Origin of the sequence: uncultured Senegalimassilia sp. (genome assembly GCF_934632265.1) — a bacterium.
Lineage (GTDB): Bacteria > Actinomycetota > Coriobacteriia > Coriobacteriales > Eggerthellaceae > Senegalimassilia.
Map to the genome: position 1 here is coordinate 1 of NZ_CAKTYH010000002.1, position 52,215 is coordinate 52,215.

Below are 52,215 nucleotides of genomic sequence, written 5' to 3' on the forward strand. Positions count from 1 at the left end.
GCGATCGGCGCAACTGCATTGGTGCCGTCGGTGTCATGCGTTGGTGTGGGTGGTGCAATTTATATTGGCATTAATACAGGCAGGACGCCATGCGCGAGTTCGGGGTCATGTCGCTGGCGCCGCTCGACCGATGGTGCAGGCTCTACCGCAAGGGCGGGGCCGAGGCGCTCAAGCCCAAGCCGAAGGGCAGGCCCAAGGGCGCGAAGGCCAAGCCGCGCGAGCTCACCCGCGAGCAGGAGCTCGAGGAGCGCTGCCGCAGGCTCGAGGCAGAGGTCGCCTACCTAAAAAAATTGCGCGCCCTGGTAGAGCGGGACGGTCTCTGACCAGGGCGAAGGCCGAAGCAGTATCAAGCTTGCGGGCCGAAGGCGCGGAGCTGCGCCACTTGCTCGAATGCTCGGGCCTCAAGAGGTCCACTTACTACTACGCGCTGTCGCACCCGGCGACGCCGACCCGCCCGGAGCTGCGGGGCGCGGTGGCCGAGATCTTCTCGCGCACGCCGAACGGCTGCGGCCACCGGCAGGTGGCCATGTGCCTGCGCGCCGAGCTGGGCGCGCGCATCGCCGACAAGACCGTGCTCAAGATGATGCGGGAGATGGGGATCCGCTGCGGCATCCGCCGCGAGACCGACCACCATAGGTACAACTCGTACAAGGGCGTCGTGGGCGAGACGTTCGAGAACGTCATAGGGCGAGACTTCTCCGCCGACGCTCCGTGGCAGAAGATGGGCACCGACGTCACGGAGTTCAAGCAGCCCTGGGGCAAGGCGTACTTCGCGCCGGTGTACGACTTCGGCAGCAAGGAGATCGTGGCGTGGTCCACATCGACCAGCCCGGACATGGCGCAGCAGCTCGCCCTGCTCGACCGGCTGCTGGCGAAGCTGCCCGAGGGGGCGACGCCGGTCCTGCACTCCGATATGGGCTGGCAGTACCAGCACGAGGCATGGACGGGCCGCCTGAGGGAGGCGAAGATAACGCAGAGCATGTCGCGCAAGGGAAACTGCCTGGACAACGGGGCGACCGAGCAGGTCTTCGGCCACATCAAGGACGAGTTCTTCCGGGGCCGGACATGGCCCGACTTCGAGTCCTTCGAATCTGATCTTGACGCCTATGTGGCGCACTGGAACACCCGAAGGCGCCAGGTTAAGCTGAAAGGACTGACCCCGGAGGAGTTCCGGAGCCAGTCCTTCGCGGCGTAGTCTCTATTTAAGCCGTCCAAGTTTTGGGATGCAGTTCAAAAACGTCGGCTCGTTTGATTTACTCGAAAACCAGCATCCCGTTATGCGAGGTTCGAAGCAAGAATACCCTTGAACAGACGCTCAAGATCATCTTCGTCTTTAAATTCGATTTCAATCTTATTCTTACCGTTGACGGACTTCACCTTTACCGGCGTATCCAAAACATCCTTAAGCGTACGGGCAACCTTTCGGTATTCCTTCGGCATCGGAGTCTTCGGCTTGGCATTCTCATTCTTTTTGCCGGAGAACAAACGCGCCAACGCCTCAGCTTCGCGAACGGACAGCTTTTCCTCCACCAGCTTACGCGTCAGGCGCTCACGGCCCTCCTTCGTGGGAATGGAGAGAATGGCGCGCGCATGGCCGGCAGTGATCTTTTCCTCGAACAGCAGCTGCTGAGCCTCCTCGGGAAGCTCCAACAGGCGCAAGGCATTCGCAACCGTGGAACGGCCCTTCGACATAGCCTGAGCAACCTCGGCCTGCGTCATGTTCAGACGTTCCATCATGCGGCGATAGCCGTACGCCTCCTCAATGGGATTAAGGTCGGAACGCTGAATGTTCTCAATGAGCGCCAACTCCAAAGCCTTGTCATCGCTAGCTTCCTTGACGCGGATAGGCACCTGCTGCAAACCTGCCAGCTTCGACGCCTGCCAACGACGCTCGCCGGCGATGATCTGATACGTACCGCCCTCAAGCGGACGCACCAGAATAGGCTGCAAAAGCCCGTCTTTCTGAATGGAAGCAGAAAGCTCCTCCAACTCCTCGCGCTTGAAATTCGTGCGAGGCTGGTCGGGATTGGGGGCGATGGCGTTGATATCGACTTCATTTACTTCGCGAGGCTGATCATCACCGTCGCTCTGTGCAGAGGCAGAAGGCACCACCGTACGCTCGACAACTTCCTGGACAGCAGGACGCGCCGCACGCTCGGCAACTCCCTTGATAGTAACCTCGACGCCGTTATCGACGATAGACTCAGGCTCCTGCTCTTCATAGGAAGAGGGGACCGTCTCACGGGCCGTCCGAGGCTCGGGAGACTTCTGCGCAGGAACGGTTTCACGAATCACTTCGCGCTCAGGCTGGGGCTGCTTTTGCTGCGGCTGATCATTGTCCACGCGTACGCGCTGCGGCTCCTCCTGAGGAATGGCCTCCTCATAGGCACCGCCCAGCAACGAGTTCAAACCACGACCAAGACCACCACGACCATTCCTAGCCACGGGCTATCACTTCCTTAGCAAGACTCATGTACGACTGAGCGCCTTTGCCCGAAGGGTCGTACAGGGTTATCGGTTGACCGAAGCTAGGAGCTTCGGAAAGTTTCACGGTACGGGGAATCAGCGTTTCGAATACCAATCGCCCGAAATAACTGCGCACTTCCTCTACCACCTGACGCGACAGCGTGGTTCGACCGTCATACATGGTCATAAGCACACCGTAGATATCTAGCGTAGGATTCAGACGAGTTTTGACACGTTTCATTGAATCAAGGAGTTTTGTCACACCTTCCAGTGCATAGAACTCGCACTGGATGGGGATAAGCAGCTTATCGGCGGCAACCAAGGCGTTAACCGTCAGCAGACCCAGAGAAGGGGGACAGTCGATGAAGATGTAATCATACTTTCCTCGAAGAGATCCGACGGCATCCTTCAGGCGGTTCTCACGCGCCATCTCGGAAACCAGCTCGACCTCAGCACCAGCAAGGTTGATGGTTGCCGGAACCAAATCCAAGCCTTCGCAGACATCGGGGATGATAACTTCCTCAACGGGAACATCATTAAGCAGCACATCGTAGATGCAATTCTGCACCTGGCTCTTCTCAACACCCAATCCGCTTGAGGAATTGCCCTGAGGATCAAGGTCTACAAGAAGAACCTGCTTACCAAGCTCACCGAGAGCAGCGGAGAGGTTGATTGCGGTAGTGGATTTACCCACACCGCCCTTCTGGTTGATGATCGCCATGATCTTCGTCTGACCGACCACGTGCTTTACCGGCTTCTTGTCGCGGTACGAGCGAATGGGCGTAGGCTCGATCTCGGGGCGAGATTCAACAGGCTGCGGCTCGGGCGCAGGTGAGCTGTGAGGGTCGCGCTCCACCACTTCGATGTGGTCGATGGCAATCTCGTCCTCAACGGTATCTTCCTGTACGCGTTGTTCCTGCTGAACCGGCTCAGCTTGCTTTTTTTCTTTCCTGAGGCCGTCGAAAAATCCCACAGGAACCCCCTTTCATGGTTTCAGACGCTAGTATACCGTGTTTCGTTTCGCGCGTATAAAAGCCCGACCCACAATGGGGGCTTTTGAACGGAAATCAACGAAACCTCGATAAGAAAAAAGCCGCCCCTACAATATCGGGAACGGCTTATATCGCTACAGCGGCTTTTTCTGAGCCAAACCGGTTCGGCGGGGAAGCTTAAGCTTCGGCTTGGCAACCTTCTCGTAGCACAAAATCCTACGACTATAGTCATCAAGCTCATAGGTCTGATTATCGACCAACTCCATGCCAACCTGCTTGCCCACAACACGAGCATGATCAAGCTCGTCTTGCTCGACAAGGGCCTTGAAGCAGATGAGGCGTCCGCCCATCTTCAGCAACGGGGAAGATAGCTCCAGCAGAATAGACAGCTTCGAGAGCGCTCGAGCGCTGATCGCCGCGAATTGCCCAGCCTGCTCGCGTCCAAGATCTTCGATGCGGCCAGCATACGTGGAAACGTTGGTAAGCCCGAGTTCCTCGATGAAGCCATCAAGAATCTGAACCTTTTTCTGAACGGAATCGACCAGCAACGTAGGCCTGCCGGTTTCAATGGCAAGCGGAATGCCAGGGTAGCCAGCACCCGTTCCGATATCAGCATAGCGACCTTCGGGACAAGCATTCAGAGCATCAAGGCCAAGCAGGGAATCCTGCACATGAAGCACCATGCCATCCTCCCAAGAAGAGATGCGCGTGATGTTCGTGGTCTTGTTGGCTTCGATAACCAACTCCAAATGTCGCTTGAGCAAGTCCTCGTGCATGAACTGTTCCTTCTGTCCTGTTGTTTCACGTGAAACATACTTTAGCCCTTCGTGCAGCATATTGGGCGCCAAGCATGTGAACCCCTTGAAAAACAAAGAGGCCGCATCCGAAGATGCGACCTCATACAGTCTTGCGATATCAGCCAGAAGCTAAACGGAAGCAACCGCTTAGAGCGGAACAACGACAACATGGCGAGCAGAACCCTCACCCTCAGACGCCGTCTCAACACGCTCATCGTCGCGGAGGGCGATGTGCACGATACGGCGCTCATAAGGAGTCATGGGGCGAAGCTTCACGCTGCGATGCTGCTTGGCGGCCTTGGCGGCGGCGTTGCGGGCGATGGACTCCAGCTTCTCGCGCTGGCGGTTCTTGTAGCCCTCCACGTCCACGATAACGGGGTAGCGGAATCCCATGGTGCGAACGGTGATAGCCGACACCAAGAACTGCAGCGCATCAAGGGTCTTACCATGACGGCCGATGAGCACGGCCAGGTCATCACCGGTGATGTCGAGGATGAGCTCGCCTTCATCGCCTTCATACTCGTCGATGGTGACCTCGCCGACATCGAAGTGCTTCAGGATATCCTGGATGGTTGCGATAGCGGTATCCGCGATGCGATCAAGATCCTCGTCGCTGATGCCGTCCTGTTCGACCTGGGCGTCTTGAGCCTCTTCTGCGGTCAATTCCACGTTCTCTTCTTCTGCCATTTGCAGCTCCTTAGAACTAAAAACCACAGTGCGCGGTGTTTCACGTGAAACACCGCGCACCATTACGTAAAATCGATTAAGCGTGCTTTTTGGAGGTATCCTTCTTCTTCGGACGCGGCTTCTTAGCCTTACGGGTGACGTCGACCTCGATCGGCTTCACCTCGATGGTCTCCTCCTTCTCCGCATCGCGCTTCTTCATGAGGCGCATGGAGATCTGCTGCTGGCACACGCCGATGATGGAGGAAACGCCCCAGAACAGAAGAACGCCAGCCGGGGAGCTCCAGCTGATCCACAGCATGAACAAGCTCATGACGCCAGCCATGATCATGGTCTGGTTGCGCTGCGGATTGTCCTTCTGGCCCATCTGCATCAAAATCATAGGCAGGAACGTTGCGCCGGCGAACACGATCATGAGGATAAGGTACGGAAGGAACGTGCCGAAGCCACCGGCAACAGCACCGGACGGCGTCATAACCAGGTTGGGAACCAGGTTGAAGAACTGGTAGCCCTCATCGGAACCCAAGTAGTTGGGCATCTCACGCAGCACCTGGAACAGAGCGATGAAGATAGGCATCTGCAGGAGCATGGGAAGGCAGCCGGCCAAGGGGTTGAACTTGGCATCAGCGTACAGCTTCTGCATTTCTTCCTGCATACGCTGCGGGTCGTTGGCGTACTTCGTCTGAATCTCCTGCATCAGAGGCTGAACCTTCTGCATCTGATAAGAAGACTTCGTCTGCTTATGCATCAGAGGGGAGATAAGCACACGGAAGATGATGGTCACGATGATGATGGCCAAGCCCCAGTCTTGGCAGAAGCCGAAGAAGAATTGGATGATGTCAAATATCCAGTTCTTGAATACTTCCCACATACTATGGTTTTCCTTCCTTTAACCGACAAAAAGCCGCCGGCCGAAGCCCCGCCCTTACGGAACGGGATCGTAGCCGTGCGGCCCTCCAGGTCGACACCGTAGAATACGTTTTACCGTCAGCCTTAAGCCCTTTGCGAAACCGTACCGCTGAAACGCGATGAGCCCGTATTCCGAGCACGTCGGGGTAAAACGGCAGCACGATGGGAACATTGGCGAGATTGCCGCCCTATAAAAGGTAATGAGAAACATAGCCACCTTGCACGGTATGCTTCCGAAACCTTTCTTCATTCCAATCAGACCCTACCGAATTCCAGCGCGTTTCAACGCTTCGTCGCATGTTTCGAGCACTTTACTATACTTAGCGCGGCAAATACCCGACTTCGCGAGAAATATCACATCGAGATTCGGGAATGGGCCGCCCAGCTCATGGCAAACCGCTCTCATTCGACGCTTTGCGCTATTACGCCATACAGCGTTACCGGATTTTTTTCCTGCAATAAAAGCAACACGACCGTGAAGGCCGTGCTGCTTCGCTGGTAACACTATGAGCGTAAGGTACGGTGTACGCAGGCGCTTTCCGCTAGAGAACAGATCGGAGATGTCCGCTTTGGACTTGATAGTCTCCAATCGAATACTCTTTACACGCAGAGACGCTTACGACCCTTAGCACGGCGAGCAGCCAGAACCTTGCGGCCGCCCTTGGTTGCCATGCGGGCACGGAAGCCGTGGCACTTGGCACGCTTACGAGTGTTAGGTTGATAGGTGCGCTTCATATCGTTTCCCTTTCATGGTTTAGAGCAACTTGTTGAGTATAACCGGAACGGCACGAGTGTCAAAAGGTTTTTACCTATATATGCCAGCCGATGCACAAGATACCCACATTATGAAAGCCCACCTGCGAAAACACAAAGTTTTCCACAACATTGACGATGTATTGCAAAACGCTGTTTTCAACAATTCATTGGGGGATGGGAATCATAGGTCGCAACATCTAGTGGCGGTATCTTTTTCGGCAATTTCAAAGTTACTAACATGCGAAAAAACAAACGGGGATATCTCCAGCGCTGACGTAAAAAGACGGGAAGTGGAAAACCAGGGCTGTTAATAAAGCGGAATCCAACAAAACAGGCATCACGGCCGATAAATGCCAGCGAAAAGCAGGAAATGCGCCCTGAAACCCGCAACAAGCGGCTGAAAAAGCGACCTTCTCCGCACCAGCCGTTTCCAACGATTGTGGAAAACGTTGAAAACTTGGAATTCATTCGAAAATCGCTGTGGAAAAACTTCGAAACCTTTGTTTTCGAGGTGCTGAAAACTGTAAGCAGGCAAGCGCTTGACCAGGCAATTAAGCGCTTGCATAGTTTTCAACACGTACCTGACCAGGCATTTTAGCGTTTCTCAAAGCGTCGTAAGGTTGCTTCTCATCGGAATGAGCAACTGACCTGGTGCTTTCCGAATCCTCCCGCCAAGCCCTCGCATTAGTTGAAAAAAGCTGCCGAAACCTGCCGGAACGATTATGAATTTCAACAATGCTGAAAACTTTTACACCGCTGTTTTTCACGGTTATTCAAGTTTTCATTCCGCTTTTCAACAATCTTTGAATAGAAAGTGGAAAACATAGGAAACCATGAGTTCATCGTTGTGAAAAACTTTCACTCAATAGTGATTTTTCCACATTCGATTCAGGAATTTGCCCAGTTGAATGGAATTCGATGGGAAAAGAGGGTACACTTTTCAAGGATTTTTCCCGAAAATGTGTAAAACTTTGGAAAACGACGAATGTGGAAAGCGGTAAAAGCGCAGATGAGCGAGCAAGAACAGCATCAGGAATCGCCTGAAAACAACGACGACGAGGGCTTCGACTTCACTCACGTGAATTCGGTTGCGCGCATCGCCCTATACGACAACTTGCTGAGCGCGCCGCGCGTCACCGAAATCCAGCCTGCTCCCACCGGCGAATTCATCGAAAGCCTGGCAACGAACGTATACCAGCAATCGCAAGCGGCGGGCGGCACCATTCCCTACACGGTTATCCGCGAGGTTTCGGAAAACTTCATACATGCACGATTCCAGGAAGCCACGGTATCCATCCTCGACCACGGATGCACCATCCGCTTCGCGGACCAGGGACCGGGCATCGCATGCAAAGACCGTGCGCAGCTGCCTGGATTCACCTCTGCCATCGAGCCTATGAAAAGCTACATCCGCGGCGTAGGATCGGGGCTTCCCATCGTGAAGGAATACCTCGACTTCACGCACGGGACCATCAGCATCGAAGATAACCTCGGCACCGGATCGGTAGTCACCATCAGCGCCAACGGCAGCAATCCGCAGCTGCCCAAGGAGTTGGAGATCGACCACGTCGAGGAGGACGAGGACGCAGAGTACTCGGAACCTTCGACGCCGCGCTATCGAATCGCCGACGAGAATCACGAACCCGCATACAATGCCCAGCCCGCATACGCTCAGCCTTCGGCTCAATATGCACCGGGATTTGCGGCCCAGCCGCCTATGCAGGCATACCAGCAGGCTCCGCAGATGGCATACGCAGCCCCGCAGCAGTTCGCGCAGCCCGGATACGCGCCGGCTGCTCAGCAGGGCTACATGCAAGCACCCGTCCAGCAACCGATGGGCTACCCCTACGGCCAGCAAATGCAGCAGCAGCAGCCGCAGATCCAGCCCGCGCCGGTGGATGCGCAGCCGATCATCGCGTCCCTGTCCCAGCGCGAAAAGGACTTCCTCGTCATCTACCTGAAAGAAGGAGTGCTAGGCGTGTCGGACGTGGTCAAACTGACCGGAGCGGCGCAATCGAGCGTGCATAACACGCTGAAAAAGCTGGAAGGTATCGGCCTTTTGAAAATGTCCGGCAAAAAGCGCATGCTCACGAACCTGGGCATCCAGGTTGCGCAGCTGCTGTAAAACACAGCGGCAATCAGTTTTCAACGAACCGAAACCGCGCAAGGCGAACACGCCTGAACGCGCATGATCGAAGGCCTGCTTATGAACACGGAAGAAATCAATCAGCTATGGGCGGAGGTATGCAGCCGCGTCAAAAGCTACGAGGGGATCATAGGCCCTCAGGTAGACGCGCTGTTCAGCCAGCTATTTCCCCAGGCCGCAAGCGACGGGTTCATGATGCTGACCGCTAATACGGAATTCATCAAGAACTACATCGAGCGCCATTACATCGACCACATCAAGCGCGCCCTCGAAGAGATTCGCGGGGTGCCTTTCGACGTGCTCATCGGCATCGACGAATCGCAGGCGCCCGCACCGCAAGCCGCGCCCGCACCGGCACCCGCACCGGCTGCGGCGGCCAATCCTGCAACCGCGCCCGCACCGACCGCGGCGCCCGCGCCCACGCTGCAACCGGCAGCGCAAACCACCGCTACGGCAGCAGCCAACCCCGCCGCACCGCAAGCTGCCGCCCCCGCAGCAACGATGCTGACAACCGAAACGCCGGCCGCGACGCCGGTCCAAACGACAGCGCAGCCCAACCCCGGCCAGCCGGCAGCCCCGGCGTCCGCCTCGGTTGCAACGCCGGCTACTGCAATGGAGCAGCAAATCACCGCCACCTCCATCGCAGCTCCCGCAAACGCACCGGAGCAGCAGGCCGCTGCGGCGCCCATCGCCAATGCCCCGCAAGAACCCGTCCCGCAGGCCATCCCGGCCGACGGCGGCGAAACCGGCCAGCCCACGCCAAACAACTCCGTCACCTCGACGCTCACGTTCGAGAACTTCGTCATCGGCGATTCGAACCGCATGGCGTACTCCATGGCCGTTTCCGTCGCCGAAACCCCGGGCAAGCCGCATCTGAACCCGCTGTTCATCTACGGAAGGTCGGGCCTAGGCAAGACGCATCTGCTCCGGGCTATCCAGAATTACATCAACAGCAACATGCCGAACCTTCAGGTGGTCTACAAGGACTCGAACGAGCTGCTCGAGGACTACATGGACGCATCCGCGGCGCATGACACCGAGAAGTCCAGCTTCAAGAACTTCAAGATGTACTACGAGGAAGCAGACGTCCTCCTTGTCGACGACGTCCAGCAGCTGCAGGGCAAGAAGCAAACGCTCGACATCATGTTCCAGATATTCAACAAGCTGACAAGTCAAGGCAAGCAGGTGGTGCTTTCCGCCGACCGCGCGCCGAAGAACATCGACATCGACGAGCGCTACAAGACGCGCTTCAACTCCGGCGGCACGTTCGATATCCAACCACCCGAGATCGAAACCAAGCTGAGCATCGTGAAAAGCTTCATCCGCGAATACGAGGATATGGAGCAATCCGGACCCATCAACATGCCCGAGGACGTCCAGGTATGCATCGCTGAAAGCTCAGGATCGAACATCCGAGAGCTGAAAAGCGCGGTGACCAACGTCATCGTCAAGATGAAGTGCGAAGAAGGCTCGGACATCACCGTGGCCGACGTGCGCAAGCTGCTGGAAAACCACTTCTCAGGCGGTCCCAGCAAAAGGCTCACCGCAGACGATATCCTGAAGGTGACGGAGGACTTCTTCAAGATCAGCCATGCCGATATCGTGGGCAAGAAAAGAACGCGTAACATCACCCACGCGCGACAAACCGCCATCTACCTGTGTCGACAGCTGCTCGACATCCCTTACGGGGACATCGGGAAGAAGTTCAACAGGGATCACTCGACCATCATGTATTCGGTAGGCAACATCGAGGCGAAGATGAAGGAGAACCGCGTAGCCCGTGAGGAGATGGAAGCGCTGAGGCAGATCATTCGCGAGCTGTAGCATGCCGCCATCAAGCAGATTCCCAATGTTTCACGTGAAACACCCCCGATGAACAGGCGTTTTAAAGGAGTTGGGGAAACATGGGGATAAACAACGCAAAACATGGCGAAAACCATCGAGTTCAAGGGGAAAGATAATGTAGTCAATAATCATGGTGGATTATGAGAACAAGCAACCCACATTCAAGGTTGAATTACTTTTCAAGCATGACATGGGGTTTTGCGAGTTCTCAACATTTCCACCGCGTTTATTATTACTACTATTCAAAAACCTATTATTAAAAGAAAAGCATTGAAGATAAATAACAACGCTGCATGAACCATCTATCATGAAGCAACGTCTTACATAAAAGGAAAGAGGAGCCAGTGAAATTCAGCATCAACCAATCGGAACTGCAGGATGCGCTTGCCGTTGTGCTCAAAGGCATTGCCACCCGTTCCACGCTGCCCATTCTTTCGGGTATCTACCTTGATGCCCATGACGACAACCTGACGCTGCAGGCAACCGACTTGGAGCTGTCCATTCAATTCACCATCCCTGCGTTGGTGGAAGAGGAGGGCCGCTCGGTATTCCCCGGCAAGCTGTTCTTCGATATCGTGAAGAACCTGCCCGATGCCGCCGTGCATGTTGAGACGGGCGAGGATTCCGCCGTCATCACGTGTGACGCCTCCTCGTTCTCCATCAAGACGCTGGATGCCGAGGATTTCCCGGGATTCCCTCATGTTGATACGCAGCAGGCCATCTCCATCCCGTTCTCTCAGTTCTCATCCATGGTCAAGCGCGTGGCTCGCGTGGTATCCAAGGATGAGAGCCGCGCCATCCTCACGGGCGTGCTGATCACGTTCGAGGGCGAAACGCTCAAGATGGTTGCAACCGACTCTTATCGCCTTGCCATCACCGAGGCGCAGCTCGGCGAGCCCGCGGCCGAGGGCTTCCAGGCCGTTATCTCCGGTTCCTTCCTGCAGGAGCTTGCTTCCCTGACGCGTACGGACGACCCGTTGACCATCGCCTTGGCTGAGAACCAGATCGTGGTCACCTATCACGACACCGTGTTCATCAACCGCCGTATCGAGGGCAATTTCCCGAACTACCGTCAGCTGCTGCCCGATTCCTATGCGACGCGCGTGCGCCTTAACGTGAGCCACCTTGTTTCCGGCGTGAAGCGTACTTCGATCCTGGGTCAGCAAAGCTCGCCGGTGAAGTTCGCCATCGACGTGGAAAGCCAGACCGTGCAGCTTTCGGCAGCCGCTCAAGATGTGGGCAGCGCTCAGGAGACGCTGGCATGCCAGGGCGAGGGCGAAAACGTCGAGATCGCCTTCAACTACGCATACGTGCTCGATGGCTTGGGCTCGGTGAACACCGACGACGTGTTCCTGGAGGTCCAGTCCGGTATGAAGCCGGGCATCTTCAAGGCAGGCGAAGGCGAGAACTTCCTGTACCTGGTCATGCCTGTGCGCATCTCCTAGCAACGAAGGCGTTGCATGAGCCTTCGTATCAAAGACGTTGCGATCGATGATTTTCGCAGCTATGAGCATTTCCGTTTGAACGATATCGGGCCCTTGACCGTATTGGTGGGGCCCAATGCCGTCGGCAAGACCAACGTCGTTGAGGGAATCCAGCTGCTGACAGCGCAAACGTCGTTCAGAAACCCCACTGGGGTGCAGCTTGTGCGCGACGGCGCCGCCTTTGCCCGCTTGCGCGCAACCGTCGCGGATGAGAACCGGTTGCTGGAGTTAGGGCTGACCATCGAGGAAGGCAAACGTCGGTTCACCCTTAACGGCAAGCAGAAGCGGACGGCGGATTTGAAGGGCGTCATCCCCTCGGTCACGTTCACTCCCGACGACCTGAACCTCGCAAAGGGGTCGGGCACTACGCGCCGCAACGCGCTCGATGCCGTGGGGTCGCAGCTCTCGCGCAATCATTATCTGATCCGTCGAGACTATGACAAGGTGCTGCGCCATAAGAACTCGTTGCTGAAAGACGAGGCGTCGCCGCTTTTGTTGGAAAGCTTGAACGACCTGATGGTCACCTGCGGCGCCCAGCTGGTGTGCTACCGCGCGGCCTTGTTCGGGAAGCTGGCGGCATCCATGGCAAGCTATTACGCCGAGATCGTGGGGAACAGGGAAAAGCTGTCGGCCCGCTATGCGCCGTCGTGGCTTGCGGAGGGCGAATGGCTTGATGCCGGCGAAACGCTCGATCGCGACGAGGTTCGCGAGCGCTTCGCCGCTGCGCTTGCGTCCTCGATGGCGCAGGAGCGCGCCAGGCATCGCGCATTGGCGGGACCTCACTCCGACCGCATCGAGTTCTTCGTCGAAGGCCGTCCAGTGGGCGTTTACGGAAGCCAGGGGCAGCAGCGCTCGGCGGTGCTCGCCTTCAAGCTGGCCGAGGTAACGCTTATCTGCGATCTTCTGGGCCAGCAACCGGTGCTGCTGCTCGACGATGTGATGAGCGAGCTCGATGAGCAGCGCCGACGCGCGCTGGTGAAGTTCGTCTCAGGGGATATCCAAACGTTCATAACCACGGCGAACCTGGCGTATTTCGACGAGGATCTGCTCGCCGCGGCGCGCGTCGTGCGCTTGCCTCTTGAGCGGAAGGAAGGTGAATGATGGCCGATCTTGGCAGCGGGCTGCAGCAATTGCTGCGAAACCTTGGCGCCGCCGGCGCCCAAGCCGCGCGTTCCCAACGCGTTGCAGAGGTGCACGTGCGTTGGAAAAACGCGGTGGAGGCCGTCTATCGCGATTCCGCGCCGCTCGTGCTCGATCATACCAACGGCATCTACATCATGAAGCCCGAGCAAGCCAACGACCCTATGGCCGCGCGCGTGCCCGCGGGCAAAACCTTGCTCGTGGTGTATTGCGATGACGCCATGATCCGCTCGGATATCGATGCCCGCCAAGAGATGCTGAAGATCCGCCTCAACGAGCAGGGCGAGCATGTGGCCCTGTTCTCCATCAAGCCTGCCCGCTTCGATATGAAGGCCCGCCACCCGTTTCGCGAAGAGGCCGCGCGCGCCGCGCAGCAGGCGGCCCAGGCCTCGCGCACCCCGGAGCCGCTTATCAGCTCCGAGGCCGCGGCCCGCTTGCGCGAGCAGGCCGCCGGCGTTGAGGACAGGCGCCTCAGGGAATCCATCCTGAAAGCCTTGGAGGCAAGTGAAAAGCCAGGGCGCTCAAAAAACGGCAAAAGTGGTCTGTAAATCGAAAATCATGCCTTAGAAGGCATCTGAAGGCCTGTAAAGGCCGTGGAGAGCCCCGGTGCCAAGACGCGTTGTGGTAGTATTACTAGGTTCCAGAACCATCCGGAATCGAAACATTCAATACTAGAGGAGCGTGTCAGTGGCAGCAAAACCTGATCATTACGACGGCTCGGACATTCAAGTCCTCGAAGGCCTTGAGCCTGTCCGCAAGCGTCCTGGCATGTATATCGGCTCCACGGGCCCGCGCGGTCTCCATCACCTGGTTTACGAGGTTGTGGACAACGCGGTCGACGAGGCTTTGGCCGGTTACTGCAGCCATATCGAGGTGACCATTCACCCCGACAACTCCATCACCGTCTCCGACGATGGCCGCGGCATCCCGGTCGACGAGCACCCTAAGGAGAAGATCCCCACGGTCGAGGTCGTTTTGACCGTGCTGCATGCCGGCGGCAAGTTCGGCGGCGAGGGATACAAGGTGTCCGGCGGCCTGCACGGCGTCGGCGTGTCGGTCGTGAACGCGCTGTCCACGCGCGTGCAGGTGAACGTGCGCCGTGACGGCAAGGAATACCAGATCGCCTTTGAGCAGGGCAAAACCTGCGAGAAGCTGCACGAGGTGGGCACGTCCGACCATACCGGCACCACGGTGACCTTCTGGCCCGACCCCGAGATCTTCACCGAGACCACCATCTACGACTACAGCGTGCTTGCCGCCCGTTTCCGCGAGATGGCCTTCCTGAACAAGGGCCTGAAGATCACGCTGGCCGACGAGCGCGCCAACTCGAGCCTCATCGTGTCGGATGCCTCGCCCGAGCCGCATAGCGACGTCTTCCAGTACGAAGGCGGCATCATCGACTTCGTGACCTACCTCAACGAGGGTCGCGAAACGCTGAACAAGCCCATCTACTTCGAGGCCGAAAGCGTCGACGGCACGGTCGAGGTGGCCATGCAGTGGTCCACGTCGTTCTCCGCGAACTCCGTCATGGCCTTCGCTAACAATATCAACACGCATGAGGGCGGTACGCACCTCGACGGCTTCAAACAGGCCGTCACGCGTACCATCAACGAGTATGCGCGCAGCAAGGGCATCTTGAAGGAGAAGGATAACAACCTCTCCGGCGACGATACGCGCGAGGGTTTGGCCGCGGTCATCTCTGTGAAGCTGCACGACCCGCAGTTCGAGGGCCAGACGAAGACGAAGCTCGGCAACTCCGAGATCCGTCCGCTCGTCCAAAACGCCGTCACGCAGGGTTTGGCCGAGTACCTGGAGGAGAACCCCGCCCCGGCCAAGCGCATCATCGGCAAGGCGACGCAGGCCCTGAAGGCCCGCGAGGCTGCCCGCAAGGCCCGCGAGATGACGCGCCGCAAGGGCGTGCTCGACTCGTTCGCCCTGCCGGGCAAGCTGGCGGACTGCTCGTCTAAAAAGCCCGAAGAGTCCGAAATCTTCATTGTAGAGGGCGATTCCGCAGGTGGCAGCGCCAAGCAGGCGCGCGACCGAAAGACCCAGGCCATCCTGCCGCTGCGCGGCAAGATCCTCAACGTCGAGCGTGCAGGCTTGCATCGCGCCCTTTCCAGCGACACCATCAGCTCGCTTATCACGGCCATCGGCACGAACATCGGCGAGGATTTCGACGCCGATCAGGCGCGTTACCAACGCATCATCATCATGACCGATGCCGACGTCGACGGCGCGCACATCCGCATCTTGCTGCTGACGTTCTTCTATCGCTACATGCCCGAGCTCATTAATCGCGGCTATGTCTATATCGCATGCCCGCCCATCTTCGGCGTGAAGAAGAAGAACACCCGCTCCACGAAGATCGAGCGCTACATCTACGACGAGAACAGCCTGAGCCGCGAGCTCGAGGAAATGGGCGGTTCCGAGAAGTTCGACGTGCAGCGCTACAAGGGCCTGGGCGAGATGGATCCCGAGCAGCTGTGGGAAACCACCATGGAGCCTGCCACCCGCACGCTTCTGCAGGTGAGCATCGACGATGCCGCCGAGGCCGAGCGCACGGTCAGCGAGCTTATGGGCGACCAGGTCGAGCCGCGCAAGGAATTCATCCAGAAGCACGCTCGCGACGTTAGATTCTTGGACATCTAGGAGAGTTGAATGGCAGATAACACTGACAACCGCGATGGTCAGGGCGGCGAGGAGCTTCCCGACGACCTGAAGCGCTTGGTCGATGCCGCCGAGGAAGATGCGGCCGACGCCGGCGAGCAGGACGAGCCCGGCCACACGGTGACGTCGGGTCCGGTGTCCGAAGAGGACAAGGCCCGTTCGCTTATCGATATGTCCACCATCGCCAACCCCCACGGCTCCATCATCGAGGATGCCAACGGCGGCGAGGGCACCACGGTCCGCGCGGCGTATCTGGGCAAGGAAATGGCTTCGTCGTTCCTGGAATACTCCATGAGCGTCATCGTCAGCCGCGCCCTGCCCGATGTGCGCGACGGCTTGAAGCCGGTTCATCGCCGCATCCTGTACGCCATGAACGAGTCCGGCTATACGCCGAACCGCCCGCATATGAAGTCGGCCCGTACCGTCGGCGACGTTATCGGCAAGTATCACCCGCACGGTGACTCTGCCGTCTACGACGCAATGGTGCGCTTGGCCCAGCCGTTCAGCATGCGCGTGCCGCTGATCGACGGCCACGGCAACTTCGGCTCCATCGACGGCGACTCGGCCGCAGCAATGCGTTACACCGAGGCGCGCCTGGGCAAGGCCGCCATGGAGCTTTTGCGCGACCTCGACAAGGAAACGGTCGACTTCCAGCCCAACTACGATGAAAGCTTGGAGGAGCCCACGGTCCTGCCCGCGCGCTTCCCCAGCTTGCTGGTCAACGGCTCCAACGGTATCGCCGTCGGCATGGCCACCAACATCCCGCCGCATAACCTGGGCGAGACCATCGATGCCACGTGCATGATGCTCGACAACCCCGAGGTCTCCACCGCCGAGCTCATGACGGCCCTTCCCGGCCCGGATTTCCCGACCGGCGGCATCATCATGGGCAAGAAGGGCATCCTGGATGCCTATGAGACGGGTCGCGGCAGCCTCACCGTGCGCGCGAAGTGCAAGATCGAAGAGGGCAAGAACGGCAAAAGCTCCATCGTGGTCACGGAGATCCCGTACCAGGTGAACCGTCAGCGCCTGCTCGAGAAGCTCGGCGAGCTGGTTCGCGAGAAGAAGCTTCCCGAGATCTCGAACATCCACGACGGCGCCGACCGCCACGGCATCGACATCATCATCGAGCTGAAGAAGGACGCCATCCCGCAGGTGGTGCTCAATAAGCTGTACAAGCACACGCAGCTGCAGGTTGGCTTCGGCGTCATCATGCTGGCGCTCGTCGATGGCGTGCCCCGCGTGCTCTCTCTGAAAGAGACGCTGCACTACTACATCGCCCACCAGGAAGACGTCATCGTGCGTCGTACGCGCTACGAGCTCTCGAAAGCCGAGGAGCGCGCCCATATCCTGGAAGGCTATGTGGTTGCCCTCGACCACATCGATGAGGTCATCAGCATCATCCGCTCCTCGCAAACCGACAAGGAGGCGGCGGCTCGCCTGACCGAGCGCTTCGGCCTGACCGACAAGCAGACCACCGCCATCCTGGAGATGCGCCTGCGCCGTCTGACCGGCTTGGAGCGCGAAAAGATCGAGTCCGAGTTGGAAGAGCTGCGCGAGAAGATCGCGTACTACAACCGCGTGCTCTCCGACCCTCAGCTGGTGCGCGACATCATCAAGGAGGAGCTGCAGGAGATCAAGAAGAAGTTCGCCACTCCTCGCAAAACGCAGCTCTCCGATGCTGCCAAGGACCTGGACGTCGAAGACCTCATCGCCGAGGAGAGCATGGTGGTCACGGTCACGAAGGCCGGCTACGTCAAGCGCCTGCCCGTTGCCACGTACCGTCAGCAGAAGCGCGGCGGCAAGGGCATGCAGGCGGTGAACCTGAAGGACAACGACTACGTCGAGCATCTGTTCGTCGCTTCCACGCACTCCTTCATGCTGTTCTTCTCCACGAAGGGAAAGGTATACCGCCTGAAGGTTTACGAGCTGCCCGAGGCGTCCCGCCACGCGCGCGGCACGGCCATCGTGAACCTGTTGCCGCTTGAGAAGGGCGAGACCATCAGCGCGGTCATCGCGACGAAGGACTTCCCGACTGACGAATACCTCATGTTCGCTACCGAGCACGGCATGGTGAAGAAGACGTCCATGGAGCAGTACGACCGTACGCGCCGCGACGGCCTTATCGCCATCAACCTCAAAGACGGCGACCGCCTTATCAGCGTGCGCCGCGTGGCTCAGGGCGAGAACGTCATCATGGTGTCGTCGGCCGGCAAAGCCATCATGTGGCCCGAGGATGAAGTGCGTGCCATGGGCCGCGGCACCATGGGCGTGCGCGGCATGAACGCGCCGGCCGATGCCAAGGTGCTCGGTATGGAGATCGCGCGCCCCGATACCGACCTCTTCGTCATCACCGAGAAGGGCTACGGCAAGCGCACGCCCATCTCCGAGTACCCGTCGCACCATCGCGGAGGCCAAGGCGTCTTCACCATCACCATGACGGAGAAGAAGGGCTTGTTGGCTGCCATGAAGATCGTCGGTGCCGACGACGAGATCATGATTATGTCCGAGGAGGGCGTCGTGGTACGCACTCCCGTCGAGGGCATCTCCGAGCTCGGCCGCTCCACGCAGGGCGTCCGCGTCATGAACGTGGCCGAAGAAGACCGTGTGACCGCGGTTGCGATCGCTGCGCATGGCAAGAAGAAGAGCGCCGCAAACGCCGATGGCACTGAAGAGCTGGATGAGTCGTCCATCGACGCGATGGAAGAGTAGCCAGCTTCCGGCATGTATGAACGATTAAGAAAGCCGCTCCGTAAGGGGCGGCTTTCTTGCTGTATGGGCATGTTGCGGTACGGCAGCATGAGATGTTTCACGTGAAACATCTCAATAGGGAAAGGTGAGGTTGGGTTGGCTGACCGCGGGGCGTGGCCCTGCGGGTATGGTAATCAGCTCAGTGCTACAGGGAAGAGTGCGGTTGAGCTGGTCGATCACGTGGCGTGTTGGTCTGCGGATACGGCGGTCGCTGCAGTGCTACGAGAAGTCCTTTGGGTCAAGGTCCTCCAGGAACGAGCGGAACTCCTCAAGTTCCGCTTCGGCGGACTCGTCCTCGATGGGCTTTCGAGCGATATAAGGGTATGAGGCGCGTTCTAAGACGTCCTCGTTGATATAGAGCGGGGCATCTTCGCGCAACGCCAGAGAGAGCGCGTCACTGGGGCGGGCGTCGAGCTCGATGAGTCTTCCGTGTTGGCGCAACGTCAGCTTCGCGAAGAACAGCGATCCCTTCACCTTGTCGATAAGGACGTGGTCGACGCTTGCGTCGAGGTTGGTGAGGGCGTCGAGCAGCAGGTCGTGCGTGGTGGGGCGTGCAACCTTGGTATGCGTGACGGCCAAGTGCAGCTGAGCGGCTTCGGCAGCGCCCACCATAATGGGCACGATACGCGATACGTCGGGCACGGGGCTTTCCTCGATAGGCTGCAGCACAAGGATGGAAGGACCCGGTGCGCTTCCGATAATGATCTTTTGCACGGCGATGGGAACCAAGCTTGCTCCTAACTATAAGCGAATCGCTTATATATTTTATTGAGCCCTTCAGAAGCCTCTTCATAAGGGATTATACGCGTGAATACGTCTCTGACCTGCGGTTTCTTTTGTAAAACGGCAGTAGGAAAAAATTTTCCTAAAAGTTGAAAATTCTTCTTGACCATTCTTGGAAACCCTGGTTATAATAAACGAGCACTTTTCGAAGGGGCCCGTAGCTCAGTTGGTTAGAGCGCACGCCTGATAAGCGTGAGGTCGCTGGTTCAAATCCATTCGGGCCCACCAGTATTTGCGATAAACGCTCCACCGTGAGCCGAGTTTGCCGGTGGAGCGTTTATTATTGTAAAGTGCGAGTTGGGGGTTTAGCTCAGCTGGGAGAGCGCGGGCTTTGCAAGCCTGAGGTCAGGGGTTCGATCCCCCTAACCTCCACCATTTGAGATTATTTGCAGGTCCGGAAACGGGCCTGCAATTTTTTTGTCCGCAGGTCCGTTAACGGGCCTGCTTTCGTATCGGGGTAGGAAACGGTCGAGCTGGTAAGCGAGGTGTCATGAACCGTCTGGAAGCATTGCGCGCCCTAGGGTTGGACGAGGACGCAACCGACGAGGATATCAAGACCGCTTATCGCGAAACGGCCCAGATCCTTCACCCCGACCGTTTCGCCACCAATAAGAAGCTGCAGGACCGCGCAACCGAGCAGTTCAAAAACCTGCAGGAAGCCTACGACTTCCTAACGTCGTCCAAAGGCCGCAGGAAAGCAGGCGGCGCGTCAGCCTCGGCGCGTTCAACGCGCGCGGCCTATGACGACGTCGATGCCCGCCTGGCCGGCATATCCGCGGCTCGGACGCAGCTGGTGCGCCAGCGCGATGCCGTGTATGACGAACGCCGCAACGGCCTGGGCATGGCTGCCATCGGCGGCCTTGTGGCCTTGTTCTGCGGTCGCCGCCCTTTCGGGTTGTTCGGTGTGGTTGCCGCCATTGCCTCGACTGCAGCTATTTGGGGAATTGTCCAGGTGGTATCATCGCAACGTTCCATCAACACGCTTACCGAGCATATTGACGAATTGAATAGGGAAGAGCGCAAGATCGCGCAAGAAACTGAAGAGGAGTAGCACACCCGTATGAAGCAAGAAGGCCTTCGCAACGTTGCCATCATCGCGCACGTCGACCATGGTAAGACCACGCTGGTCGACCGCCTGCTGTGGTCGTCCCACGTGTTCCGCGAGAACCAGGAAGTGCAGGAGCGCGTCTTGGACTCCAACGATCAGGAGCGCGAGCGCGGCATCACCATCCTGTCCAAGAACATCTCCATCCACTATAAGGGCGTCAAGATCAACGTCATCGACACGCCCGGCCATGCCGACTTCGGCGGCGAGGTGGAGCGCGTGCTGAACATGGCAGACGGCGCCCTGCTCATCGTCGACGCTTATGAGGGCCCCAAGCCTCAGACGCGCTTCGTGCTCTCCCATGCCCTTGAGCGCGGTCTGCGCATCGTGGTCGTCGTGAACAAGATCGACCGCCCCAACGCCGATCCCGAAGGCGCTGTTGACAAGGTGTTCGACCTGATGGTCGAGCTGGGCGCTTCCGACGAGCAGCTTGACTTCCCCGTGGTGTACGCTTCCGCGGTCAACGGCTATGCCCGCCTGGAGCCCGAAGACGGCAACATGGACATGATTCCGCTGCTCGACACCATCGTCAACGAGATCCCGTGCCCCGAGGTGGACGCCGAGGGTCCGGTGGCCCTGCAGGTCTGCACCGTCGATCATAGCAGCTACGAGGGCCGTATTGGCGTCGGCCGCCTGCATAGCGGCACCCTGCACGAGAAGGAGCAGGTGCTGGTGGTGCAGCCTGACGGCAACCAGTACAACGCCACCATCCGCAAGGTCTACACCTTCGAGAACCTGGGCAAGACCGAGGTTCCCGAGGCCCACGCCGGCGACATCGTGGCAGTGATCGGCATCGAGGCCGCAGATATCGGAGACGTCATCACCGACCCCGAGAACCCGGTGGAGATGGAGCCCATCGCCGTCGAGGAGCCCACCATGGCGGTCGTGTTCGAGGCTTCCACCAGCCCGCTGGTCGGCCGCGAAGGCGACATCGTCGGCGCCCGTCAGCTCAAGGAGCGCCTCATGCGCGAGAAGGAGAGCAACATCTCCATGCGCATCGACGAGACCGAGGACAAGTCCGGCGTCCGCGTCGCCGGCCGCGGCGTTCTGCATCTGTCCGTCCTCATGGAGACCATGCGCCGCGAAGGCTTCGAGTTCCAGGTTGGCCGCCCGCAGGTCGTGTACAAGACCGACGAGCACGGCAACAAGCTCGAGCCGATCGAGGAAGCAACCGTCGATGTGCCGAACGACTACTCCGGCAAGGCCATCGAGGTCATGGGCACCGCCGGCGGCATCATGGAGGACATGTTCTCCGATGAGAGCATGACGCACCTGACGTTCAGCATCCCATCCCGCGGCACCATGGGTCTGAAGACCCGCATCCTCAACGCAACGCACGGCGAGGCGGTGCTGTTCCATCACTTCCGCGAGTACGGCCCGTATTCCGGCGAGATGGACGGCCGTAAGAACGGCAGCATGATCGCCATGGCAACCGACAAGGCCGTCGCTTACGCGCTGGATACCCTGCAGCAGCGTGGCCGCCTGTTCGTCAAGCCCGGCGACGAGTGCTACGAGGGCATGATCGTCGGCGAGTCCGCCAAGGAAGGCGACATGGTGGTCAACGTGTCCAAGACGAAGAACCTGGGCAACCAGCGTTCCTCCACTGCGGACAAGGCCATCCAGCTGACGCCCCCGATCACCTTCACGCTCGAAGAGGCGCTGGAGTACATCGAGGACGATGAGATGGTGGAGGTCACCCCCGAGTCCATCCGCCTGCGCAAGCGCATCCTGAGCACCATCGAGCGCAAGAAGGCGAACAAGAAATAGCGCAAAAAGGTCGATTCCGAATCGACTTCAAATGCAAGCATGGGTTTAATGGGGCGCCGGCAAGGCGCAGCAGAACCAGCTTGAAACCTCAAAGGCGGCCTTCGGGCCGCCTTTTTCTATGGGAACTAACTCGAATGTTGTAGGAAAGCCCAGCTCCTGTGAAACCTGCATGGGCATATTGTGCTGGTAGAAAGGCGAATTCCGCCGTGTGGGAAAATACGCTCGAGGCATTCGATTCGACCGTGGGACGCGTCTGTCCAGCGGTTTCATGCGTTTGAGGAAGGGTTTTATGAAGGCATCTCGCATTATCTCAACGGTTTGCGCGATGGGTCTTTCGGCGGCGTGCGTCATGGGCGTTGCCGGCTGCTCCAGCAATAACCAGAACTCCGGCTCGGGTGCGGTGGCCGCCACCATCAACGGCACCGATATCTACGAGGACACGGTTACCGACTACATCCAAAGCGTCCGTGAGCAGCAGGGTCTGACCGATGAGGATTCCTGGGGCAACTACCTGGCGCAGATGGGAACCGACCCGGCGGGCGTGCGCGAGCAGATCATCAACACGTACGTCACGCGTGAGCTTATCAACTCCGGCGCCGAGGAAAAGGGCATTACCGTTGACAGCTCCGAGGTTGACAGCTACGTCGACAAGATGAAGTCCAATTACGACAGCGATGAGAAATGGCAGTCCGCTCTCGAGCAGGCCGGCATGAACGAGGACGAGTATCGTTCCGAGATAGAGCTGCAGCTGAAGGCCAAGGAGCTCTACAACACCTTCACCTCCACCGACGAGCCCTCCAGCGACGATATGCTCCAGTATGCGCAGATGTACGCCAGCGCTTATGACGGGGCTAAGCGTTCCAGCCATATCCTGTTCGATTCCGACGATGAGGCAACCGCTCAGGACGTGCTGAACAAGATCAACTCCGGCGAGCTCGACTTCGCTGAGGCTGCCAAGCAGTACTCCAAGGACACGGGCTCCAAGGACGCCGGCGGCGATGTGGGTTGGGATAAGACCTCCTCGTTTGTGCAGGAGTACACCGATGCCCTGAGCGGCCTTGAGAAGGACCAGGTCAGCGGTTTGGTTACCAGCAGCTATGGCATCCATATCATCAAGTGCACCGACGTGTACAACGCTCCGAAGGAGAAGGCCGACGATGGTACCGAGACGGTGAAGATCACCAGCCTCGACCAGATTCCCTCCGAGTGGCAGGAGACCATCAAGGAGTCGCTGCAGTCCCAGGGCCAGACCACGAACTACCAGAACTGGCTGAAGGAGAAGAAGGAATCTTCCGACCTTAAGATCAACGACATGCCTTCAGGCCTGCCCTACGACGTTGATATGTCGAAGTATCAGACCGAAGACCCCAACAGCGCCGACAACGCCGATACCAACGTTTCGGCTGCTGAATCGACGGACGGCGACGCCTCCGCCAGCACCGAAGGCTCCGCTGACAACTCCGCCAGCGCTGCCGACTCCGAGGAAAAGTCTTCGGCAAACTAGCCTGCAAGGGCGTGTGAAGCAAGATAAGAAGGGAACCCGTTTCAACGGGTTCCCTTCTTCGTTTGGTAAGGAATGGGTTTATGAGCGAGGAAAACGCCGAATCGCAGCTGTTGTTCGAACTTAACGATGCCGAGGTGGTGCGAGCGGGTCGCACCATCCTGCATGTTGACAAGTTCTCGCTTGCCAAAGGGGAGAACATTGCGCTTCTGGGGCCGAACGGCGCCGGCAAATCGACGTTCGTGAAGCTTATCACCAGGGAAGTGATGCCGCTGTATCGCGAGCAGCCCCCGGTGAAGTTCAACGGCAATCCGCGCGCAACGCTGGTTGATGTGCGCAAAACGCTGGGAATCGTGTCATCCACCATGCAGGCGCAGATCAACGTTCACCTGCCGGCTGTGGACATCGTGGAAGGCGGCCTGTTCGGAACGCTCGGCCTTCCGCGTCACGTCCATCCGGATGACCGTACGCATGCGAAGGCGCTTGAGGCCATGGAGATGCTGGGTGTGGCGAAGCTTGCCGACCAGGATATTATGACCATGTCGAGCGGCCAGGCTCGCCGTGTGCTGTTTGCCCGCGCCCTCGTGCACGATCCGAGCACCCTGCTGCTTGACGAGCCGTGCACGGGCCTGGACCCGGAAGGCATGTATTACGTGCGTTCGAGCATGCGCGACCTTGCAAGGGCAGGTAAGGGTATCGTGCTGATCACCCATTATCCGGAGGATATCATCCCCGAGATCAAGCGTTTGGTCCTGGTCAAAGAGGGAAAGTTGTTCGCCGATGGCACGAAAGAGGATATGCTGACCGACCAGATGATGAGCTCGCTGTTCGATGTGCCGCTGCAGGTTGCGAAAAATGGCAAAAACAATGAGTATTTTTCTCTTGTGAGTTCGTATTAAATGGTGTAGAATACTTAACCGCTGCATGAGCGCACGAGAGAAAACGTGAATGCAATGCAGTCTGTAAGCAAGCGGAGAGATGACCGAGCTGGCCGAAGGTGCACGATTGGAAATCGTGTATACGCCAAAAGCGTATCTGGGGTTCGAATCCCCATCTCTCCGCCAGATTATCCCGGCGGAACCTTTACGGTAACGCCTTTTTTGTAGGTCGGCATAAATACGCAGCCGACCCACCCCATGCGGAGGGGTGGCAGAGTGGTTGAATGCGGCGGTCTCGAAAACCGTTTCACCGGCAACCCCGGTGACGAGGGTTCGAATCCCTCCTCCTCCGCCAGGAAACTTGAAGCCCTTGCAATCGCAAGGGCTTTTTCATTTTCCCGGGCGGTTGCGCTATTGTTTTGGGGTTCTAAAACCAAGAAACAATCTTATTCATGAATAATCATATCTATGAATATAACCTGGGAAAATAGTAATCCACGGAGTGTTTATGGATAACATGTTTCACGTGAAACATCGTATGAGCAACGCTCATATACTCAAGCTATTCGAAATCATCCTTACCTTACCGGTATAGAAAGGAACCACCATGAACGAAGCCGTAAAGTCTTTGGCTCAGATGAAGAAAGCGAACAAGCTTGTCCGCCTGGCATTCCGTAAGAACGGCCCGAAAAGCTTCAAGCGCGGTCAGGGCGCGCTGTTGCAGGCCCTGCTGGTTAACGATGGCGCAACCCAGCGCGAGCTCACCAAGACGCTGGGCATGAACCGCAGCAACTTGAAGGACATCGTGAAAAAGGCCGAGCGCAACGAATATGTGACCATCGAGTCTGTTGATCAGCCGCGTACCTACGCAGTGAAGCTGACCGAGCTTGGTCGCGAGCTAGCCGAGAAGCGCGCCGCTGCCAACGATAAGACCGCCGAGGACATCATCTCCTGCCTGAGCGCCGAAGAGGTCGCCCAGCTCGATGCTATTACCGAGAAGCTGATCCTGGCGATGAAGGACAAGGATATCTGCGGTAAGAAGAAGGGCTATAAGGTGCGTCGTAAGCGTCATCGTCGCTAATAGCCGAACGCGGATTTTAAGCGGTTCGTTGCAACAACGATAGCGCCGCATGAAAGCCACGCTACACTGGATGCATCATGGAATGCATGCGGGGGCGTGGCTTTCGCATTGTAAGAAACCGAAAGGATACGGCAATGGCTGATCGCGTTGTTGAAAACCCGGAAAACGAAGTTCCCGAGATTCCCGAGATTCTGGAGAAGGTGCTGCTGTTCTCGCTGGATGAGGCGAAGCAGAAGCTGACCCAGAGCAACGAAGTGGTTCCGTTCACTGCGCTGGCGGTCAAGGACAACCTGTTCATCGAGAACCACCCCGGCGAATCCGTGGAGGCGTGCTTCAATGCGGCTCGCCACACGGTGCAGCATGCCCAGGGTGCACAGGCTTATGCGCTGTGCTACGACGGATACGTTGAGGTTGACGAAGGCACCAAGGACGCCCTTATCGCCGAGGGCGGCGTGCCCGGCACTGATAAGGGTTTTGCTGTGGGCTACCTGTACGAGTGCTCCGAGGACGGCACCGTCGAGTTCGAGGACGAACCGGCATACATCGGCGAGGCCCCGAACTTCATGATCGCCCTGAAGGCCCCGGGCGAGTACAGCGACGACGAGATCGACGAGAAGTACACCGCCGAGGACGAGACCGAGTTCGAAGTGGCGGACGAGGGTTCCGAAGAGGAGTAGCTCGAATGGTGCGAGATTGGCAAACCATGTAAGCTTATCAAGCCAAGCTTCGGGCTAACGATAGATGCGAAGGCGGTTCACCTGCAAGGTTCAGGTGAACCGCCTTCGTTATTTCGACAAGGGTTCTGCAAGATGGCGTGCCTATAGTTGGAGATGCGGGCAGACGGCGGGCTGTGGAGCAGGGGCCTGCCGCCTGAGGTGCGGCGATGTGTTGAAACGGTGCAGAAGGAAGAAAGCAAGGTGAAAGGCTGGCATTGAGGAATCGGGCTTGATAATATAGTCAGGCTAATTCCTGCCCCGGTGTGTGCCTTCACCAGCCCGGGGCCGTAAAGTCCAAAGGAGGTGAGCTGATGAAGGCTTACGAACTGCTGTTTATTGTTGCTCCGTCTACCGACGAGGAAACCCGTGCAAATACGATGAATCGTATCCAGGGCGTTATCACGTCCGCCGAGGGTTCCGTCGACAACGTTGACGAGTGGGGCAAGCGTAAACTCGCTTACGAGATCAATGGTCTGACCGACGGTGTCTACACCCTCATCGATTTCCACGCTGATCCCGCCGAGGTTGCAGAACTCGATCGCGTGCTGCGCATCTCTGATGTCGTTGTTCGCCACATGATCGTGAAGCGCACCGACCGCGAATAGGATTACGTAGGGGCCCTCAAGGTCCCAGCATGAGAAGAGGTAGATACACATGAGCATCAATCGTGTCATGATCAGCGGAAATCTTACGCGCGACGCCGAAATTCGTTCCACGCAAAGCGGTATGGCCATCCTGGGGTTCGGCGTTGCGGTCAACGACCGCCGCAAGAACCAGCAGACCGGCGAATGGGAGGATTACCCGAACTTCGTCGATTGCACCATGTTCGGCACCCGTGGCGAGAAGCTGCAGCCCTACCTTACGAAGGGCACGAAAGTGGCCATCGAGGGCAAGCTTCGTTACAGCTCGTGGGAGCGCGAGGGTCAGCGCCGCAGCAAGCTTGAAGTGATCGTCGACGAGTTGGAGTTCATGTCCAGCCGCAACGGCAACAGCGCCAACCAGGGTTACGACAACGGCATGACCGCAGGTTACGCCCCGCAGCCCGCACCGATGGCCGCTCCCGTTGCAGCTCCGATCGTAGATGCCTCTGCTTCGGTTTACGACGAAGACATCCCGTTTTAAGCGAAAGAGGTTTACCAAATGTCCGACTACGCGAAGCAGCCTCGTCGCAAGTACTGCCAGTTCTGCAAAGAGGACGCGGAGTACATCGACTACAAAGATACTCAGATGCTGCGCAAGTATGTTACCGACCGCGGGAAGATCAAGCCGCGCCGCGTGACGGGTGCCTGCACCCAGCACCAGCGTGACATCGCGAACGCCGTGAAGCGCGCTCGCGAGATGGCTCTGATGCCCTACGCGGTTCCCGCAATTAGCGGCCGCGGCGACCGCCGCAATCGCTAGGCGCAAGGAGGAACCATGAAAGTCATCCTGCTCCAAGAGCTCAAGGGCAAGGGCGGCGAAGGCGACGTCGTGGACGTGGCCCCCGGTTTTGCCAACAACTACCTGATGCCGCAGGGCATCGCCATCCTGGCTACGAAGGGCAACCTGAAGCAGCTGGAGATGCGCAAGAACAACATCGCCAAGCGCGAGGCTACTCGCCTGGCCGATGCTGACAAGCTGAAGTCCGTGCTCGACGGTGCTTCCGTGAAGGTCGACGCGAAGGTCGGCGAAGAGGGCCAGCTGTTCGGCTCCGTTACCGCCACCCAGATCGCCGAGGCCATCAAGGAGGCTCTGGGCGTGGAGATCGACCGCCGTCGCATCGAGGCTGGCAAGGCCATCAAGACCGCCGGTCAGCACGAGGTCGTCATCTCCATCTACCGTGACATCAAGGCCACGGTCACGCTGCTGGTGGGCATCGACGAGGTTGCCGCCGAGGAAGAGGCCGAAGAGGTCGAGACCGAGGCTGTTGCCGAGGAGGCTGCTGCTGAAGAGGCCGCTGAATAACTCAGCGCTTTAAAGCGAACTAGCGAATCCCCCGTACGCAAGTGCGGGGGATTTTTCTATTTGCGGGCAATTAGCGAATCTTCATTCATGTGATAGTTAAAGAGGCGCGTGTCCCCTGCTTGGGCGTACCACATGGCGCTTGTTGCTGTTTCGGGTGACGTGGGGTGCATTAATGCTCGGCAGAGATTCGGGCAATGTGCATAGTATCAATCCTGCTTGGAGTTTCTGCAGGTGTTCAGGTGACGCCCTGCGGCATCCGCGGCGCAACTCTGAGTGCGGTATGATAAGCCGGATACAAGAAAGGATGAGCAGCATGTCCGTTGACGTTCCCTACAATCCCGATTTCGCCCCTGAGGTGCCCGAGAGCTCCTCGATCCGAAAAATGGAGCCGCAAAACATCGAAGCTGAGAAGTCGGTGTTGGCGGCGTGCCTGCTCAATCAGGAGGCCATCGAGGATGTTGCCGCCAAGCTCATCCCTGACAACTTCTATCGAGCTGCTCACCAGCGCATATTCGAGGCCATGCTCGACCTCTATACGCGTCACATCCCGCTTGACCAGATCTCGGTTGCCGATAACCTGAAGGCATCGGGTCAGCTTGAGGCCGTTGGCGGCCAGGCGTACATCTTGGAGCTTGCCAGCAACTCCTTTGCCCTGGTCAACTGGCAGAACCATGTCGAGATCGTCAAGCGCACGTCCATCCTGCGCGACCTCATCCGCGCATCCGGCGAAATCCGCTCGCTTGCCTACGATGCCCCCGATGACCTGGGCGTCGTTGTGGAACAGGCGGAGAAAACGCTGTTCGCGGTCACGGAGAAGCGCGTTTCCAGCGCATTCACCGGCATCGACACGCTACTGGTCGACGCCTTCGAGGAACTGCAGGAGATGGCCGCGCAGGAGAACAAGATCTCGGGCGTGGCATCGGGCTTCAAGGACGTTGACGACCTGTTCCACGGCTTTCGTGGCGGCGACCTGGTCATCCTTGCGGCTCGCCCTGGTGTCGGCAAGACGGCCTTCGCCCTGAACCTGTGCACGAGTGCGGCGAAGCTGGGCGCCACCGTGGCGTTCCTGTCCTTGGAAATGAGCGCCTCCCAGCTGGTGCAACGTGTCCTTGCGTCCGAAGCGCGCGTCAGCCTGTCGAAGCTGCGCGCCGGCCAGGTGCAGGACGCGGACTGGGCGGCCATCATCGAGGCATCCAGCAACCTTTCCAAACTGAAGATCGAGTTTGACGATACGCCGGCGCTTTCCATCCTTGAGCTGCGCGCGAAGGCGCGACGTGAGCTGCGCGATGCCGAGAAGGGCCTGATCATCGTCGACTACCTGCAGCTGATGCAGCCGCCGCAGGCGCGTCGCGATGGCAACCGCGCCGTCGAGGTCGCTGAGATCTCGCGTGGCCTGAAGGTGCTCGCGAAAGAGATGGACATGCCCGTCATCGCGCTGTCGCAGCTCTCCCGTGCCGTGGAGATGCGCGGCAAGAAGCGCCCGATGCTGTCCGACCTGCGTGAATCCGGCGCTATCGAGCAGGACGCCGACATCGTCATGTTCATCGACCGAAGCATGGACGAGATGGAGGCGGAAAGCGAGGACCGTCCCGATTTGGGCACCGCCGAGCTGATCGTCGCCAAGCACCGCAACGGTCCCACGCGCGATATCACGCTCGCCTTCAACGCGGAATACACGCGCTTCATGGACTTCATCGACGATTCGCGCGTTCCCGACTATATGTAGCGCACGCAACGACGGGGCCGGGGTAAACTGAAGCTATGACTGAGAGCCTGACATTCCTCCACACCGCCGATCTTCACCTTGGCGCGCCGTTCCGCGGCCTTGCCAAGGTGTCGCCAGCTTGGGCTGCCCGACTGGTGCAGGCCATCGCGGAAGCGTTCGATCGCGTGATAGACACGGCTATTTCCCGCAAGGTCGACTTCGTGGTCATCTCGGGAGACGTGTTCGACGCGTCGCGCGCATCATACGGCGATTACCTGCGGTTCTTCGAGGGGATGCGCACGCTGGGGAAAGCGGGCATCCCGGTATACTTGATCACGGGAAACCACGACCCTTACACCTCGTGGCAGCAAAGCACGTTTTCCTTGCCGGAGAATGCGCACATGTTGCCGGCTGACAAGCCGGGTTTCGAGCTGTTCAGGCGCAATGGGGAGCCGCTTTGCATCATCGGCGGCCGCGGCTATTACAACCAATCCTGGCCGATAGACGAATGCATCGCCGACGGGATCACGCGCGATGCGGCGATTGCCGCCCTTCGTCAGTGCGAACCTGACGTTGCGCAGGCTCCCTTCGCCATAGGCATGCTGCATACCGGGTTGAACCTCGACCCCGTGAAAGCGCCGGTCAATCCCTCGGTGCTGCTTTCCGCCGGCATGGACTACTGGGCGTGCGGGCATATCCACATGCGCTATATCCATCCCAGCGAAGATGATCCGCGGATCGCGTTCTCGGGCTGCATTCAAGGGCGCGACATCAAGGAAACGGGCCCGCGCGGGGCACAGCTGGTCACGCTTTCCGAAGGTGCGGCACCGCGGCTCGAGTTCATCCCCACGGCAAGCGTGGTGTGGCAGCGCCTGCGCGTCGACGTGTCCGACTGCACCACGTTGCCCGAGATCAGCGACCTGATTATCCGGGAGCTGTTCCGTGCGAACGGCAAAGCGCATTGCGAGGAAATGATCTCGCGCATCGCGCTGACGGGTACGACTGCGCTTCACGAGGTGCTTTCCCGTCCCGATGTGCTCGAGGACCTGCGAAAGCACGTGAACGATTCGTATGCGTCGTTCTTCTGCGACACCATGGTCGACGAAACGCAAGAGCCGCGCGATAAGCAGGCCTTGCGCGAGGAAGGGCTGTTCCCGGCGGTGTTTTTGCGCGTCGCCGAGACGCAGCGGTCCCTTCCCGAAGAGCAGATCGCCTTCCTGCAGCAGGAATTCCTCGATCGAGGGCTTCAGATGCCGTCGAGCTGTGCCGGCAAGGTGGGGAAGCTGTCTGAGCAGGCTGAGGATCTGGTGCTCGATATGCTGTCGCAAGGGGAAGAGCGCTAGTGGGCAAGTATCTGGAACACATCAAGATGGACGCGTTCGGCGCGTTCTCCAATCGCCTGATCGGGCCGTTCGGGCCGGGCATGAACGTGGTGTTCGGCCGCAACGAGGCCGGCAAGACCACGTTTGCCCAGTTCGTCGGCGGCGTCTTGTTCGGTTGGGAAGAGGCGCGTGGTCAGCGCAACACTTACAAGCCCGACAACGCGGAACGTGCGGGAACGCTGTTCTTCGCCAACGAGGACGGGACGGAAGCTTCGCAGGTATCGCGCATCCGCAACGCCGACGGCCTGCAGGGAGACACGTCGGTCGCCGACGACATCGACCGCGAAACATACCGCACCATGTTCAGCCTGACCAGCGACGAGCTTCGCCAGCTGCGCAACACCACCGACGTGACGGCCAAGCTGCTCACGGCCGGATCCGGCACGGGGGCTTCCCCAGCGCACACGCTGACCGCGCTGCAAGAGCGCCTGGCGCAGTTCACCTCGAAGGCGGCCGCGTCGGAGAAATCGCTGGTGAAGCTTGAATCCGAGCAGGATGAGCTGCGTCGCCGCATCGCCGCCGAGTCCGACCGCGTGGAGCGCCTGAAGCGCGAGGACCGCGAGTTCGCCGAGCTGAAACCGCAGCGAGACGAGCTGCTGGCCAAGATCGGCGACCTGAACACCGCCATCGAAACCCTGAAGGCGAACCGCAAAACGCTGGAGAAGACCGAGGCGGACGAAGCTGAGCTGCAGGAGAAGATCGCCGAGCTTCGCGCTCAAGAGGAAAGCCTGCGTTGCGAGCATAGGCTGGCGCAGCGCGAGCATCCCGCCGAGCTCGCGGGCATCACGGCCACCGAAGAGCGTCACCTGCGCGATCGCATCGAGGCGCTTGCCGTCCAGGAGGCGAAGACGGAGCACGCCGTCGACCTGGCCCGCGACAATTACGCGACCTCGAAGGCGGCCTATGAGGCCATGCTCGAGGCGCAGGACGAGCAGGGCGAGACCATGCGCGCCCGTCGCCAGCAGCGCGTGCAGATCGGGCTTTCCGTGGCGCTGCCCGTGGCCTTCATGTTCGCGGGCATTCCGCTGTTCATGCACGGCCGCGAGATAACCAGCCTGTCGTTCACCGCGCTGGGCTTTTTCCTGGTGCTCGTGGCGGTGGTGCTTGCCGCGGCCTCGTTGATCATGCTGTTCAAACCGGGAAAGAAGGGCGACGAGCGCTCCCAGCGCGTTCAGGACCGGCACTGGGTCATGCTTCAGGACAAGAAAAAGCTGGAGGCATGCCTGGCCGAACGGGAGCAGCAGCGCCAGTCCGTGCAGGCCGAGCTTGCCGCCATGGGGCTTTCGGAAGCCAAGGATTCCCTGCGTCACGCCCGCGCGCTGCTCGACGAGGCGAAGGATGTACGCGCGGAGAACGCCCTGTATCTGCAGCGCAAGCAGGCGCTCGTGTCGCGCCGCACGGCGTTGGAGGAGTCGCTTGAGAAGGCGCGCGAAACGCGCGAGGGCATGTACGCCGAAATCGGCATGCGCCGCGAACGCGGCACGCTCGAGGCCGTGGACGCCTTCATCGCGCGCAAAACGCGTCAGCGCGAGGGCCTGATGGAGACGAGCGAGCACCTGAACCGCCGCTACGGCGAGCTTCGCCAGCTGCTTTCCCAGGCGAAGGGGGAGCGCAGCTTCGACGAGCTCAAGCTTCAGGCCCAGCAGCTCCAAACGCGTCGCGACGAGGCGGCCATGGAGTTCGCGAAGCTGCTGCTCGCGCGCCACATGCTCGAGGCGGCCATAGCGTCGTGGGAGAGCAAAAGCCAGCCCGAGGTGTACGCCCGCGCAAGCGAGCTGCTCAGCCTGATGACCGACGGCAAGTGGGTGAAGGTGTCCATGAGCGCCGACGGCCGCCTTCAGGTGACCGATTCCCTGCGCACCGTGCGCGAGCCCGTGCATCTGTCGCTGGGCACGTGCCAGCAGCTATACCTGGCGCTGCGCATCGCGCTGCTCGTCACCGCCGACAACGTGGGACGCGCCGTTCCCATCATCGCGGACGACATCCTGGTGAACTTCGACTCCCAGCGCCGTGCGGGCGCTGCGAAGGCGTTGGCCCAGCTGGCGCATCATCGACAGGTCATTTTGCTGACCTGCCATGAAGAAATCGTTGAAACCATGCGCGTGGCCGATCCGGGCCTTACCGAAGTGGTTCTGTAGTACACTGTGAGGGTTGCGACACTGTTATCGAAAGGATGCGCACACATGCCCAGCACCGTTCTGGTTGGCGCCCAATGGGGCGACGAAGGCAAAGGCAAGATCACCGATCTTATTGCTAGCGAATACGATTACGTCGTCCGTTATCAGGGCGGCAACAACGCAGGCCATACCGTTATCCACGGCGACAAGAAGCTGGCGCTTCATCTGATGCCCTCCGGCGTCATGTACGAGAACGCCATTCCTGTTATCGGCAACGGCGTGGTGGTGGACCCCGGCGTGCTGGTCAAGGAAATGGCCATGCTCGAGGCCGAGGGCATCTCCTGCAAGAACCTCAAGATCAGCGGCGACGCGCATGTCATCATGCCGTACCATAAAGATCTCGACGGCGCCGACGAGAAGAGCCTGGGCGATCACAAGATCGGCACCACCAAGCGCGGCATCGGCCCGTGCTACCAGGACAAGGTGGCCCGCAAGGGCATCCGCATCCAGGACCTCATGGACGAGAAGATCTTCCGCCTGAAGGTCGAGACCGCCCTGGTTCAGAAGAACGCCATCCTGGAGAAGATCTACGGCCTGCACACCTATACGGTCGAGGAGATCTGCGAGGAGTACCTGCCCTACGCCCGCATCCTCAAGCAATACATGGCCGAGACCAGCCAGATGCTGAACAACGCCGTGCGCGAGGGCAAGTCCATCCTGTTCGAGGGCGCGCAGGGCACGCTGCTCGACATCGATCACGGCACGTATCCCTACGTCACGTCCTCTTCCTGCTGCGCCGGCGGCGCTGCCACGGGCTCGGGCGTGGGCCCGGTCAACATCGACCGCGTGCTGGGCATCCAGAAGGCTTACATCACCCGCGTCGGCGGCGGTCCTTTCCCCACCGAGCTGAAGTACGTCGAGGATGGCGGTCAGAGCCCGGATGCCGAGGATGGCGAGACGCTGTGCCAGGTCGGCCATGAGTACGGCGTGACCACGGGCCGCAAGCGCCGCTGCGGCTGGTTCGACGCCGTCATCGCGCGCTACGCCGCCGATGTCAACGGCCTGACCGACGTGGCCCTGACCAAGCTCGACGTGCTTTCCGCCTTCGACACCATCAAGGTGTGCGTGGCCTACGAGTGCAACGGCGAGCGTTACGATTACTTCCCCATGCAGCAAAGCGTGCTGTTCCACGCCAAGCCCGTGTACGAGGAGCTGCCCGGCTGGAAGGGCGAGGACATCACCTCCTGCCGCACGTTCGACGAGCTGCCGGAGAACGCCAAGAGCTACGTGGAGTATCTCGAGAAGAAGGTGGGCGTGCCCATCAGCATCGTGGCCGTCGGCCCCGATCGCGATCAGACCATCATGCGCGGCTGGTAAGGCGCCGATAAGCTTGATGAGCTGCTGTCACTGAATAGCGAAGCGAATCCCGTGCGGGGCTGCATGAGTCTGCAGTCCCGCACACGCATATTATCCGAGAGCTGGAAATGGAGGGTTAGTTACATGAACATCTTGGTTTTGGGCGGCGGCGGCCGTGAGCACGCCATTGCGTGGGCCTTGGCGAAATCCCCCCGTACCGACAACCTGTACGCGGCCCCGGGCAACGGCGGCACGGACTCCGTCGCGCAGAACGTGGCGGGCCTGAACGCCGAGGATGGCCAGGCCGTCCTGGAATTTGTGAAGGGCAACGCCATCGACCTGGTGGTTATCGGCCCGGAAGCGCCGCTGGTGGCGGGCGTGGCCGACGTGCTGCGCGAAGCCGGCGTGGCGGTCTTCGGCCCCGATGCGCAGGGTGCGCAGCTCGAGGGCAGCAAGACGTACAGCAAGGAGTTCATGCAGGCCAACGGCATCCCCACGGCTCGCTACGGCAGCTTCACCGAGCTTGAGCCGGCGCTTGAGTACGTGCGCGAGCTGGGAGCCCCCGTCGTCGTGAAGGCCGACGGCCTGGCGGCCGGCAAGGGCGTCGTGGTTGCCGACACCATCGAGGTTGCCGAGAACGCCGTGCGCAGCTGCTTCGACGGCGCGTTCGGCTCCGCGGGCTCGAAGGTGCTCGTGGAGGAGTGCCTGACCGGTCCGGAGTGCTCGCTGCTCGCGTTCGTTTCCGGCGGCAAGGCGCACTGCATGGCAACCGCCCAGGATCACAAGCGCGCCTTCGACGGTGACCGCGGCCCGAATACGGGCGGCATGGGCGTGTACTCTCCGGTGCCCATCGTCACTGACGAGGAACTCGCCGACATGACGCACATGATGAAGGTCGCCGCAGCCGCAACGGCGCGCGAGCCCTTCAAGAACGATTACCGCGGCGTGCTCTACGGTGGCTTCATGCTGACGCCCGAGGGGCCGAAGGTGTTGGAGTATAACGCCCGTTTCGGCGACCCCGAGACGCAGGTCGTGCTGCCGCGCCTGAAGACCGACCTGGTCGACGTCATGATGGCCGTGGCCGAAGGCCGTCCCGACGATATCGAGCTGGAGTGGGACGACCAGTGGGCCGTGTGCGTGGTGCTGGCTTCCGCCGGCTACCCGGGCAAGTACGAGAAGGGCAAGGTCATCCTGGGCGTTGAGGATGCCGAGGCCATGGAGGGCGTGACGGTGTTCCATGCCGGCACCGCCCGCAACGCCGATGGCGAGCTCGTCACCGCCGGCGGCCGCGTGCTCAACGTGGTCGCGCTGGGCAAGACGTTCGACGACGCCCGCGAGAAGGCCTACGAGGCCTGCGACGTCATCAACTTCGAGGGCAAGCAGCTTCGCTCCGACATCGGCGCAAAGGCCGCTGCAGGTCGCGGCGCCTGGGCGTAAGGCTTCAAGCGCAGACGTATGCGGTGGCCCGGACGGAAACGCCTTTCTTTGGCCGATACGTCTGCGTGCTGGAAGCGGTTTCGCGCACGATGGCTTTGCGCACGGCGTATCGGGCGGGAGGGGCCGTCAGGCGCAGACCGATGCGGCGAACTAGCTGGGGATTCCCCTCAGCAGCCGATACGTCTGCGTGTGGACGGCGGCTCCGCGCTTGCGGCGGGCCTTTCGTGCACGGGGAGCGAAGCTTTCGTCGAGATTATATGAGACTGAAACGGTAGGATATAATTCCTACCGTTTTCACTAGGACGAGAAAAGGAGCGCGCGTACATGCTGTCAGAGCGCCTGCTTACGAACGTGGTTCGTCAATGCACGAACCAGTACCTGAAGCTCAAACCCACCGATGAGGTGATGATGCCTGCTCCTGAGCAGGGGAAACGCTACATGCTGTACATGCACGTGCCGTTCTGCGAGCGTCTGTGCCCGTACTGCAGCTTCAACAGGTTCCCGTTCAGCGAGGAGCGCGCCCGCCCGTACTTCGAGAACATACGCAAGGAGATGCGCATGTTGAAAGACCTGGGCTACGACTTCGACAGCGTCTATATCGGCGGCGGCACCCCCACCATCATGATCGATGAGCTGTGCGACACCATCGACCAGGCGCGCGAGCTGTTCAACATCCAGGAGGTTTCGAGCGAGACGAACCCGAACCATCTGATTCCCAGCTATCTGGACAAGCTGCAGGGCCGCGTGCAGCGCCTGTCCGTCGGTGTGCAAAGCTTCGACGACGGCTTGCTCAAGCAGATGGATCGCTACGACAAATACGGCTGCGGCCAGGAGATTCTCGAGCGCATCCAGGATGCCAGCCCGTACTTCGTATCCATGAACGCCGACATGATCTTCAACTTCCCGGCGCAAACCGAGGACATCCTGATCAACGACATCGAGCGCGTCATCGAGAGCGGCTGCACGCAGACCACGTTCTACCCGCTGATGGCATCGCCGTCGGTCGAGCGCAGCCTGGCCCGTACCGTGGGCAAGGTGGATTACGCCCGCGAGCAAAAGTACTACGAGATCATCAGCGAATTGCTGACGGGCGGCCCCTTGCATCTGTTCGAGCACGGTTCGGCTTGGACGTTCAACAAGAGGAACACGTCGGCATCCGGCGAGGGCGCCATGATCGACGAGTACGTGGTCGACTACGAGGAGTATCCGGCCATCGGCAGCGGCGGTATCACGTATCTGGGCAGCAACCTGTACGTGAACACCTTCAGCGTGAAGGACTACAACAAGTGCATCGAGGCAGGTCATATGTCCATTATGGGAAAAACCACCTTTAGCAAGCGCGATCGCATGCGCTACCGCTTCATGATGCAGCTGTTCGGCCTACGTCTTGACAAGCGCCAGTTCAAGAAGGACTTCGGCTGCTCGGTGGAGATGGGCCTGCCGGTGGAGATGGCGTTCATGAAGGCCTCGGGCGCGTTCGCAACGGACAACGCCGACGAGCTGACGCTGACCCCGAAGGGCCGTTACCTGCTGGTGGTCATGATGCGCCAGTTCTTCATCGGCGTGAACAACCTGCGCGACCAGGCTCGCGCCGCGCTTCCCGGCGAGGAGAAGGAGCTGCTGTTCGGCAGCGGCTGCGCCGAGTGCAAGTAGCTTGGTGCGTTGCAGAAAGGGCATATGAACCGCGTCTTTGGCAGTGATTTCGTGGTCGATTTCGCAAGCTGTTGTTGAGCGGTCTTAAGCGAGTTGGCGTATTTGCTGGTCACGCGCTCGTTTAAGGGGTCGGTTCGAGATTGCTTTGCTTAGAGCGAAAGCGTATCTTGAAAAAGTTTGAAAACAGGGTTGACGAATAGCGTTCGCTGCCGTAATATACTAACTCGCGTTCGCAACGAACGACTTCTGGTCGGGTAGCTCAGTTGGTAGAGCAGGGGACTGAAAATCCCCGTGCCGAGGGTTCAAGTCCCCCTCCGACCACCATGAACTTAGAAAGCCCGATGGTGAAAACCATCGGGCTTTTTGCTTTTCCGGCGCCCTTCAATCTCCAATAATTTGCGTGCGGTTTTTCTTATGCGTCATCTTCCGCGCTACACTGCCTTTGAGAGCAAATCACGTGTTGAAAGGGTTGCGAAATGTCTTGCGATCATAAGAATCCCGTCATCGGCATCATCATGGGCTCCGAGAGCGACATGCCCGCCATGGAGCCTTGCATGAAGCAGCTCGAGGAGTTCGGCGTCCCGTACGAGGTGAAGGTTGCCAGCGCGCACCGCAAGCCCGCCGAGGTGCATGAGTGGGCCTCCACTGCGCATGAGCGCGGCATCAAGGTCATCATCGCCGCTGCCGGCAAGGCTGCCCACTTGGGCGGCGTGGTTGCCGCTTACACCCCGGACCCGGTTATCGCCGTCCCCATGAAGACGAGCGATCTGGGCGGTCTTGATTCGCTGCTGTCCATGGTGCAGATGCCCTCCGGCGTGCCGGTTGCCACCGTTGCCATCAACGGCGCGAAGAACGCTGCTATTTTGGCCGTGCAAATCATGGGCACCGGCTGCGACGGCGCCCGCCAGAAGATCATCGACATGAAGAAGGCCATGGCCGAGGCGTAAAGCCGGCCACTTGCGAAAGGGCGACGGGGCAACCTGTCGCCCTTTTGCTATCATGAACAGGTATCAAGACGATTCTCCCGACGCTGTTTCACGTGAAACAGAACAGGGAGCGATTCCTGAAATCAGGCTTTGAAGCGGGGAAACATATGACGAAGAAACTGCTAATGGGCAACGAGGCGTTCGCCCATGCCGCACTTGAGGCGGGGGTGTGCGTTGTTGCGGGTTATCCCGGGACGCCGTCGTCCGAGGTGACGGAAACCGTGGCGAAGCTCCATGCTTCCGGCGCCGCCAAGGGTGTCCATGTGGAGTGGTCCACGAACGAGAAGAGCGCGCTTGAGCTGCTTGCCGGCGCATCGTACTGCGGCGCACGTACATTGTTCGCCTGCAAGCAGGTGGGCCTGAACGTGGCAAGCGATCCGCTGATGAGCCTGAACTACGTGGGCGTGAAGGGCGGCACGGTGTTGTTCGTCGCCGACGATCCCGGCCCTATCTCGTCGCAGACTGAGCAGGACACGCGTAGGTTCGGCAACTTCGCCAAGGTGCCGGTGCTCGACCCGGCAACGCCCGATCAGGGCTTCGCCATGATGAAGGCGGCGTTTGAGCTTTCGGAACGCTATAAAACGCCGGTCATCGTCCGTCCCACCACGCGTGTGTGCCATGCTTCGACCTTCTTCGACGTTGCAGAGGAAACGCATGCCAAGCCCGTGCCCGAGGAAGGCTTCGAGCGCGGACCGCGCTGGGTCATTTTCCCGAAGCGCGCCTATGAGGGCCATGGGGAGATCAACGAGCGCCTGCGCGCAATCGCCACCGACTATGCGACGAACCCTGTTTTCGGTGAATTCAATCCCGTTGACGAGCGTCGCGTGGCTGGTCAAATCACCCGTTTCGGCATCGTCGCCGGCGGCGTGTCTGCAGCTTACGCACTCGAGGCGCTGCGCCTGCTCGAAGAGCGCGCGAACGAGCGTGGCGTGCAGCTGCCGGCGTATCGCTTCTGGCAGGTGGGCACCCCCTTCCCGTTCCCCGAGCGTACGTGCGCCGAGTTCACCAAGGGCCTGACCGACGTGCTCGTGCTCGAGGAGCTCGACCATGTGCTCGAGGATGAGCTGCTGGCGTTCGCCGGCAAGACGCATGCTGAATACAACACGCACGGCAAGCTGACGGGCGAAGCGCGCGATCGCGGCGAGAACGACGTCGACGACATCCTTGCCCGCTTGGCCGTCTACCTTGGCGTCCCCGAGTTGGCTGAGGCCGAGGACGCTGCGACCTACGACGACGCCGACCCCGAGCAGCCCCTGCCGATTCGCCCGCCGGTGCTGTGCCCGGGCTGCCCGCATCGCGGCAGCTTCTACGCCGTTAAGCGCGCGCTGGGCAAGACCCCGGCCGTGTTCTGCGGCGATATCGGATGTTACACGCTGGGCAACGCCATGCCGCTCGATGCGGTGGACACGTGCCTGTGCATGGGCGCCGGCATCACCATGGCGCAGGGTTTCTCCGTGGTCGAGCCGCAGAAGAAGGCCCTGGCGTTCGTCGGCGACTCGACGTTTTTCGCCAGCGGCTTGCCGGGAATCGTGAACGCCGTGTACAACGGCCACGACTTCACGCTGTGCGTGCTCGACAACGCAACCACCGCCATGACGGGCAGCCAGCCGCATCCGGGCACGGGCGTGACGCTGATGGGCGAGCGCCGCAAGCCGGTTTCCATCGAGGGCGTGCTGAAGGCGGTGGGCTTCGAGTGCATCGTGCACGCCGACCCGCTGAACCTGCAGCAGTCCATCGATGCCGCGCGTGAGGCGATCGATTTCGAGGGGCCTTCCGCCATCATGTTCGAAAGCCCCTGCGTGCAGCTGTTCAAGCCGGCTGCTCCTGTGGTGTTGGACGCGCAGCGTTGTACGGGTTGCAAAAAGTGCATCACCGAGATCGGATGCCCCGGCATCGGCTTCAACGCCGACGCCCGCGGCCCGAAAAGCGGGGAGCGCGGCCAGGCGTTCATCGACGCCGGCCAGTGCAACGGGTGCGGGCTGTGCACGCAGGTGTGCCCGTTCGATTGCATCTCCGTGGTCGACGCCGCATCCGCCGCTAGCGAGAAGAAGGAGGCCTAGCATGCTGAACATCCTGCTCACGGGCGTAGGCGGCCAGGGAACGGTTTTGGCTGCGAAGGTGCTTGCCCAGGCCGCTTTGGAAAAGGGCTGGCAGGTGCGCACGGCCGAGACCATCGGCATGGCGCAGCGCGGCGGCAACGTGGTGTCGCATGTGCGTATCGGCAACAAGGGCGAGCAGGTGCATGCGCCCCTGGTCAGCCGGGGTACCACCGACTTGATCATCGCGTTCGAGCCGGCCGAGGCCGCGCGCGTGCTGTCCTACCTTGCCCCCGCGGGAACGTTGGTGTTCGCCACCACCGCGGTTCAGCCGGTGACGGCGGCGCTGTCGAAGAACCCGTACCGCGCAAGCGATGTGATCGCGAACATGGAGCGCGCGCTGGCCGGCACGCAGGCGAAGCTCGTGCCCGTCGACGATGCGGCGCTCACGAAGGAGGCTGGAAGCCGCAAGGTGCTTAACAGCCTGCTGTTGGCCAAGGCCTTGCAAACCGGATGCGTGCCGATCGATGTCGAAGACCTTCGCGCGGCGATCTCCGCCTGCGTCAAGCCGCGCTTCGTGGATATGAACCTGGAAGCCATCAACGTGGCGGTGGGGGAATAGCGCGCAAAACCCTGCGTTACAAGCAACGGGACCGCAAATCGGTCCCGTTGCCGTTTTTGGGGGTTGCCTGCAGTGAGGTTTGGCCTACAATGGCCAGTATGACTTCGGTATTCGACATCCACTTCTCCTCAGCCGCGCGCAACGCGTTGGCTGGTCGATGGCTTTAGCTTCAAGACCTGTAAGGCTTGGGGCCGATTTGTCGTGCTTCCCTGCAGCTTTTTCGGGCTTGAAGCGCCTACGCACTTTTCCTCACACAGCATGAATAACAACAGAGCAAGCCATTTGAACAAGGGAGCATACTATGCAGATGAAGCCGGAGCAGCTTGAGATCATCAAAGAGCAGTTCAAAACCCTGAAGGACCGTTCGGCTTTCTACGCCCGCAAATTCAAGGACATCGATCTGTCCGACGTGCAGACCCAGGAAGATTTCGAGAAGCTGCCGTTCTCGGAAAAGGCCGATTTGCGCGAGGCATACCCGCTGGGACTGCAGGCAGTGCCGGATGAGAAGATCATCCGCATCCACAGCTCCTCGGGCACCACGGGCACCCCGGTCGTCATCCCCTACACGCAGAAGGACGTCGACGATTGGGCCACCATGTTCGCGCGCTGCTACGAGACGGCGGGCATCACGAACACCGACCGCATCCAGATCACCCCTGGTTACGGCCTGTGGACTGCCGGCATCGGTTTTCAGCTGGGCTGCGAGCGCCTGGGCGCCATGGCCATCCCCATGGGTCCCGGCAACACCGAAAAGCAGCTGCAGATGATGCAGGACCTGCATTCCACCGTCATCACGGGCACGTCCAGCTATGCGCTGCTGCTTGCCGAGGAGATCGAGAAGCGCGGTCTGCGCGACAAGCTCGACCTGCGCAAGGGCGTCATCGGCTCCGAGCGCTGGGGCGAGAAGATGCGCCAGCGCATCTCCAACGAGCTGGGCATCGAGATCTTCGACATCTACGGCCTGACCGAGATCTACGGCCCGGGCATCGGCATCTCCTGCGAAGAGCACCACGGCATGCACATCTGGGAAGACTACGTGTACTGCGAGATCATCGACCCGAAGACCGGCGAGCAGCTGCCTGACGGCGAAGTCGGCGAGCTGGTGCTCACCACGCTGCGCAAGGAAGGCGCGCCGCTGATCCGCTACCGCACGCACGACCTTACGCGCATCATCCCCGGCGACTGCAAGTGCAAGTTCGGCAGCCACCATCCGCGTATCGACATCCTGACGGGCCGCACCGACGACATGGTCAAGGTGAAGGGCTGCAACATGTTCCCCTCCCAGATCGAGGAGGTGCTGCAGTTCACCGACGGCGCGTCGTCCGAGTATCAGGTAATGATCGAGGCCGTGAACGGCCGCGACGTGCTCACGGTGCTGTTCGAGACGCCGCTTGAGGGCGAGGAGCGCGAGCAATGCGAGCAGCAGTTGGCGGCCATCTTCAAGGCGAAGATCGGCTGCACCCCCGAGGCGAAGGGCGTCCCCATGGGCGAGCTGCCGCGCAGCGAGAAGAAGTCGAAGCGCATCTTCGACTCCCGCTACTAAAAGCTTGCGAACAAGTTGAATGCGAAGCGAAGCCGGGCCACGTCCGGCTTCGCTTTTCCTAATACGAACCTGTTCGCTAGGAAATAATGTTGCCGTTCGGGAAAATCCTGGACGGAAAGACACTCGACTGTGGTAGAGTAGCGCCCATGAGCATCGTGAACGGACATATCGCCGCATCCCGCAGCGCTCAGCAGACCGCTGAGCTGGCTGCCATGCTGCGCGCTTCCGATGTCCAAATGGTGTCTTTTGCCGGCAAGGCCGCTGCTGAATCCGGCGCGACGAAGCCCTGCCTTCCTTCCTATTATTATTCCTATCGATACCTGTAGCACACGGGGCTTAGCCGCTGCGTGCGTCCGTTAGACGTGGCGTATGTTCGCAGCGAACTCGGGCTTGTGCCGTGTGCGTCTCCGGGTTGGGTGAATCAGATGCGTTCGCTTGCCCAGCCGTGTCCTTGACGAGGGGCAGCTGCTTTCCGAACAGGGAAGATTCCACGGTCTACACGATATCGATCGGTAAAGGAACGATCATGGTCGCAAAAATCTGCATGGTTTTGATTTTCGTCGGCGTGGCGGTCGGCGTCGGCTTGTACTGCCGACGTACCACCACCAGCGTCGACGGTTTCGTTCTGGGTGGGCGCAACGTCGGCCCTTGGATGAGCGCATTCGCATATGGTACCAGCTACTTCTCCGCCGTGGTGTTCGTCGGCTACGCCGGCCAGTTCGGTTGGAAGTACGGCATCGCCGCCGTGTGGGCCGGCATCGGCAACGCTATCCTGGGCAGCCTTTTGGCTTGGTGGGTGCTCGGCCCGCGCACGCGTGAGATGACGCATCGTCTGGGCGCCACCACCATGCCCGAGTTCTTCGGCAAGCGTTTCCAGTCGAAGGGCCTGCGTATCGCCAGCGCGGCCATCATCTTCGTCTTCCTGATCCCGTACACCGCAAGCGTGTACAACGGCTTGTCCCGCCTCTTTGGCATGGCGTTCGGCCTTCCTTACGAGGTGTGCGTCATCGGCATGGCCGTCATCACGTGCCTGTACGTGGTGCTGGGCGGTTACATGGCAACCGTCATGAACGACTTCCTGCAGGGCATCGTCATGCTGTTCGGCATCGTTGCGGTCATCGCGGCGGTCATCCTGAACAACGGCGGCTTCAGCGAGGCCATCACCACGCTGTCGCAGATCTCGGCCGAGGGCTCTCAGATGGCCGGCCCGTTCGTCAGCATGTTCGGCCCCGACTTGTTCAACCTGCTCGGCGTTGTGGTGCTGACCAGCCTTGGCACCTGGGGTTTGCCGCAGATGGTGCAGAAGTTCTACGCCATCAAATCCGGCCCGGCGGTGAAGCAGGGCGCCATCATCTCCACGCTGTTCGCGTTCGTGGTCGCCGGCGGCAGCTACTTCCTGGGCGGTTTCGGTCGTCTGTACGCTGACAAGATCGAGATCGGCCCCACCGGCGTTCCGGTGTACGACTCCATCATCCCGACCATGCTGTCCACTCTGCCCGATATCCTCATCGGCATCGTGATCGTGCTCGTGCTGTCCGCCAGCATGTCCACGCTGTCCTCGCTTGTGCTGACCTCGTCCTCCACGCTGACGCTCGACCTTCTTCAAGGTAACGTGGTGAAGAAGATGAGCGAGCAGAGCAAGCTCGGCTGGATGCGCGTCCTCATCGTGGTGTTCATCATCGTGTCCGCCGCGCTGGCGTTGATCCAGTACAACTCCTCCATCACGTTCATCGCGCAGCTCATGGGCATCTCCTGGGGCGCGTTGGCCGGCGCGTTCCTCGGCCCGTTATTGTGGGGTCTGTACTCTGGGCGCATCTCCAAGGCCGCCGTGTGGTGCAGCTTCATCGTGGGCGTGTGCCTGACCAGCGGGAACATGGTGCTCACCCTGATGGGCACGCCGCTGATCGCCAGCCCCATCAACTGCGGCGCCTTGGCCATGCTGCTGTCGCTGGTCATCGTGCCGGTGGTCAGCCTGTTCACCAAATCCGTTCCGTTTGAGGTGAACCCGCCCAGCCCCGAGGGCGCTATCGACCGTGAATACCAGCAGGAGCTGGCCGCGGAACGCAAGGCGGCGGAATAGCCTTTCGTTCGCGGTTTGCAGCTACGGCTTGAAGCGTACCGCGCAAAAAAGGATTTCTCAGAAGAAGCGCTGGGCGATGCGTCGTCCAGCGCTTCCTATTCCTTTTGTTTCACGTGAAACCCCTCCGGCGGAATCCTGATGCGGTTCGACCGTTGCACTTGTATACTGATTCGCAATGGACTTTGAGGACCTTATGGAGAAAGGGAAGGGAAATGGAAGAGGCTTTCGAGCTTATCAGCACCGGCGCTTGGTCCATCGTGCCGCCGTTGCTGGCGTTGGCTCTGGCGCTCATCACCAAAGAGGTGTACTCGTCGCTGACCATCGGCGTATTCGTCGGCATGGTTATCTACCAGTTCACCCTCAACGGTGTCGGCGTCGATCAGCTGGTCACGGCTTTCACCGATGTGCCGAACGCAATGGCGCTGCAGATCGCCGATAACGGGGCGTTGCTGCTGTTCCTTGCGTTGTTGGGCGCGCTGACCGTGGTCATCGCCACGGCGGGCGGCAGCCGCGCGTATGCCGAGTGGGTGTCCACGCATATCAAGAACGCGCGCGCCGCGCAGGTGCTTACCGGTTTGCTGGGCATCATCATCTTCGTCGACGACTACTTCAACTGCTTGACGGTCGGCGCGGTCATGCGTCCTGTGACCGATCGCTTCCATGTCAGCCATGAGAAGCTGGCTTGGATCATCGACTCCACGGCTGCCCCAGTCTGCATCATCGCGCCGGTGTCCTCGTGGGCCGTTGCGGTCGGCGGTTACCTGGGAGACGACGGCTTCACCACGTTCGTGCAGTCCATCCCGTACAACTTCTACGCGCTGCTCACCATCTTCTTCGTGTTCTTCATGCTGATCACGAACAAGAACGATTACGGTCCCATGCGCGCGGCTGAGGCGGAGGCGAAGTCCTCCGACGGCGCTACCGCCGAGGGCGGCAAGCTGCTGGAGAAGCTGTCCACTATGGGTCTTTCCGAGCAGGCCGAGTCCGATCCCGATGATCACACCAACCTGGAGTCGGTCGTCACCGAGCAGGCCGACATCGAGCAGTCCGCATCGGCTGCCATCGACGAGTACAAGGGCCTCGACATCTCCGAGAAGGGCAAGGTCTACGACCTGATCGTGCCTATCCTGGTGCTGATCTTCTTCTCGATCCTGGGCATGATGTACACGGGCGGCTTCTTCGAGGGCGTCGACTTCGCCACTGCCGTTGGCGAGAACCCGGTCGGCGGCCTGTGCATCGGCGCTACGGTGGCCCTGTGCGTCGCCGGCGCCATGTTCCTGCCGCGCGGTCTGACCACGCTGAGCGGTTTCGTGGAGAGCGTCTCCGAGGGCGTGCGTTCCATGGTCGGCGCCATCATGATCTTGGTGCTGGCATGGAGCCTGGGCGGCTGCTGCCGCTACATGCTCGGCACGGGCGACTTCGTGAGCAGCTTCCTGAACAGCCTGGGCGTGAGCCTGGCCATCCTGCCGTGCATCATCTTCCTGGTGGCCGGCTTCATCGGCTTCGCCATGGGCACGAGCTGGGGCACCATCGCGCTGATCCTGCCTATCGTGGTCGGCGTGTTCAACGAGGGCGACCCGCTGTTCCTGGTTGCCGTGGGCGCAACGCTGGCCGGTGCCGTGTACGGCGACCATATCTCGCCGATCTCGGACACCACCATCCTGTCGTCTGCGGGCGCGAAGTGCAACCACCTGCGCCATGTGGCCACGCAGCTGCCGTACGCGACCACCGTTATGGTCGTCTGCTTCGTGTGCTACATCGTTGCCGGCTTCACGGGCAATCCCTGGATTTCCCTGGTGTTGGGCGCGGTGCTCATCGTTGTGGCGGTGAAGATCCTGCACAAGTCCAACATCGGCATGAAGAAATAGCCGCTGATACGCGGCGTAAGCCGCAAAAGCCGCAAGAATGCGAAAGAGAGGGCTCCGTTGGGAGCCCTCTCTTTTTATGCCGAGAAGATGCAGGGGAGGGGAAGGTCGTGGGGCTCGGTTGGCACGCGATCGATGCGCTGCTCCTCGAACGCCACGCCGGCTACGAGGCAGTCTTCGCGCAGCTTCGGAAGAAACCTGTCATAGTTTCCGCCGCCGTATCCGAGGCGCATGAGGCCGCTATCGAAGGCCACCAGGGGGATGACGGCGACGTTGAACAGCCGCTCATCGGCTTCCTGCCATCCTTGGGCATGCAGCTCATCGAGCAGATAGGGGCGTGCGGGATGATCGAGGAAAGCAGGTCGCTGCTCGGTCAGGTGGTTTTGCGTGATCGGGAAGAACACCATGTGCGCAGGCGTGTCCCGCGTATCCTTGGCCATGCAGGGCAGATACACCTCCCAGCCGTGTTCGTATGCAGCATAGAGCAGAGGATGCACGTCGACTTCGCTGGTCATAGGCTCATAGGCTGCGATGCGCAGTCGTTCGGCGGAAGCGCTCGAGGGTGTTTCGCCCTCAAAGCGGCTGTCGATTTCCTCAAGGAATCGCTCGCAAATCGACAAGCTCTTCTCCTCGCGCAAGGCGGAGGGGATCTGCTTGCGTCGTGCAAGGACCGATGCGCGGGTATCTTGTTTCAAAGTCATGATCGTCTTTCTCGAAAATGGACGAAATCTCAGTATCGTGTGAAAAAGCATAGCAATAAAGTAGAGGATTATCGCTTGCGCTAGTATGTAAGCATACTCGTTGAGTCCGGCGATAGCCACGGCGGCAACGGGAAACGAGGCGGCGGCGCATCCAGTTGGGATTCCGGCAGGCAGCGCTTCAGGATGCAGCTGGGGCCCTGACGGGTATCGCTTTACGGTGCAGTTGGGGGTTCCTACAGGCATCGCTTCACCGCCCACCGCCCGAGCATGGGCGTGGACGCGGAATCGCGATGCACTGGGATTTTATGCGCTTGCATAAGCCTCTATAGCAGATGACCAGGGATTTCGTTAGCGAAGACAACGGGAAGGGTGCACGCGCCCGCCCCCGCTTGGAGCATCGAAACAGAAACGGGAACGAGGGAAACGGTGCACTTCAAGGCTTCGGTCGAATACGGGATGCGTGCGGTGCTGTACCTGGCGGAAAAGGGCTCGATATGCTCGTCGCGCGAGGTGGCCGAGGAGATGTCCATTCCGCGCGACTATCTGATCCAGCTGGCGCAGCTGCTGCGCAACGCCGGGATCATCCACGCACGCCCAGGCAAAAACGGCGGATACATCCTGGCGAAGGACCCGTCCGAGATCAGCATGCTCGATCTGTTCAATGCGCTGCAAAACGACCGTCCGCGAACGGAGCGCAAGGAAGCGGAGGAGGGCGCGAGCGCTCTGCTGCAGGGCATCACCGCCGCATGCTCCACGATCGAACGCGAGATGGAGGAGTACATGTCCTCCATCACCCTGCAGAATATGATCGACCGCATCCACGGCAAGGAATCCGACACCGCTTCCGGTTCTACCCGATCCCAAGCACCTGCATAACCAGCAGTACCGCTGTGAGCACGGAGACGATGCCCACGGTGACCCAGATGAGCACCTTCGTCACGCGGCCGGACTTGAACTTGCCCATGACGCGCTTGTCGGACGAGATCAGCGCCATGAACACCAGCAGCACCGGCAGCACCAGGCCGTTGATGAACTGCGCCATGAGCATGACGCCCATCAGGTCGATGTTCGGGATGAGCACGATGATGGCCGAGAACGCGATGACGAACGTGAAGATGCTCTTGAACAGCGGCGCTTCCTTCCACTTGAAGGACACGCCGGCCTCCCAGCCGAATGCCTCGCAGATAACGAACGCCGTAGTCAGCGGAAGCACGCATGCGGCCAGGAACGATGCCGCGATCAGGCCGATGGCGAATAGCGCTTCTGCGTACTTGCCCGCAAACGGCGCCAGCGCGGCCGCCGCATCGGCGGCGTCGCTGATGACGATGCCCTGCGGGTACAGCACGGTGCCGGTGGTGACGATGATGAACCATGCGACCAAGCATGCCGCCACCGTGCCGGAGACCACGTCGACCTTCTGCGTGAACAGGTCGTCGGGCTTGATGCCCTTCTCAACCACGTTGCTCTGGTTGAAGAACATCATCCACGGCGCGATGGTGGTGCCGATCATGGATATGACCAGCGACACGAAGCTTTGCTGGTACACCACATGGGGCACGATGGTGTTGATGGCCGCATCCTCCCAGTTCGGCTGCGCCAAGAACGCGGCGATCACGTAGGTGAGGAACACCAGCGATAAGACAAGGAACACCTTCTCCACGCGTTTGTAGCTGCCGCCCACGATGAGCAGCCAGACGGCCAGCGCGGCAACGGGCACGGCGATGTATTTCGACACGCCGAACATCTCCATGCCCGAGGCGATGCCCGCGAACTCGGAGAACGTGGTGCACACGTTGCCGATGAGCAGCGCGAGCATAGCCAGTGCCGTAAGCCTGATTCCGAAGGACTCGCGGATAAGCGCGGCGAAGCCCTTGCCGGTGACGGCGCCCATCTTCGCGGCGGTCATTTCCACCACGATGAGCAGCACGCACATGATCGGGATAACCCACAGCGTGGCGAAGCCGAACTGCGCGCCAACGGTCGAGTAGGTGGAGATGCCGCCGGCGTCGTTGCCTGCCATGGCGGTGACGATGCCCGGGCCCATGGCCGCCAAGATGAGCAGCAGCTTGCTTTTCTGCTTGCTTGAACCGCCGGTTTGCTCGAGCGCCTGCTTTTCCGCAAGCTGCTCGGCGGACAGCGTGGCCTCGCCGGTGTGGAAGCTGCTGCGCTCCAACGGGTTATGCGAATCGATGTCGGCAACGCGCCCGGTCTTGCCGTTCTGCTTCAAAACCACGGCTTACCTCCAATGGAATCCTACGATTTGCAGTACGACAAGGGTGTAGAGGATCAAGAAGATCACGGCGCCGGTCGCAATGCCCACCCACTTCCAAACGGAAGTCTTCGTCTTGTCGCTGCTGACGTCGTCTTCGATGGCGTCCCAGGCGTCGTCGACGGTGACGATGCCGAGCAGCGCGCCGTGCTCGTCCACGACGGGCATGGCGGTCAGGTCGTACTTGAAGATGTCGGCCGAGACATCCTCTTCGGTTTCATCCGGCGTTGCGGTAATCAGGTCGTCGTACATGCACTTCGACATGGGCGTTTTGTCGTCGGTGAGCACCAGGGTGCGCAGCGAGCAGACGCCCACCAGCTTGTCGTACTCGTCCAGCACGTACACGAAGTGGACGGAAGGATGGTCCTCGGGAAGCTCGCGAAGCACCTCGATGGCGTGCCCGACGGTGTCGGTGTCGGCGACGGATACGAACTGCGTGGTCATCATGCCGCCGGCGGTGCCGTCCTTGTAGCCGAGCAGGCGGCGGATTTCCGTTGCGTCCTCCACGCCCATAAGGCGCAGAAGCGTTTCGGCGCGCTCGTAGGACAGGTCGCGCACGATGTCGGCTGCGTCGTCCGGGTCCATATTGCCCAGCACGCTTGCAGCCTGCTTGTTATCCAAGCTCTCGATGAAGTCGGACTGGTATTCGTCTTCCATCTCGGAGATGGCCTCGGTTGCCTGGGCATCGTCGAGGTGCTCGAACACGTTAGCGCGCTGCTGCGGATCCAGCTGCTCCAGAATGTCCGCGACGTCGGCGGGGTGCAGCTCGTCCAAGCGCTTATGGGTGACGGACAGCTGCACTTCGGACAGGTCGCGATCCAGCAGGTCCATATAATTCCATGCGATGATCTGCTCGTCGATCTTCTTGCCGAAGACCTTGGCGACGGAGACCACCGAGCGCTCGATCCAGGGGGCAAGGCCGCGCAGGATGCCACGGATGCCCACTTCGGCGCCGAGCAGGCGCAGTTGAGAGCCGGATACGGAAAGCTTCAGGTCGTTTACGCGCACGACCTTCAGGCCCTGCGTGTCGACGATCTGACGGTTCATGAGGTCGCGTGCAAGCAGCACCTCGTCTGGCTGCAGGTAGCTGAAGCGGATGTCGTGCGCTTCGACCTGCAAGGTGAGGCCGTCGTCGTCGAACTCGTCGACGTACTTGCGCCATGAGATCATGAACGGGATCTTGCCCGGACCCTGGAAGGCCAGGCTGGTGATACGCGGAAACACCTCGCCCGTGGAGATGGCAAGGTCGGATACGGTGCCGATTTTCTCACCGGTGCAGTCAACGACCGGCTTTCCCAGCATTTGAGAGAGATAGAGCATGATCAATTCCCTTACTGTCCATGCTCGCGTTCGGCAGGGGCTTTTACAGGTGCCGGATAATGCTACGTCCGCCATGCGGCAACGGCGTTATGGGCACGTAAAGCTTCTGTCAAACGAGAGCGCGCTGCAGCCTGCTCCTTCGGCTGCCAGCGTAAGGGAGGAGTCGAAGGAAGGCTACATACTGTGAGGTTTCGGTTTTCGAACCTTCAACAGGGTTCCTTTCTTTGGCCTACAAAACAAAAAACCGCATGTGCTCGGTGGAGCCATTGCGGAATTTCAAGCTAAATGGTGCGCCGTGAGGGATTCGAACCCCCGACGTACTGATTCGTAGTCAGTCCCTCTATCCAGCTGAGGTAACGGCGCACATCGAAACAGCAACGAATATTATGCGCGTATATCGGCGATGAGTCAACACCTAATTTCGGCCAATATCAAAAATTTTGCGACTAGCGTTGCTGGGCGCCGCTAGCGTACAGGGCGAAGCGACTGAACAGGGGGACGGAGGTGCGTTCATACTTGGCTCCTCGGTGACGCGGCGCGATGTCGAACGTTGCTGGGCTTCGCAAGCCAGCGGGGCGGGGAGAAAGGGGTGCCTGCGACTAGCGTCGTCGATGAACTGTTGCGTTGATGGATGTGAATGGGGGGGGGCAGATGCGTGAACAGACGATATGCCCATCGAGATGGCAGCAAGAAGGAAGCCTCGCTGTTGTTGATTCATATGCGCCTTCGTC

General features: G+C 60.0%; 46 protein-coding genes and 6 tRNA genes. 39 read left to right on the forward strand and 13 right to left on the reverse strand.

Translation table 11 applies throughout. The annotated features are described in order from the left end of the window. Positions 1 to 89 precede the first annotated feature (89 nt). Together Q0H50_RS00145 and Q0H50_RS00150 are read left to right on the forward strand one after the other, a co-directional pair. Entirely contained in the window at positions 90 to 323 is a 234-nt protein-coding gene (locus tag Q0H50_RS00145) for a helix-turn-helix domain-containing protein (RefSeq protein WP_294418112.1), read from the forward strand. Then, complete coding sequence (locus Q0H50_RS00150; protein ID WP_294418150.1) at positions 290 to 1,195, forward strand: IS3 family transposase; 906 nt, start codon at positions 290 to 292, stop codon at positions 1,193 to 1,195. Before Q0H50_RS00145 ends, Q0H50_RS00150 begins: the two co-directional genes overlap by 34 nt. An 80-nt stretch (positions 1,196 to 1,275) precedes the next feature. On the opposite strand, the gene Q0H50_RS00155 is transcribed toward Q0H50_RS00150, so the two are convergent. From Q0H50_RS00155 to rpmH, 8 genes are all read right to left on the reverse strand, one after another. Then, a complete protein-coding gene (locus Q0H50_RS00155) occupies positions 1,276 to 2,445 on the reverse strand; it encodes a ParB/RepB/Spo0J family partition protein (RefSeq protein ID WP_294418113.1) in 1,170 nt (389 codons plus the stop codon). After that, positions 2,438 to 3,187 carry an AAA family ATPase gene (locus tag Q0H50_RS00160; protein ID WP_366936606.1) on the reverse strand — a complete coding sequence of 250 codons (750 nt, stop codon included), beginning with the start codon at positions 3,185 to 3,187 and terminating at the stop codon, positions 2,438 to 2,440. The genes Q0H50_RS00155 and Q0H50_RS00160 overlap by 8 nt, the downstream gene beginning before the upstream one ends. A gap of 405 nt (positions 3,188 to 3,592) precedes the next feature. Next, positions 3,593 to 4,234, reverse strand: coding sequence for a 16S rRNA (guanine(527)-N(7))-methyltransferase RsmG (rsmG, locus tag Q0H50_RS00165; RefSeq protein ID WP_294418115.1), 642 nt, complete (start codon positions 4,232 to 4,234; stop codon positions 3,593 to 3,595). 168 nt (positions 4,235 to 4,402) lie between these two features. After that, positions 4,403 to 4,942: a R3H domain-containing nucleic acid-binding protein gene (locus Q0H50_RS00170; RefSeq protein WP_042432302.1), complete on the reverse strand. Its 540-nt coding sequence runs from the start codon at positions 4,940 to 4,942 to the stop codon at positions 4,403 to 4,405. 76 nt (positions 4,943 to 5,018) lie between these two features. Beyond that, entirely contained in the window at positions 5,019 to 5,810 is a 792-nt protein-coding gene (locus tag Q0H50_RS00175; protein WP_294418116.1) for a YidC/Oxa1 family membrane protein insertase, read from the reverse strand. 54 nt (positions 5,811 to 5,864) lie between these two features. Further along, entirely contained in the window at positions 5,865 to 6,098 is a 234-nt protein-coding gene (yidD, locus tag Q0H50_RS00180; RefSeq protein WP_081468857.1) for a membrane protein insertion efficiency factor YidD, read from the reverse strand. A gap of 12 nt (positions 6,099 to 6,110) precedes the next feature. After that, positions 6,111 to 6,437, reverse strand: a complete 327-nt coding sequence (gene rnpA / locus Q0H50_RS00185) for a ribonuclease P protein component (RefSeq protein ID WP_294418117.1) — start codon at positions 6,435 to 6,437, stop codon at positions 6,111 to 6,113. 11 nt (positions 6,438 to 6,448) lie between these two features. Continuing rightward, complete coding sequence (gene rpmH / locus Q0H50_RS00190) at positions 6,449 to 6,583, reverse strand: 50S ribosomal protein L34 (RefSeq protein ID WP_042432297.1); 135 nt, start codon at positions 6,581 to 6,583, stop codon at positions 6,449 to 6,451. A 391-nt stretch (positions 6,584 to 6,974) separates the two neighbouring features. Here rpmH and Q0H50_RS00195 point away from each other — a divergent pair, with 391 nt between their 5' ends. The 8 genes from Q0H50_RS00195 (at position 6,975) to gyrA (ending at position 18,598) form a co-directional block, all read left to right on the forward strand. After that, positions 6,975 to 7,202 carry a hypothetical protein gene (locus Q0H50_RS00195; protein ID WP_294418118.1) on the forward strand — a complete coding sequence of 76 codons (228 nt, stop codon included), beginning with the start codon at positions 6,975 to 6,977 and terminating at the stop codon, positions 7,200 to 7,202. 411 nt (positions 7,203 to 7,613) lie between these two features. After that, entirely contained in the window at positions 7,614 to 8,729 is a 1,116-nt protein-coding gene (locus tag Q0H50_RS00200; protein WP_294418119.1) for an ATP-binding protein, read from the forward strand. A gap of 81 nt (positions 8,730 to 8,810) precedes the next feature. Next, a complete protein-coding gene (dnaA, locus tag Q0H50_RS00205; RefSeq protein WP_294418120.1) occupies positions 8,811 to 10,574 on the forward strand; it encodes a chromosomal replication initiator protein DnaA in 1,764 nt (587 codons plus the stop codon). Positions 10,575 to 10,939: 365 nt separating this feature from the next. Continuing rightward, on the forward strand, positions 10,940 to 12,040 hold the full coding sequence (gene dnaN, locus Q0H50_RS00210) for a DNA polymerase III subunit beta (protein WP_294418121.1): 1,101 nt from the start codon (positions 10,940 to 10,942) through the stop codon (positions 12,038 to 12,040). Positions 12,041 to 12,055: 15 nt separating this feature from the next. Beyond that, positions 12,056 to 13,180, forward strand: a complete 1,125-nt coding sequence (gene recF, locus Q0H50_RS00215) for a DNA replication/repair protein RecF (RefSeq protein WP_294418122.1) — start codon at positions 12,056 to 12,058, stop codon at positions 13,178 to 13,180. Further along, the gene (locus Q0H50_RS00220; RefSeq protein WP_294418123.1) at positions 13,177 to 13,767 is read left to right on the forward strand and encodes a hypothetical protein; all 591 of its coding nucleotides are present in this window, start codon (positions 13,177 to 13,179) and stop codon (positions 13,765 to 13,767) included. Before recF ends, Q0H50_RS00220 begins: the two co-directional genes overlap by 4 nt. Before the next feature lie 139 nt (positions 13,768 to 13,906). Next, positions 13,907 to 15,868, forward strand: coding sequence for a DNA topoisomerase (ATP-hydrolyzing) subunit B (gyrB, locus tag Q0H50_RS00225; protein WP_294418124.1), 1,962 nt, complete (start codon positions 13,907 to 13,909; stop codon positions 15,866 to 15,868). Between the two features lie 9 nt (positions 15,869 to 15,877). Next, positions 15,878 to 18,598, forward strand: coding sequence for a DNA gyrase subunit A (gyrA, locus tag Q0H50_RS00230; RefSeq protein ID WP_294418125.1), 2,721 nt, complete (start codon positions 15,878 to 15,880; stop codon positions 18,596 to 18,598). A gap of 258 nt (positions 18,599 to 18,856) precedes the next feature. Here the strand turns inward: gyrA and Q0H50_RS00235 are convergent, their stop codons facing one another. After that, positions 18,857 to 19,366 (reverse strand): bifunctional nuclease family protein, encoded by a 510-nt coding sequence (locus tag Q0H50_RS00235; RefSeq protein ID WP_294418126.1) that lies wholly within the window; start codon positions 19,364 to 19,366, stop codon positions 18,857 to 18,859. 205 nt (positions 19,367 to 19,571) lie between these two features. Between Q0H50_RS00235 and Q0H50_RS00240 the strand changes: the two genes are divergently transcribed. The 28 genes from Q0H50_RS00240 to Q0H50_RS00375 all read left to right on the forward strand — a co-directional run bounded on the left by Q0H50_RS00240 (position 19,572) and on the right by Q0H50_RS00375 (position 47,197). Further along, a tRNA-Ile gene (locus tag Q0H50_RS00240) sits at positions 19,572 to 19,648 on the forward strand. A gap of 71 nt (positions 19,649 to 19,719) precedes the next feature. Continuing rightward, a tRNA-Ala gene (locus tag Q0H50_RS00245) sits at positions 19,720 to 19,795 on the forward strand. A gap of 115 nt (positions 19,796 to 19,910) precedes the next feature. Further along, positions 19,911 to 20,471: a J domain-containing protein gene (locus Q0H50_RS00250; protein ID WP_294418127.1), complete on the forward strand. Its 561-nt coding sequence runs from the start codon at positions 19,911 to 19,913 to the stop codon at positions 20,469 to 20,471. Positions 20,472 to 20,480: 9 nt separating this feature from the next. After that, entirely contained in the window at positions 20,481 to 22,292 is a 1,812-nt protein-coding gene (typA, locus tag Q0H50_RS00255) for a translational GTPase TypA (RefSeq protein WP_294418128.1), read from the forward strand. Positions 22,293 to 22,581: 289 nt separating this feature from the next. After that, positions 22,582 to 23,796: a peptidylprolyl isomerase gene (locus Q0H50_RS00260; protein ID WP_294418129.1), complete on the forward strand. Its 1,215-nt coding sequence runs from the start codon at positions 22,582 to 22,584 to the stop codon at positions 23,794 to 23,796. 80 nt (positions 23,797 to 23,876) lie between these two features. Further along, entirely contained in the window at positions 23,877 to 24,692 is an 816-nt protein-coding gene (locus Q0H50_RS00265) for an ATP-binding cassette domain-containing protein (RefSeq protein ID WP_294418130.1), read from the forward strand. Positions 24,693 to 24,765: 73 nt separating this feature from the next. Beyond that, positions 24,766 to 24,857: transfer RNA gene (locus Q0H50_RS00270), tRNA-Ser, on the forward strand. A 76-nt stretch (positions 24,858 to 24,933) separates the two neighbouring features. Then, positions 24,934 to 25,026 (forward strand) — tRNA-Ser (locus tag Q0H50_RS00275). Positions 25,027 to 25,278: 252 nt separating this feature from the next. Continuing rightward, positions 25,279 to 25,752, forward strand: coding sequence for a transcriptional regulator (locus Q0H50_RS00280; protein WP_294418131.1), 474 nt, complete (start codon positions 25,279 to 25,281; stop codon positions 25,750 to 25,752). A 134-nt stretch (positions 25,753 to 25,886) separates the two neighbouring features. Next, a complete protein-coding gene (locus tag Q0H50_RS00285) occupies positions 25,887 to 26,429 on the forward strand; it encodes a hypothetical protein (protein WP_294418132.1) in 543 nt (180 codons plus the stop codon). Positions 26,430 to 26,779: 350 nt separating this feature from the next. After that, entirely contained in the window at positions 26,780 to 27,073 is a 294-nt protein-coding gene (gene rpsF, locus Q0H50_RS00290; protein ID WP_118349403.1) for a 30S ribosomal protein S6, read from the forward strand. Positions 27,074 to 27,122: 49 nt separating this feature from the next. Continuing rightward, positions 27,123 to 27,590 carry a single-stranded DNA-binding protein gene (ssb, locus tag Q0H50_RS00295; protein ID WP_294418133.1) on the forward strand — a complete coding sequence of 156 codons (468 nt, stop codon included), beginning with the start codon at positions 27,123 to 27,125 and terminating at the stop codon, positions 27,588 to 27,590. A gap of 18 nt (positions 27,591 to 27,608) precedes the next feature. Continuing rightward, the gene (gene rpsR, locus Q0H50_RS00300) at positions 27,609 to 27,869 is read left to right on the forward strand and encodes a 30S ribosomal protein S18 (RefSeq protein ID WP_042432253.1); all 261 of its coding nucleotides are present in this window, start codon (positions 27,609 to 27,611) and stop codon (positions 27,867 to 27,869) included. Between the two features lie 15 nt (positions 27,870 to 27,884). Next, complete coding sequence (rplI, locus tag Q0H50_RS00305) at positions 27,885 to 28,412, forward strand: 50S ribosomal protein L9 (RefSeq protein ID WP_294415243.1); 528 nt, start codon at positions 27,885 to 27,887, stop codon at positions 28,410 to 28,412. A 313-nt stretch (positions 28,413 to 28,725) separates the two neighbouring features. Then, positions 28,726 to 30,138, forward strand: coding sequence for a replicative DNA helicase (dnaB, locus tag Q0H50_RS00310; RefSeq protein WP_294418134.1), 1,413 nt, complete (start codon positions 28,726 to 28,728; stop codon positions 30,136 to 30,138). A 35-nt stretch (positions 30,139 to 30,173) separates the two neighbouring features. Next, positions 30,174 to 31,460: a DNA repair exonuclease gene (locus Q0H50_RS00315; RefSeq protein WP_294418135.1), complete on the forward strand. Its 1,287-nt coding sequence runs from the start codon at positions 30,174 to 30,176 to the stop codon at positions 31,458 to 31,460. Continuing rightward, complete coding sequence (locus Q0H50_RS00320) at positions 31,460 to 33,637, forward strand: ATP-binding protein (protein WP_294418136.1); 2,178 nt, start codon at positions 31,460 to 31,462, stop codon at positions 33,635 to 33,637. Before Q0H50_RS00315 ends, Q0H50_RS00320 begins: the two co-directional genes overlap by 1 nt. A 45-nt stretch (positions 33,638 to 33,682) precedes the next feature. After that, positions 33,683 to 34,993: an adenylosuccinate synthase gene (locus Q0H50_RS00325; protein WP_294418137.1), complete on the forward strand. Its 1,311-nt coding sequence runs from the start codon at positions 33,683 to 33,685 to the stop codon at positions 34,991 to 34,993. A gap of 123 nt (positions 34,994 to 35,116) precedes the next feature. Next, positions 35,117 to 36,409, forward strand: coding sequence for a phosphoribosylamine--glycine ligase (gene purD / locus Q0H50_RS00330; RefSeq protein ID WP_294418138.1), 1,293 nt, complete (start codon positions 35,117 to 35,119; stop codon positions 36,407 to 36,409). A gap of 324 nt (positions 36,410 to 36,733) precedes the next feature. Continuing rightward, entirely contained in the window at positions 36,734 to 38,062 is a 1,329-nt protein-coding gene (locus Q0H50_RS00335; RefSeq protein ID WP_294418139.1) for a coproporphyrinogen III oxidase family protein, read from the forward strand. Between the two features lie 248 nt (positions 38,063 to 38,310). After that, a tRNA-Phe gene (locus tag Q0H50_RS00340) sits at positions 38,311 to 38,386 on the forward strand. A gap of 152 nt (positions 38,387 to 38,538) precedes the next feature. Continuing rightward, positions 38,539 to 39,009 carry a 5-(carboxyamino)imidazole ribonucleotide mutase gene (gene purE / locus Q0H50_RS00345; RefSeq protein ID WP_276667854.1) on the forward strand — a complete coding sequence of 157 codons (471 nt, stop codon included), beginning with the start codon at positions 38,539 to 38,541 and terminating at the stop codon, positions 39,007 to 39,009. Positions 39,010 to 39,155: 146 nt separating this feature from the next. Beyond that, complete coding sequence (locus Q0H50_RS00350; protein ID WP_294418140.1) at positions 39,156 to 41,108, forward strand: thiamine pyrophosphate-dependent enzyme; 1,953 nt, start codon at positions 39,156 to 39,158, stop codon at positions 41,106 to 41,108. A 1-nt stretch (position 41,109) separates the two neighbouring features. After that, entirely contained in the window at positions 41,110 to 41,706 is a 597-nt protein-coding gene (locus tag Q0H50_RS00355; RefSeq protein WP_294418141.1) for an indolepyruvate oxidoreductase subunit beta, read from the forward strand. Positions 41,707 to 42,007: 301 nt separating this feature from the next. Then, the gene (locus Q0H50_RS00360; protein ID WP_294418142.1) at positions 42,008 to 43,249 is read left to right on the forward strand and encodes a phenylacetate--CoA ligase family protein; all 1,242 of its coding nucleotides are present in this window, start codon (positions 42,008 to 42,010) and stop codon (positions 43,247 to 43,249) included. A gap of 146 nt (positions 43,250 to 43,395) precedes the next feature. Further along, complete coding sequence (locus Q0H50_RS00365) at positions 43,396 to 43,575, forward strand: hypothetical protein (RefSeq protein WP_294418143.1); 180 nt, start codon at positions 43,396 to 43,398, stop codon at positions 43,573 to 43,575. A gap of 200 nt (positions 43,576 to 43,775) precedes the next feature. Beyond that, on the forward strand, positions 43,776 to 45,329 hold the full coding sequence (locus Q0H50_RS00370) for a sodium:solute symporter (RefSeq protein WP_294418144.1): 1,554 nt from the start codon (positions 43,776 to 43,778) through the stop codon (positions 45,327 to 45,329). Positions 45,330 to 45,541: 212 nt separating this feature from the next. Beyond that, positions 45,542 to 47,197, forward strand: a complete 1,656-nt coding sequence (locus Q0H50_RS00375) for a Na+/H+ antiporter NhaC family protein (protein ID WP_294418145.1) — start codon at positions 45,542 to 45,544, stop codon at positions 47,195 to 47,197. Between the two features lie 74 nt (positions 47,198 to 47,271). Here the strand turns inward: Q0H50_RS00375 and Q0H50_RS00380 are convergent, their stop codons facing one another. Continuing rightward, the gene (locus tag Q0H50_RS00380; protein WP_294418146.1) at positions 47,272 to 47,895 is read right to left on the reverse strand and encodes a 5-formyltetrahydrofolate cyclo-ligase; all 624 of its coding nucleotides are present in this window, start codon (positions 47,893 to 47,895) and stop codon (positions 47,272 to 47,274) included. A 426-nt stretch (positions 47,896 to 48,321) separates the two neighbouring features. Between Q0H50_RS00380 and Q0H50_RS00385 the strand changes: the two genes are divergently transcribed. Continuing rightward, the gene (locus tag Q0H50_RS00385) at positions 48,322 to 48,771 is read left to right on the forward strand and encodes an Rrf2 family transcriptional regulator (protein ID WP_294418147.1); all 450 of its coding nucleotides are present in this window, start codon (positions 48,322 to 48,324) and stop codon (positions 48,769 to 48,771) included. Here the strand turns inward: Q0H50_RS00385 and Q0H50_RS00390 are convergent. The 3 genes from Q0H50_RS00390 to Q0H50_RS00400 form a co-directional block, all read right to left on the reverse strand. Next, on the reverse strand, positions 48,746 to 50,128 hold the full coding sequence (locus Q0H50_RS00390) for an NRAMP family divalent metal transporter (protein WP_294418148.1): 1,383 nt from the start codon (positions 50,126 to 50,128) through the stop codon (positions 48,746 to 48,748). The two genes, Q0H50_RS00385 and Q0H50_RS00390, sit on opposite strands and share 26 nt — an antisense overlap. A gap of 3 nt (positions 50,129 to 50,131) precedes the next feature. Further along, entirely contained in the window at positions 50,132 to 51,484 is a 1,353-nt protein-coding gene (locus Q0H50_RS00395; RefSeq protein ID WP_294418149.1) for a CBS domain-containing protein, read from the reverse strand. 286 nt (positions 51,485 to 51,770) lie between these two features. Further along, positions 51,771 to 51,847 (reverse strand) — tRNA-Arg (locus Q0H50_RS00400). Between the last annotated feature and the right edge of the window lie 368 nt (positions 51,848 to 52,215).

What these genes read in the sequence shown, in the direction of transcription:
- Q0H50_RS00355 (WP_294418141.1), top strand. Translation starts at nt 41,110, where the DNA reads ATGCTGAACATCCTGCTCACGGGCGTAGGCGGCCAGGGAACGGTTTTG.
- Q0H50_RS00175 (WP_294418116.1), bottom strand. Translation starts at nt 5,810, where the DNA reads ATGTGGGAAGTATTCAAGAACTGGATATTTGACATCATCCAATTCTTC.
- rpmH (WP_042432297.1), bottom strand. Translation starts at nt 6,583, where the DNA reads ATGAAGCGCACCTATCAACCTAACACTCGTAAGCGTGCCAAGTGCCAC.
- Q0H50_RS00325 (WP_294418137.1), top strand. Translation starts at nt 33,683, where the DNA reads ATGCCCAGCACCGTTCTGGTTGGCGCCCAATGGGGCGACGAAGGCAAA.
- Q0H50_RS00170 (WP_042432302.1), bottom strand. Translation starts at nt 4,942, where the DNA reads ATGGCAGAAGAAGAGAACGTGGAATTGACCGCAGAAGAGGCTCAAGAC.
- Q0H50_RS00220 (WP_294418123.1), top strand. Translation starts at nt 13,177, where the DNA reads ATGATGGCCGATCTTGGCAGCGGGCTGCAGCAATTGCTGCGAAACCTT.
- rpsR (WP_042432253.1), top strand. Translation starts at nt 27,609, where the DNA reads ATGTCCGACTACGCGAAGCAGCCTCGTCGCAAGTACTGCCAGTTCTGC.
- dnaB (WP_294418134.1), top strand. Translation starts at nt 28,726, where the DNA reads ATGTCCGTTGACGTTCCCTACAATCCCGATTTCGCCCCTGAGGTGCCC.
- Q0H50_RS00280 (WP_294418131.1), top strand. Translation starts at nt 25,279, where the DNA reads ATGAACGAAGCCGTAAAGTCTTTGGCTCAGATGAAGAAAGCGAACAAG.
- Q0H50_RS00160 (WP_366936606.1), bottom strand. Translation starts at nt 3,187, where the DNA reads ATGGCGATCATCAACCAGAAGGGCGGTGTGGGTAAATCCACTACCGCA.
- Q0H50_RS00350 (WP_294418140.1), top strand. Translation starts at nt 39,156, where the DNA reads ATGACGAAGAAACTGCTAATGGGCAACGAGGCGTTCGCCCATGCCGCA.
- rpsF (WP_118349403.1), top strand. Translation starts at nt 26,780, where the DNA reads ATGAAGGCTTACGAACTGCTGTTTATTGTTGCTCCGTCTACCGACGAG.
- Q0H50_RS00380 (WP_294418146.1), bottom strand. Translation starts at nt 47,895, where the DNA reads ATGACTTTGAAACAAGATACCCGCGCATCGGTCCTTGCACGACGCAAG.
- dnaA (WP_294418120.1), top strand. Translation starts at nt 8,811, where the DNA reads ATGAACACGGAAGAAATCAATCAGCTATGGGCGGAGGTATGCAGCCGC.
- Q0H50_RS00360 (WP_294418142.1), top strand. Translation starts at nt 42,008, where the DNA reads ATGCAGATGAAGCCGGAGCAGCTTGAGATCATCAAAGAGCAGTTCAAA.
- Q0H50_RS00285 (WP_294418132.1), top strand. Translation starts at nt 25,887, where the DNA reads ATGGCTGATCGCGTTGTTGAAAACCCGGAAAACGAAGTTCCCGAGATT.
- Q0H50_RS00365 (WP_294418143.1), top strand. Translation starts at nt 43,396, where the DNA reads ATGAGCATCGTGAACGGACATATCGCCGCATCCCGCAGCGCTCAGCAG.
- Q0H50_RS00375 (WP_294418145.1), top strand. Translation starts at nt 45,542, where the DNA reads ATGGAAGAGGCTTTCGAGCTTATCAGCACCGGCGCTTGGTCCATCGTG.
- purE (WP_276667854.1), top strand. Translation starts at nt 38,539, where the DNA reads ATGTCTTGCGATCATAAGAATCCCGTCATCGGCATCATCATGGGCTCC.
- typA (WP_294418128.1), top strand. Translation starts at nt 20,481, where the DNA reads ATGAAGCAAGAAGGCCTTCGCAACGTTGCCATCATCGCGCACGTCGAC.
- recF (WP_294418122.1), top strand. Translation starts at nt 12,056, where the DNA reads ATGAGCCTTCGTATCAAAGACGTTGCGATCGATGATTTTCGCAGCTAT.
- rsmG (WP_294418115.1), bottom strand. Translation starts at nt 4,234, where the DNA reads ATGCACGAGGACTTGCTCAAGCGACATTTGGAGTTGGTTATCGAAGCC.
- Q0H50_RS00195 (WP_294418118.1), top strand. Translation starts at nt 6,975, where the DNA reads ATGCGCCCTGAAACCCGCAACAAGCGGCTGAAAAAGCGACCTTCTCCG.
- Q0H50_RS00265 (WP_294418130.1), top strand. Translation starts at nt 23,877, where the DNA reads ATGAGCGAGGAAAACGCCGAATCGCAGCTGTTGTTCGAACTTAACGAT.
- Q0H50_RS00395 (WP_294418149.1), bottom strand. Translation starts at nt 51,484, where the DNA reads ATGCTCTATCTCTCTCAAATGCTGGGAAAGCCGGTCGTTGACTGCACC.
- rplI (WP_294415243.1), top strand. Translation starts at nt 27,885, where the DNA reads ATGAAAGTCATCCTGCTCCAAGAGCTCAAGGGCAAGGGCGGCGAAGGC.
- Q0H50_RS00315 (WP_294418135.1), top strand. Translation starts at nt 30,174, where the DNA reads ATGACTGAGAGCCTGACATTCCTCCACACCGCCGATCTTCACCTTGGC.
- yidD (WP_081468857.1), bottom strand. Translation starts at nt 6,098, where the DNA reads ATGAAGAAAGGTTTCGGAAGCATACCGTGCAAGGTGGCTATGTTTCTC.
- Q0H50_RS00200 (WP_294418119.1), top strand. Translation starts at nt 7,614, where the DNA reads ATGAGCGAGCAAGAACAGCATCAGGAATCGCCTGAAAACAACGACGAC.
- gyrA (WP_294418125.1), top strand. Translation starts at nt 15,878, where the DNA reads ATGGCAGATAACACTGACAACCGCGATGGTCAGGGCGGCGAGGAGCTT.
- purD (WP_294418138.1), top strand. Translation starts at nt 35,117, where the DNA reads ATGAACATCTTGGTTTTGGGCGGCGGCGGCCGTGAGCACGCCATTGCG.
- Q0H50_RS00260 (WP_294418129.1), top strand. Translation starts at nt 22,582, where the DNA reads ATGAAGGCATCTCGCATTATCTCAACGGTTTGCGCGATGGGTCTTTCG.
- ssb (WP_294418133.1), top strand. Translation starts at nt 27,123, where the DNA reads ATGAGCATCAATCGTGTCATGATCAGCGGAAATCTTACGCGCGACGCC.
- Q0H50_RS00335 (WP_294418139.1), top strand. Translation starts at nt 36,734, where the DNA reads ATGCTGTCAGAGCGCCTGCTTACGAACGTGGTTCGTCAATGCACGAAC.
- Q0H50_RS00370 (WP_294418144.1), top strand. Translation starts at nt 43,776, where the DNA reads ATGGTCGCAAAAATCTGCATGGTTTTGATTTTCGTCGGCGTGGCGGTC.
- Q0H50_RS00250 (WP_294418127.1), top strand. Translation starts at nt 19,911, where the DNA reads ATGAACCGTCTGGAAGCATTGCGCGCCCTAGGGTTGGACGAGGACGCA.
- Q0H50_RS00145 (WP_294418112.1), top strand. Translation starts at nt 90, where the DNA reads ATGCGCGAGTTCGGGGTCATGTCGCTGGCGCCGCTCGACCGATGGTGC.